Raw genomic sequence first — 57,294 nt, 5'->3', positions numbered from 1 at the left:
TCGGCCGCCGGGTGGGTTGGATCCTGGATCATTTCGCCGAGGTGGACGGTCTTGAGAAGTTGCATCAGGCGGTGGTGGCGGCGACGCCAACCCCGTCCCTGCTGGACTCGCTCGGTCCTTCGCGGGGGCGGCTCGACGAGCGTTGGCATGTGCGAGTCAACGCAGAAGTCGAGGTCGAAGCATGATCCCTGCTGATGCGGTGACGGCCTGGGGTCTTACCCATGCTTGGCGTACCGCCGAACAGATCGAACAAGACCTGCTGCTGTCCCGCGCGATCTGCGAGATCGCAAACCATCCCTATCTGGGCGATGAGCTGGTGTTTCGTGGGGGCACGGCCTTCCACAAGCTGCACCTGACAGAGGCCCTGCGTTACAGCGAGGACCTCGACTATGTCCGCTCCACTGCCGGCGGGATTGGGCCGGTCACCAAGGCCCTGACCGAGCTCGGCGGAGACCTTGGGTTCACCGTTCGCACGAAGATCAGCGCGCATCCGAAGGTGTATTGGAGCACCCTCGCCCATAACGGCATCCCCATCCGGATCAAGATCGAGGTGAACACCCACGAGCGATCCCCGGCACGGTGCGTCGTCCGCTCGCGGTTTGCAGTGGACTCGTCGTGGTGGACGGGAGAGGCCGACGTTCCGGTGTTTGACGCGATCGAGATGAGTGCGACCAAGTTGCGCGCCCTCTACCAACGCAAGAAAGGCCGTGACCTCTTTGATCTATGGCTTGCCCTCAGTCGACTGCATCTTGACGCGGATGAGATCATCGCCGCCTTTCCGCCGTACCGGCCGGCGGGATACACCGCCAAAGTCGCGGCAGCAAACCTGGAGGCGAAGCGCTCGGATCGTGCCTTCCGGATCGATCTCGATCCGTTGGTCACGGAGTGGCCCGTCGGGTACGACGTTGACGCTGCGGCGGCGCTCGTGACCAACACCGTCCTCGCCAAGATCGACGCACTCTGATGGCCTGCTCAAACGAGCTGCGGAACAGCCGATTAAACGGTATGCCTGCTCCGGTGCCCTTCACGGGTGGCTTGGGCTCATAGAGTGGAGCGATGAAGATCATCATCATTGGCGGACACGGCAAAGTCGCGTTGCTGGCGGCGCCGCTGCTCGTCGGGGCGGGGCACGAGGTCGATGCCGTGATCCGCAATCCCGCCCACATCGAGGATGTCGCCGAGACGGGCGCGCATCCGGTGGTGGCGGACGTGGAGGTACTCGATGTCGACCAGCTCGCTGAGCTCGTGCGCGAGCACGACGCGGTGGTCTGGTCGGCAGGCGCAGGCGGTGGAAACGCTGCTCGTACCTACGCCGTCGATCGAGATGCCGCCATCCGCACCATGACCGCCGCAGAGCGAGCGGGGGTGAAGCGTTTTGTCATGGTGTCCTACTTCGGTGCGGGTCGCGATCATGGCGTCGACCCGTCCGACAGTTTCTTCGCCTACGCCGAGGCGAAGGCCGCAGCAGACGAACACCTGCGCGGCACTGAACTGGACTGGACCGTTCTGGGCCCTAGCCGCCTCACGCTGGGCGAGGCAACCGGCAGGATCGGTCTGCACAACGACAAGGGTGAGGTGTCACGAGGCAACGTCGCCCTCACGATCGTTCAAGCCCTCGCCGATGACACCACCATCGGCCGCACCATCGAGTACAACGACGGAGATACTGCCATCGCGGAGGCGTTGCGGGGTGCTGAAAGTGCTCCAGTGTAAGAAGTTCCACCGTCTACGGTGGAACTTCTTACACTGGAGCACTTCGTGGGGCCTCATTGCAACGACGAGAGGTTACGCGTCGAGGGGCAGCTTCTTGCTGCGTGTGAGCGCGTCGGTCGGGGGGCCGCAGGCTGCGCCAACGATGGCGATGAGGAGGTCCAGCGGCACGAAGGTGGAGCCGAGCACGAGCCTTGCGGGTGGAAAGGCCGCGCCGACCTGCGCCGGGATACCGGTGAGCTGGAACAGCTCGATGCCAACGCCGGCGATGGAGACCGCTGCCACCAGCACGAGGGGGCGTGCGTGCGGTATGACGAAGGCGAAGACCAGGTAGAGCAGCACGGCATACAGCACGCCACCGGCGACGTCACCCACCAAACCAGGTAGCTGCCGGCCGAGAAGGCCGAATGCAACCACGAGCACCGCGACCCCAACGATGCGGAGTCGGGAGCGCGGCGATCGGTTGTCCATGCGCTCGAGACTACTGACCCCGGCCATCCTGGTCGGTTGAGGTTCTAGCCGACGCGGATGCCCCAGTGGGCGCTGTGGGTCTCGCCCGGCTGCAGCACGATGAGTTCGTCGTGGGTGGGGCCGGGGTTGAAGGCGTTGGGGCCGCAGGTCATGGGCTCGACGGCGACGGCGTCGCGGCTGCCGGGGATGAACAACTGACACCAACCCAGCGTGTCGTCGGCCCAGACGGTCACCGTCGAGGCCGCCGTGGTGAGCTCCACCTCCCAGGCGCCCGAGGCGCCGGTGAAGGCGGTGTCGAGGAACAGGTCGCCGATGGTGACGCCGACGGTCAGGTCGTACTCACCTTCAGCCAGCACCAGATCGGAGGGCAGCAGGCGGTCGTCCACGAGCAGGCGGCGGGTGAACGGGGTGCGGAGCTTCGCCGACTCGACACCCTCCGGCACCGCGAAGTAGGGGTGCACACCGTAGCCGTAGGGCAGCGCCGTGGGGCCGTCGTTCAGTGCGTTCACGGTCACGGCCACGCCGTCGTCGCTGAGCTGGTGGGTGATCTCGACGGTGAGCACGTGCGGCCAGCCGGCCTGCGGGTAGATGGTGGCGCGCTGGGTGATCGCGTCGTCGCTCTGCGCGACCACGCTCCACGGCAGGCCCACCCCCAGTCCGTGGCTGGCGTTGTGGCGGGGCACCTCGGTGATGGGCAGCTGGTAGTCGACGCCGTCGAAGCTGTACTTGCCGTCGCGGATCCGGTTGGGCCACGGGATCAGCTGACGGCCCATCGACGAGCGAGGCGCCTCGTCCTCTGCGAAGGTCCACAGCACCTCGCGGCCGTCGACCGTGAGGCTGCGCAGCACCGCGCCGACCTCCGTGATCGTCGCGCCGTAGCGGCCGTGGGTGAGCTGATACTGGGTTCCGGTGGGTGCGATCGTCATGGCGAAACTCTAGTCGGGGTGCTCGTCCTTGTAGGGGTGGCGCCGGGATTCGATTAGAGTTGATGCGCTATGTCTACGTCCTCGATGTCCACGCCCCGCACGTACAACGTGATCACCTACGGCTGCCAGATGAACGTCCACGATTCCGAGCGGATCAGTGGACTGCTGGAGGAGGCCGGGTTGCAGCGTGCCGAGGGCGACACGGAGGGCCTGGGGAACGGCGCCGACGTGGTGGTGTTCAACACCTGCGCGGTGCGCGAGAACGCCGACAACCGGCTCTACGGCAACCTCGGCCACATGGCCAAGATCAAGTCGACGCGGCCCGATCTGCAGATCGCCGTCGGCGGCTGCATGGCGCAGAAAGACCGTGACCTGATCGTCAAGAAGGCGCCCTGGGTGGACGTGGTCTTCGGCACCCACAACGTCGGCTCGCTGCCGGTGCTGTTGGAGCGCGCCCGCGTCGAGAAGCAGGCCCAGGTGGAGATCAAGGAGGCGCTGGAGACCTTCCCCAGCAACCTGCCGAGCCGGCGCGAGTCGCCGTACTCCGGCTGGGTCTCGATTTCCGTGGGCTGCAACAACACCTGCACCTTCTGCATCGTGCCCGCGCTGCGCGGCAAGGAGACCGACCGTCGTCCCGGCGACATCCTGGCCGAGATCGAGATGCTGGTCTCCCAGGGCGTGCAGGAGATCACGCTGCTGGGCCAGAACGTCAACGCCTATGGTGTGGAGTTCGGCGATCGCCAGGCCTTCGCCAAGCTGTTGCGCGCCTGCGGTGAGATCGAGGGCTTGGAGCGGGTGCGCTTCACCTCGCCGCACCCCAAGGACTTCACCGACGACGTGATCGCGGCCATGGCGGAGACCCACAACGTGATGCCCAGCCTGCACATGCCGCTGCAGTCGGGCTCCGACGCGATCCTGAAGTCGATGCGCCGCTCCTACCGCAGCAAGCGTTTCCTCAGCATCATCGACCGGGTCCGCGAGGCCATGCCGCACGCGGCGATCACCACCGACATCATCGTCGGCTTCCCCGGCGAGACGGAAGCCGACTTCCAGGGCACCCTCGACGTGGTGCGCGAGTCCCGGTTCTCCGCAGCCTTCACCTTCCAGTACTCGATCCGCCCCGGCACGCCGGCGGCCACCATGCCCAACCAGGTGCCCAAGCAGGTGGTCCAGGAGCGCTACGAGCGGCTGGTCGATCTGGTGGGCGAGATCGCCTGGGACGAGAACAAGAAGCTCGAGGGGCAGGAGGTCGAGGTGATGTTCGCGCTGGGTGAGGGCCGCAAGGACGCCGAGACCAACCGGATGAGCGGACGCGCCCGCGACAACCGCCTGGTGCACGTCGCCGTCAGCGCCGATCCGGCCGAGCGGCCGCGCCCCGGCGACATCGCCATGGCGACGATCACCCACGCCGCTCCGCATCATCTGAACTCCGACCTGCCGCCGCGGGGGCTTCGTCGCACCCGGGGCGGAGACGCGTGGGAGGCCTCGATCAGCGCTCCGAAGCCGGTCGGAGTGGGGCTGGGTATGCCCACTCTCGGTCGCCCGGTCGTGACCGAGGCCCCCCAGAGCGCGTGCGGCGCTAAGTAGGGACGAGAGCTAACTCACTCGCCGCCGGTCAGCTTGTCGACCTGGTCGTTGACGAAGTCCTGCGCCTGGTCGACCTTGTCGGCGTACTTGCCGCCGGTCTTCTCGTCGATCACGTCGCCCACCTTCTCGATGGCGGCCTCGATCTTGTCCTCGTGCTGAGCGGCGGCGTCCTTGATGTTGTCCAGCAGACCCATGGCGGTTTCTCCTTTGTCGGGCAGTAGTCACTGCGGCGGCGCCCGGGGCTCTCATGGAAGACTGGAGCCCATGGCTGTGCCGATCGTAGCCCTGGTGGGGCCCACCGCGACAGGGAAAAGTCAACTGGCCGTCGAACTGGCTCTGCTGCTGGCTCAGCAGGGGCGTGCGGCCGAGGTGGTCAACGCCGACTCGATGCTCGTCTACCGCGGCATGGACATCGGCACCGCGAAGCCCACGCTCGACGAGCGACGTGGCATTCCGCATCACCTGATCGACATCATGGACGTCTCGGAGAAGGCGTCGGTGGCGCAGTTCCAGGCCTTGGCGCGCGAGACCATCGCGAGGCTTCGGGCGCGAGGCGTCGTGCCGATCCTCGTCGGAGGCTCGGCGCTGTACTCGCGCGCGATCCTCGATCACTTCGACTTCCCTGGATCCGACGACGCGGTGCGGGCGAAGTGGCAAGCCGAGCTGGACCGGATCGGGCCACACGCCTTGCATGCTCGGTTGGCGGAGATCGCACCGCAGTCCGCCGCGCACATCGAGCCCGGCAACGGGCGACGCGTCGTGCGGGCCCTCGAGGTGGCAGAGCTCACGGGCGGACACCGGCCGGAGCTGCCCGAATGGACCTACGAACTCGACGACGTGCACCAGTTCGGTTTGACGCTGCCCCGCGAGGATCTTGACCGCCGCATCGACGATCGGGTCGAACGGATGTGGGCCGATGGTCTGGTGGAGGAGGTGCGCGGCCTCCTCGATCGGGGCCTACGCGACGGGCTCACCGCGTTGCGGGCGATCGGCTATCGGCAGGTGGTGTCCTTTCTCGACGGGGAGATCACCGAGGACGAGGCGAGACAGCAGGTGCAGCGAGCGACGCGCACCTTCTTCCGCAAGCAGTTGTCCTGGTACCGACGCGATCCCCGGATCCAGTGGCTGAGTGCAGGTGACCCCCGCAACCCCGAGCTGATAGTGGCGGCGATAGACTGGGACAAGAGGTTCTAGGGGATCTCATCAGTCGGCCCCCGGCGGAGCCGGCAGTGCTGCCGGAGAAGGGAGAGGCGATGCGCCGATTCAACGTCGTCAAGGGTCATGCCACCATGAACGACTTCGTGCTGATCGACGATCCGCACGGACTGCAGCAACTCACGCCCGACCTCGTGATGGCGATCTGTGACCGCCGCCAGGGGCTTGGCGGCGACGGCCTCATCCGCGTCGTGCGCGCTGGCGGCATCAAGCAATGGCGTGGTGACGCGGGGCTCTGGTTCATGGACTACTACAACGCCGACGGCAGCATCGCCGAGATGTGCGGCAATGGTCTTCGGGTGTTCGCACGCCATTTGGTCAACGAGCAGCTCGTGGACAGCGTCGACTTCGACGTCGCCACCCGCGCCGGCGTGAAGCACGTCCGGGTCGGCGGGGGCGGCATGATCTCCACTCGGCTCGGGAAGGCCGAGGTTGCCGCAGACGCAGTGAAGGTCGTCGCCAACGTCGGAGAGTTCGACGCCACTGCGGTCTACGTCGGCAACCCGCACGCGGTGAGCATGGTGGACGCCGAGCAGTTGGCCGCGCTGGATCTCAGCACCCAACCCACCTGGCTGCCGCGCTCTCGGTTCCCCGAGGGGGTCAATCTCGAGTTCGTGCACGTGCAGGCGCCGGGCGAGCTGCAGATGAGGGTGCACGAGCGCGGCGTGGGCGAGACGATGAGCTGCGGCACGGGCGTCGTCGCCGCGGCTGCTGCCTATCGCGCGCACAGCGGCTTCGACGGCACGATCCGGGTCCGCGTGCCCGGTGGCGAGCTGAGCGTCGAGTTCGATGGCGACGAGGCGACGCTGATCGGTCCCGCCGTCGTCGTGGGTCGCGGCGAGATCTGGATTTAGGGGAGGTTCCTCACGGGGCACTCCGGGTGCCGAACAGCCAGCGGTATCCAAGGTAGTTCGTCACCATGCCGACGCCCATGGCGCAGGCCTTGGCGATCGGCGCCAGGAGTTCGTACGGAAGCCCTGGAACCACGGTGGCTCCGGCCTGCAGCACCGTCCAGATCACGGCCGACTGAATCACCAGCCCAGAGAACAAGGTGACACCGACGAAGCCGGCGGCGGTGGACGCCCACCCGGCATCGGAGCGGAATACCCAGAACCGGTTCAGGAGGTAGCTGACGCACATTGTGATCGTGGTCGAGATCACGTTGGCCACGAAGACGTCCAGGTGCGCGACAACCGCGAACAGGCTGAACAGCGAGAGATCGAGCAGGCTGTTGAAGCCCCCGACCAGCGCGTACCGCAGGAACGAGCCGCGGGCGCGCAGCCAGGCTCCGAGGCGCCCAGGTGTCTCGGTCATCCGACGGGGTGCGACGGCGGGGGATCCCACCGCAGATAGGCCAAGCGGACCGCCTCTTTTCGCGCCCGCAGGATGCCGTTGAGAATGAGCCCGACCAGCCACAGCAGGGCGGCGATCATCATCAGCGACGCCGACAGCACGGCGGTCGGGAGCCGCGGTACCAAGCCGGTCTGCGCGAACTCCACCACGACGGGGACGCCCAGGACCAGAGAAGCCAGGGCGAACAGGGTGGAGGCGATGCCGTAGAGCAGCACGGGGCGCTCATGCTGGAGCAACTGGCCGATGAGTTGCAGGATGCGGAAACCGTCGTGGTAGGTGCGGAGCTTGCTGACGCTGCCCTCGGGCCGATCCCGAAAGCCCACCGGCACCTCTGCCGCGGGCACCCTGAGGTTCATGGTGTGGACCGTCAGCTCGGTCTCGATCTCGAACTCGCGCGACAGCGCCGGAAAGGACTTCACGAACCGGCGTGAGAGAACCCGATAACCGCTGAGCATGTCGCTGACGGGCTCGCCGAACAGCCCGCCGACGAGACGGTTGAACATCAGGTTCCCGGTGGCGTGGCCTGGTGCGTAGGCGCTGTGGGCCGGGTCGTCCTGGCGTACTCCGAGCACGTGATCCAGCGGGCCTTCCTGGAGCGCAGCGACCAGTCGCGGCGCGGCAGAGGCATCGTAGGTGTCGTCGCCGTCGATGAGTAGATAGATGTCGGCGTCGATGTCGGCGAAGGCGCGTCGCACGACGTTGCCCTTGCCCTTGCGCTTCTCGAAACGGACGACGGCGCCCGCCTCGGCGGCGCGTTTGGCCGTGCGATCGGTGCTGTTGTTGTCGTAGACGTAGACCGTCATCTCGGGGATCGCGGCCAAGAGGTCCCGGACCACCTTGCCCACGGCCACTTCCTCGTTGTGGCACGGCACAATGGCGGCGATCGTGGGTGAGTGTGCAGTCACGCTTCCTCATCAAAACTGGGCAACACTGCCGGCATCCTATACTGACGCGCATGAATCAAGCGGCGCCGGCGGTCGAACGGCACCGCGCATCCCCTCTCCGAACGCGGGGCTGGGTGGCCACGTTGTCGTCGTGCGCGGCCCTTCTGATCGGTCTGCAGGTGCTGTTCCTCGGCCTCAACCTCGTCGCGGCGACGGTGCCCGAGCAGCGGATCGCGCAGATGCTGGTCGACGATCTCGACACCGGCGCCTATCCGGATACCAACTACCGGCCGAACGGGGTGGGGGGACGCTTCGACCTGTTCACCGACTGCGTGGTGGCCGGCACCGGGATCGGACGCCCGGACATCGGTGCGGTCGAGCGTTCACTGCTGATGCCGCGCATCACGCCCTGCGTCGGCGGAGAAGAGGTGATTCCCCTGATCGCCCGCGGCGAGTACGTCACGCCGGGCAACTATCTTCGCTACTGGGCGGGGTACACAATCGTCACCAAGCCCGCCCTGGCCTTCGGAGGCATGGACGCGATGCGCGCGATCAGTGGGGCGATCCTCGCCGCCGGCGTGGCGTCCTTCCTCATCGTCGGGATCCGGCGGCTGGGGATCTGGAGTTCGGCGCTGCTGATCGTGCCGTTGCTGATGTCGGCGGATCTTGCCGTGCTGCCCTCTGGCAGCGCCTTGCACTCGATGCTCATCGGTGTGGCGTTCGCGGGCGCGGGGCTGGTGCTGGCGGCGACGCGTCATGCCGATCGAGCCGTCGTGCTCGCCGCACTGACCGCGGGCTCCGTCTATTGCTTCTTCGACCTTCTGAGCAATCCTCCTCTGGCGTGGCTGCTCGTCACCGCTCTTGCGACGGCGGGAGGGTTCGTTGCAGCGGGTGCCGCGCGGGCGCTGCGGCTCGGAGTGATCTCGGCCGCCGCATGGATGGCGGGCTTCGCATTGACTTGGGTGTTCCGCTGGGTGGTCGGCGCGTTGGTCTTCGGGCTGGATGAGCTGCGGGAGCAGGTCGGCGGAAAGGTGACAGAACGACTGTCCGGCGAGCACAAGAACGTCAGCTCGGCTCTGGGTGCCGGGCTGGTCAAGAACCTGCGCACGTGGTCGGAGATGCCGCTGACTGGGGTTGTTGCCGCGGTGGGCGCCATCGCGATCGTCGCGTTGATCGCTCTCGCCGCACGGACGCACGGGGCGAAGGCTTTGGCGGCGTGGGTGCTGCTGGTGCTTCCGGTGGCGATCGTCCCCGTATGGTACGAGGTGCTGTCCAACCACTCCCAGATCCATTCGTTCTTCACCTACCGAGCGGTTCCCGTCGCCGTCGGATGGGCCATCGCCGCGGCGGCGCTGGTCGCAAGACTCAGCCGGATCGGCTGGCCGACGACTGGCGAGACGCCCTCCGGCGCCGTTCGACCGACGCGGGGTCGCCCGTCATAGCGGTGCGGCGTCGACGATGTCCACAGGCCCGGGGTGGTGGCTTGGTCAGGTGGTCCGGCCCTGAGACAATGGGCGGACGATGACGGAAACCGAACTGCACGAGTCCACCACCTTCGATACCGCCTCCGTGGACGGCGACCAACAAGACCTGGCCGAGCGGCACTCGCTGCGCCGGGTCGCAGGCCTGTCCACAGAACTGAGCGACGTCACCGAGGTCGAATACCGCCAGCTGCGGCTGGAACGCGTGGTGCTGGTCAGCGTGTGGACCTCCGGCACCCAGGCCGACGCCGACAACGCGATGGCCGAGCTGAAGCTGCTGGCCGAGACCGCCGGATCCGAGGTGCTCGACGCCTTGGTGCAGCGTCGCAGCCAGCCCGATCCGGCCACTTATGTCGGCAGCGGCAAAGTCGCGGAGATCACCGAGGTGGTGCACGCCGTCGGCGCCGATACCGTGATCTGCGACGGCGAACTGGAGCCCGCGCAGCTGAGGAACCTGGAGGACCGGATCAAGGTCAAGGTGGTCGATCGCACCGCCCTGATCCTGGACATCTTCGCCCAGCACGCCAAGAGCGCCGAGGGCAAGGCGCAGGTCGAGCTGGCTCAGCTGCAATACCTCAAGCAGCGTCTGCGCGGCTGGGGCGGCAACCTGTCTCGACAGGCCGGCGGCCGGGCGGCCGGCGGCGCGGGCATCGGCGGACGCGGCCCCGGCGAGACGAAGATCGAGACCGATCGGCGGCGCATCCACACCCGGATCGCTCAGCTGCGTCGTCGTCTGAAGGACATGGAGGCCACGCGCGAGGGCAAGCGCGCCGAGCGGCGCCGCAACAAGGTGCCGTCGGTGGCCATCGTCGGCTACACCAATGCGGGCAAGTCGTCGCTGCTGAACCGGCTGACCGGGGCGGGCGTGCTGGTGGAGGACGCGCTGTTCGCCACCCTCGATCCCACCACCCGCCGCGCCCAGACCGACGACAGTCGCATCTTCACCTACACCGACACCGTCGGCTTCGTGCGTCACCTGCCGCACGATCTGGTCGAGGCGTTCCGCTCCACCCTGGAGGAGACCGCTACCGCTGATCTGTTGCTGCACGTCGTCGACGCGTCCGATTCCGATCCTGAGGGTCAGATCGACGCGGTGCGCGGCGTGCTGAACGAGATCGGCGCCGGAGACATCCCTGAGCTGCTGGTGCTGAACAAGGCGGATCTGGCCTCCGACGACGCGATCCTCGCGCTGCGCTCTCGCAACCCGCACGCGGTCATCGTCTCCGCCCGCACCGGCGCCGGTCTCGAGGATCTGCGCCGCGCCGTCGAGGCGGGGCTACCGCAGCCGGAGCATCAGGTCGACGTGGTGGTGCCGTACAGCCGGGGCGACCTCGTGGACAAGGTGCACAAGGCCGGCGTGATCGAGCTGATCGAGCACCTGCCGGAGGGCACCCGGATCGTCGCGCGCGTGCTGCCCAGCCTGGCCGATGAACTGGCCGGCCTCGGGCATGACTGACGCGCAGTCCGTTCTGAGGGCTGCTGTCGGCGAGATCCACGGCGACGCCCGGCCCGGGCAGCAGCGGATGGTCGAGGTGCTCTCGGAGTCCCTCGAGTCCGGCGTGCACCTGCTGGTTCAGGCCGGCACCGGCACCGGCAAGTCGCTGGGCTACCTCGCGCCGGCGCTGGCCCACGTGGTGGACACGGGCGAGCGGGTGGTGATCGCCACCGCCACCCTGGCGCTCCAGGCGCAGCTCGCCAACAAGGACATCCCGGCGGCGCTGGACGCGGTCGAGGAGGTCACCGGCGTCCGGCCCAAGGCCGCGGTGATGAAGGGGCGCACCAACTACGCGTGTCTGTACCGCTCGCGCGGCGGCGTGGATCCCGGGCAGGCGGCGCTCATCGGGGCCGGGGAGTTCGGGTCGGCGCCGGTCGCGGCCGACGACACCAGCAAGCTCGGGCTCGAGGTGCTGGCGCTGCGGGAGTGGGTGGAGCAGGAGGTTCAGGACGGCGGCCTCGGCGATCGCGACGACGCGCCTTCGCACACGGCGAGGGGCTGGGCGCAGGTATCGATCCCCAACCGTGAGTGCTTGGGTGTGAACGCCTGTCCGTTCGGCGAGCAATGCCTGGTGGAGGCGTCGCGCGACCGCGCCCGAAAGGCCGACCTCGTCGTCACCAACCACGCGCTGCTGGCCTTCGACGCCATGCAGAACCGCACGATCCTTCCCGAGCACGGCGCCGTGATCATCGACGAGGCCCACGAGCTGGTCTCTCGGATCACCACCGCTGCCACCGACGAGTTGACGCAGGGCATCGTCGACCGCACGGCGCGGCGCGCGATGGAGTGGCTCGATGACGACCTGGGGCACGACTTCCTGACCGCGGCCGAGGAGCTGGGTATCGCGCTCGGTGAGAGCGAGCCGGGCCGGGTGACCTCGGGTACCGCACCCGTGGTCTACGCGGCCTCGGTGGTGCGCGACGTGAGCCGCCGCGTCGCGACGGCGCTCGGCGGCAACAAGGACACCGATGCCGACCGCACGCAAGCGCTCGGGGCCGTGCGCGAGGTCTACGACGTCGCCGAGCGGATCGCAGCCCTGGCCGATGCCGACGTGGTGTGGATCACCGACTCGGAGATCGCAGGCAAGGCGGTCTATGTGGCGCCGCTGGACGTCTCAGGGCTGCTGAGGACCAGCGTCTTCGGGGAGACCACCGCCGTGCTCACCTCCGCCACGCTGGCCCTCGGGGGCAGTTTCGAGCCGGTGGCCGCGCAGGTGGGTCTTCGACGCTCAGAGCGAGTGGAGGAGGTGGAGGATCCTCCGGAGTTCGCCTGGAGGGCCTTCGACGTGGGCTCGCCCTTCGACTATCGGCGCCAGGGCATCCTCTACGCCGCCACCCGCCTGCCCAACCCCGGGCGCGACGGCCTCACCAAGGAGACCCTCGCCGAGGTGGCGCAACTGGTGTGGGCGGCCGACGGACGCACTTTGGGGCTGTTCGCGTCGCGCAGGGCCGCGGAACAGGCGGCTGATCACTGTCGCCGCGAGCTGCCCGGGTTCACCATCCTGTGCCAGGGCGACGCGCAGCTGCCGGAGCTGACCCGCCGGTTCCAGGAGGATCCCAGAGCGTGTCTGTTCGGCACGATGTCGCTGTGGCAAGGGGTGGATGTGCCCGGGGACACCTGCCAGTTGGTGCTGATCGACAAGATCCCGTTCCCGCGTCCCGACGACCCGTTGATGCAGGCGCGCAAGAAGGCGGTCGACGATGCGGGCGGCAACGGTTTCATGCAGGTGGCGGCGACGCACGCCGCGCTCCTGCTTGCCCAGGGGTCCGGGCGATTGATCCGCCGCGCCGACGATCGTGGCGTCGTCGCCGTGCTGGATCCCCGGCTGATGAAGGCTCGCTACGGGTCGTTCCTGCGCTCGTCGCTGCCCGACTTCTGGCTCACCACCGACGGCGATGTCGCGGTGCATGCCCTGCGCCGCTTGCGCGGCGAGGAGTAGCCGTCGACGCTCAGACCCTGCGCATGACGGCGACGACCTTGCCCATGATGGTGGCGAAGCGCCCGTCGATGGGGGAGTAGGCCTCGTTGTGCGGCAGCAGCCACACGCCGGTGTCGTCGCGGCGGTAGGTCTTGACCGTGGCCTCGTCGTCGAGCAGTGCGGCCACGATGTCACCGTTGTTCGCGGCGTTCTGGCGGCGCACCACCACCCAGTCGCCGCTGCAGATGGCGGCGTCCACCATGGAGTCGCCCTGCACCTCCAGCATGAACATCTCGCCGTCGCCGACCAATTGCTTGGGCAGCGCGAAGACGTCCTCCACGTGCTCCTCGGCGAGAATGGGGCCGCCGGCCGCGATCCGGCCGACCAGCGGAACGGACAGCGCCTCCGGGGTGCTGTCGTAGCTTTGCGCTGAGTCCAGCTCCGGCCTGGTCTGCCCGGGGATGGTGACCACGAGGGCGCGCGGGCGATGAGGATCCTTGCGCAGGAAACCCTTCTCCTCGAGGTTGCGCAGCTGGTAGGTGACGCTCGACGGCGAAGCGAAGCCCAGCTTGGATGCCAGCTCGCGCACGCTCGGGGGATAGCCGACCTCGTCGATGGCGCGCTGGATGGCCAGCAGGAGGGCGCCCTGGCGGGCGGTGAGCCCGTTGGTCTGCAGCGCCTCCGGTGAGAGGCCGGCCGCTTCGAGCTGCGCGTCGACGGCGGACTTGGTGGGGCGACCGAGACGGCGGGGCTGATCATCGTTGCGTGCCATACGCACACCCTACCGCCTCGGTGGAACAGATGTACGAATTATTTGGGGCGTGTCTCGGCCTCCGAAAGGGTGCGCGACGCGCCCGCCGATCAAAACTGTCAGACCCTTCCTGTTGGGTACGTGGTGGGAGGCAAGCGATGTCGACTCAAACAAATGTTTGAATCTGGCGCCTCCTGGGATTACTGTTGATTCGTACAGACGTGCGAGATTTGTGGAGGTGGGTCAGATGACCGTGTTGAGTGTTCGGGTTACCGAGTCGCCGCGCCGGACGGTTCGAGGGGCGGGGCGCCCGGATCTGCGCCTCCCGGTGGCACGCCCTCGCGTGACGGTGTTGCGCGGGGGTCGCCGTCCATCGGCCTGCGTGGTGGCGAGGCCCGCCGCGCCCGTGGTGCGGCGTGGCGGCGCGTGGCTGCTGAGGCTGAAGGTGGGGGCGGTTGCCGTGCTCAGTCTGTCGGCGGCTACGATGGCTGCGGTTCATCTGGCCGAGCCCGATGTTCCAGCCCCGAGCTATGTCGCCGGTGCGCCGGAATGGGCGCACGTCGTGCCCAATTCCTGAGGCGTTCTAGCGGTGCGATGCGTGCGCGCCGAGTTGACCCAGGCCCACCCGAGGCCTAGTCTTTTCCCTACATGTAGTAGCCGCAACGACGCCGTCCCACAACCCCTTGTGTATTTGGGGTCCGGGTGGCATCGTTGTCGATCCCGGGCCTGAGGCCTTCTCGCCCGGAAGTATGCGAGAGGTGGGGCGCGATCATGCGGTGTCCGTTCTGTCGTCACGAGGACACGAAGGTGTCCGATTCGCGGGCGGCCGAAGAAGGCTCCGCGATCCGTCGCCGGCGAGTGTGCCCGGTGTGCGAGCGCAAGTTCACCACCATGGAGCAGATCGTGTTGATGGTCGCCAAGCGCAATGGCGTGAGCGAGACCTTCAACCGCGACAAAGTACTCAAGGGCGTCTCCAAGGCGTGCCAGGGCCGCCCCGTCACTCCCGCACAGCTCGCCACGTTGGCTCAGCGTGTGGAGGAAGACCTGCGGGCTTCGGGTCAGGCCGAGATTCCCTCCGAACGCGTGGGCTTGGCAATCCTCGGGCCGCTCAGCGAGTTGGACACCGTCGCCTATCTCCGGTTCGCGAGCGTCTACAAGCAGTTCGAGTCGGTCGAGGACTTCGCCAAGGAGATCGAGGAACTACGACTCAGGGAGGCGGCCGAGGAGGAACTCCCGGCGAAGCCCGCGCGAAAGGCCACGCGGTCGTCGCGTAAGAAGGCCACCGTCGATCAGGGGCAAGAGCCCCTGATCGGCTGAACCACTACTGAAGAAGATTGAAGGGAAGCGCAGATACGATGACTGCGACCGCAACCAGATCAGAAGCCGGACTCGGCGGAGCTCCTCGGGGACTGAAGATCGAGCGCGTCTTCAGCACTGAAGGCGTGCGCCCCTACGACGAGGTCGAGTGGGAGAGCCGCGATGTCGTCCAGACCAACTGGAAGACAGGGGAGACCGTCTTCGAGCAGCGCGGCGTCGAGTTCCCCCGCTTCTGGAGCGTGAACGCGTCCACCATCGTCACGTCCAAGTACTTCCGCGGCGCTCTCGGCACTCCGCAGCGCGAGGCCAGCCTGCGCACGATCATCGACCGCGTGGTGAACACCTACGGCAAGGCGGGCCGCGATTTCGACTACTTCGCCACCGAGCAGGACGCCGACGTCTTCGAGGCCGAGCTCACCTGGATGCTGCTGCACCAGTACTTCTCCTTCAACTCACCGGTGTGGTTCAACGTCGGCACCCCGTCGCCGCAGCAGGTGAGCGCCTGCTTCATCCTGTCGGTCGACGACTCGATGGAGTCGATCCTCAACTGGTACAAGGAAGAGGGCTTCATCTTCAAGGGCGGCTCCGGCGCGGGCCTGAACCTCTCGAGGATCCGCTCGTCGCAGGAGCTGCTGAGCTCCGGTGGACAGGCCTCCGGCCCGGTGTCCTTCATGCGGGGCGCCGACGCCTCCGCGGGCACCATCAAGTCGGGAGGTGCCACCCGCCGAGCGGCCAAGATGGTGGTGCTCGACGTGGACCATCCCGATATCGAGGAGTTCATCGAGACCAAGGCGCGCGAGGAAGACAAGATCCGCGCGCTGCGCGACGCCGGTTTCGACATGGATCTGGGTGGCAAGGACATCACCTCGGTCCAGTACCAGAACGCGAACAACTCGGTGCGCGTCACCGACGAGTTCATGGCCGCCGTGGAGGCCGGCCGGCCGTTCGGCCTCAAGGCGCGTATGGATGGCTCGGTCGTGAAGGAGGTGGACGCCCGCACGCTGTTCCGCACCATGTCGCAGGCAGCCTGGGCCTGCGCCGATCCCGGCATCCAGTACCACGACACCATCAACAACTGGCACACCAACTCCGTGACCGGCCCGATCACCGCGTCCAACCCGTGCTCGGAGTACATGAGCCTGGACAACTCGTCGTGCAACCTCGCCAGCCTCAACCTGCTGAAGTTCCTGCGCGAGGACGGCACCTTCGACGCCGAGCTGTTCGTCAAGGCCGTGCAGCTGATCATCACGGCGATGGACATCTCCATCTGCTTCGCCGACTTCCCCACGGAGTCGATCGGCGACACCACGCGCAAGTTCCGCCAGCTGGGCATCGGCTACGCCAACCTCGGCGCGCTCCTGATGGCCATGGGCAAGGGCTATGACACCGAGGGTGGTCGTTCGATGGCCGCCGCCATCACCTCGATCATGACGGGCGCGTCGTATCGTCGTTCCGCCGAGCTGGCCGCGATCGTCGGCCCGTACGAGGGATATGCCGTCAACGAGGAGCCGCACAAGCGCGTCATGCGTCAGCATCGCGATGCCAACGCCGCGTTGGCTCCGACCGCCGACGAGCGGGCGCTGCATGCGGTCGCCACCCGTGAGTGGGACGCGGTGATCCGGCTCGGCGACGAGAACGGCTATCGCAACGCTCAGGCGTCGGTGCTGGCTCCCACCGGCACCATCGGCTTCATGATGGACTGCGACACCACCGGCGTGGAGCCCGATTTCTCGCTGGTGAAGTTCAAGAAGCTGGTGGGCGGCGGATCCATGCAGATCGTCAACCAGACCATCCCGCGCGCGCTGGCTCGCCTGGGCTACAGCCCGTCGGCGTCGAAGACGATCGTCGACTTCATCGCCGAGCACGGTCACGTCGTCGGTGCGCCTGGGCTTGCCCGCGAGCACTACGAGGTCTTCGACACCGCGATGGGGGAGCGGGCGATCAAGCCCATGGGCCACGTCCGGATGATGGCGGCCGTGCAGCCGTTCCTCTCCGGTGCCATCTCAAAGACGGTCAACCTGCCCGAGTCGGCGACGGTGGAGGAGATCGAAGACGTCTACCTGCAGGGCTGGAAGCTGGGCCTGAAGGCGCTCGCGGTCTACCGCGACAACTGCAAGGTCGGCCAGCCGCTGTCCGACGGCAAGAAGAAGCAGGAAGAGGCGAAGGTCGTCACCGAGGTGGTCGAGAAGATCGTCTACCGGCCCAAGCGTGAGCGGCTGCCCAAGTCGCGTCTGGGACGCACCACCAGCTTCTCCGTGAGCGGTGCCGAGGGCTACATGACCTCTGGTTCCTACGAGGACGGCCGCCTGGGCGAGGTGTTCCTCAAGCTCGGCAAGCAGGGTTCCACGCTGGCCGGCGTGATGGACGCCTTCTCGATCGCGGTGTCGATCGGCCTGCAGTACGGCGTGCCGCTGGAGAGCTTCGTGCAGAAGTTCACCAACCTGAAGTTCGAGCCGGCCGGCATGACGGACGATCCCGACATCCGGATCGCGCAGTCCTTCATGGACTACATCTTCCGTCGTCTCGCACTGGACTACCTCGACTTCGACGATCGCGCCGAGCTGGGCATCTACACCGCCGCCGAGCGGGCCCGCTACGTCGAGACCGGCAGCTACCTGTCGGAGGAGGACGAGTCGTCGCTGTCCGAGGCCGACCAGCTGCGCAACGACGCCGGCGACGACTTCGACGTCGACGGCGCCCGTCAGCCCTCACTGATCGACGTGCACACCACGGCCGAGCTGCTCGAGTCGCTCACCGGCACCGCCGTCGACGCGCCGCTCTGCATGACCTGCGGCACCAAGATGCGCCCGTCGGGCAGCTGCTACGTCTGCGAGGGCTGCGGCTCCACAAGCGGCTGCAGCTGAACGGACAAGAGGAGTGCAACGAGACGGGGTGTCCGGCCAGGCCGGACACCCCGTCTCGTGTCTTGGAGGGTTCTCCTAGTTGCCGACCCTGCTCAGGATCTCCTCGGCGTCCTCGCCCACCTTCCCTGCGGGATGGGTGAAGAGGAACTGCTCCCAGGTGTAGCCGCGTAGCTGCATCAGGGAGATGGCCAGTGCGTCGCCCCACGAGGCCATGGCCAAGGTGCTGCCCATCGCGATCGCGCCTCCCGGATCGCCCTCTCCCGCAGGAATGATGGCGACATCGTCGGCGACCTCCGACAAGGGGGACTGGTTGCGGCTGGTCATGACGAGGATGCGGGCCCCACGTGCCTTGGCGCGCGCGGCGAACTCGGTGAGTTCTCCGGTGCCCCCGCCCTTCGACAGCGCGATGACGATATCGCCGGGTGCGACCGCGCCCAGGCTTCCGTGCAGACCCTCCGTGGGATGCAGATACAACGCGGGGGTTCCGCAGACCGACAGCAGATGGGCGAGCCTGCGGGCCACGGCGCCTGAGGTGCCCGCCGCAGACGTGATGACCTTGCCGTCGGTGTCCAGCAGGATGCCGAGGAAGGTCCGGAACTCGGCGGTCTCGACGAGGTCCTCGACGGCGGCAACTCCTCGCGCCTCAGCAGAGACCAGACCACGGGAGGTCTTGAGCGCCTCGGCGAGATCCTCCGATGTTGGCTTAGGCATGTGTTGTTTCTTTCTGTGTTGGTGCGGGTCTCGGTGCACGAGCGCGACGGCGGCCGACGGACATGGTCACGAAGGTCGCCAGGATGAGGCCCTGGATAATCTGGTAGATGTACGGATTGACCTGCAGGAGGTTGAACCCGTTGGACACCACCTGCAGCAGAACGGTGGCGAGCAGGCATCCGACCACCCGCGCGCGGCCACCCGTCGGGTCGGTGCCGCCCAGCACGGCGATGGTGATCGCCAGCATGATGTAGCTGCCGCCGAAGCCCGCCGATGCGCTCGCCGCTCGCGCGACGATGAAGATCGCCGCGATTCCCGCGAGTGCTCCGGCGAAGGCATAGGTCTGCAGATGGATCTTCGAGATGCTGAAACCGGTGTACCTGGCGGAGGTCTCATTGGTGCCGAACAGCAGTGCCCGGTGGCCGAAGGTGGTGCGGTCCAGCACGAACCAGACGGCCAGGCCCACCACAGCGAAGAGGATCAACGTGACCGGCACCCCGGCAAGGGTGGCGAGACCCAGATCCGCGATGGGCTGCGGCAGGCTGTAGAGGGCCTTGCCGTTGGTGATCGCGATGCCCAGACCGGCGAAGAGGCTTCCCGTCGCCAGCGTGGTGAGGATGGGCCGGATGTTCACCGCCGACACGAGGATTCCGTTGACCAGTCCGCAGGCGATGCCCACGAGAATCGACACCGGCACCGCGATCAGGGTCAGGAAGATCGGATGCACTGCGTAGTCGATGCCCCATTGGCCGACCAGCGCGATGGAGATCGCCGAGAGGTTGGCGATGGCCACCACCGACAGATCGATGCCGCCGCTAGCCATGGCGATGACCATGGCGAGAGCGAGGATGCCGATCTCGGGAATGCTGAACGACAGCGACTGGAGGTTGAGGCCGGTCAGGAAGGTGCGTGGCGTCAGCGCTCCAAAGACCACGACTCCCAGGGCGAGGAGGATGGCCATCCTCGCGGTGTCGTGCCGCAGCGCCGCGCCCCCTAGATCCTTGATGTTCACTTGACGGCTCCTTCCAGGATCGGGGTCTGATGACCCCTGCGCCGGTTGCTGAGGGCCTGCACTGCGACGCCGATCAGGACGACCAGACCGATGGCGAAGGTGTGCCAGTAGCTGGCCACGCCCAGACGGATGAGGCTGTTGCGGACGAGCGCGATCAGCAGCACGCCGAGCACGGTGCCCTTCACGCTGCCGCGTCCGCCGGTATCCAGGGCGCCGCCGATGACGACGGCGGCGATCACGTCGAGCTCGCCGCCGACGAGATCGAAGGGGTTGGCCGTGCGGTTCAGCGACACATGGACCATGCCAGCGAAGCCAGCGATGCCACCTGCCAGCAGAAGAAGCAGCGCCTGGACGCGGAAGACCGGAATGCCGGCTCGATCCGCCGCCTCCGGATCCCCGCCGATGGCGTAGATCGCGCGACCGTAGTAGGTCTTGCCGAGGAAGAAGGCGATGCCGACGCAGAGCAGGATGATGGGGAGGATCAGGATGCTCACGGGGCTGGAGCCGAGCGTGAACAACGAAGCCCGTCCCACGGCGTCGAGGCCCGACGGCAACTGGGCGATGTAGGTGGAACCGACGAACGCCAGCAGGGTGCCACGGATGATCGTCTGCGTGCCCAGCGTCGCCATGAGGGTGGGAACCCGGTAGTAGGCGATCAGCAGCACGTTGGGAAGTGCGAAGACGAGGCCGATGACGATCGAGACCAGGAACGGCGTGACGCTCCCGTCCCACGAGGTGCTCTGCATGATCAACACGGTCGAGTAGGCCGCCGTGATGGCGATCGCCATGAACGACACGTCGAAGCCGCCGGCGATGATCACCATCAGCACGCCGAGCGCGAGACACATGTTCACCAGCCCGGAGCGGATGATGTCGCCCGCGAACCCGAGGCTGAGGGAACCGGGAGCCATGACGGCCATGAAGACCAGCAGCGCCAGGATCACGGCGACCAGCACGCCTTCGTTGTTCTTGCCTTTCAAAGATGCCAAGCTCATCACTGGCTCACCTCCATCACGAGTTCACGGACCGCTTCGACGCTCACGTCGTCGCCCGTGACCTCGCCGCGGAGCAGGCCCTTGTCGACGACGAGAACCCGGTTGCAGACGCCGGCCACCTCCTGGAAGTCATCCGAGACCACCAGGATCGCCATGCCCTCCTCGGCGTAGGTGCGCAGGATCTGCAGGATGCCGAACTTCGCGCCGATGTCGACGCCCACGGTCGGGCCGTTGAGGATGAGGATCCGCGGCCGAGTGGCCACCCACTTGCCGATGACCACCTTCTGCTGATTGCCGCCGGAGAGGGTGCGGATCGGATCGGACGGCTTGCCGATCTTGATCTGCAGCGCATCGACCGACGAGTCCACCTGTTCTGCGACGCGGCTCCGGTTGATCACGCCCGCCTTGCTGAGGTCGTCGATGGTCGCGGCGACGAGGTTCTCCGAGATGGATCGGGTGAGGAAGACCCCTTGTCGGAGGCGATCCTCTGGGACGTAGGCGACGCCGGCCGTGATGGCGGCGTCGGGGGAGGTGAGCTTCACCGGCTCGCCGAAGATCCGGATCTCCCCGCTGTCCGCAGGCAGCAGTCCGAACAGCGCGTCGGCGATCTGGGTGCGCCCGGAGCCACGCAGACCGGTCAGCCCCACGATCTCGCCGGCCTTGAGATCGAAGGAGATGTCGTGGAACTGGGTGGCGACACCGAGGCCGCGCACCGACAGGGCGACTTCCGCAGCCGCGGGGCTCTCCACGGTCTTGCGTTCGGTGGTGGTGCGGGATCCCACCAGTGCCTCCGCCAGGGAGTCTTCCGTGAAGCTGTCGGCCAGCCCCTCGGCGACCTTGATGCCGTTGCGGATCACCGTCATGTCGTCGGAGATGGCGAGGGCCTCGTCGAGCTTGTGCGAGACGAAGACGATTGCGACCCCGTCGTCCTTCAGCCGTTGGACCACCTCGAACAGCTTGTCCACCTCGCGCCAGGTCAACGCGGTGGTGGGCTCGTCCATGAAGAGCACCTTCGCGTCCTGTGCCAGGGCGCGGCAGATCGCGGTGAGCTGACGGTCGGCGACGGAGAGGTCGTCGACGTCGGTGGTGAGGGGGAGCGAGAGGCCGAGACGCTCGGTCACGGCTTCTGCTCGTTGGAGGGCCTCGCGTTGGCCGACGATCGGTCCGCTTTGCAGGGAGCGACGCAGCATGTCGATATTCTCGGCGACGCTGAGGTTCCCGAAGAGCGCCAGGTCCTGGTAGATGACCTGGATGCCGTGCTGGAGTGCGAGGCGTGCGTTGTGGTGACGGAGAGGATGGCCCTCGAGAGTCAGTTCCCCGGCGTCCGGGGCCTCGACTCCGCTGATGATCTTGATCAGCGTCGACTTCCCGGAGCCGTTGACGCCGGCCAGGCAATGCACCCGGCCGGCGCCGAAGGTCACCGAAACGTCCTTCAGGGCCTGCACTCCTCCGTATCGCTTGGAGATCCCTCGGACCTCAAGGAGTGAGTGGGACATGTGTGCTCGTCTTCCCGATCAGAACGGGTAGTCGGCGGCGTTGTCCTTGGTCACGTCGATCCAGGCTTGGCCGAAGAACGTGTTGGGGAACTCGCTGCTGGGCACCAGGGAGTTGTAGCCCTCGATGCCGAGGTCGGTGCCCTCCGCGATGGCCTCGCCGGCGTTGACCTTGCCGGCAGCCGAGAGCATCGCCTGGCCGGCCAGACCCGGATCCCAGAAGGTGATGGTGTCGACGGCGCCGGTCTCCAGCAGCTGTCCGGCGATCGAGGGCAGCGAGGTGCCGACGACGCAGGTGTCATCCGCGCGCCCGGCCTCTTCGATGGCCCGGCCGATGCCGGCGACGTCGGTGGAGGCGGAGCCGAGGAAGCCCTTGATGTCGGGATTGGTGGCCAGCAGCTCCTTCGTGCGCTGGTAGGCGGTCTCCTGGTTCTCGTCGGAGGAGATCGGGTCGGCGACGCGGGTGATTCCGGTGTACGTCGCGGCGGCATGCTCGAGTGCGCCCTCGGCCCACAGGTTGTGCGACTTCACGGTCAGCGAGCCGACGATGTGGGCGTAGGTGCCTTCGCCGCCCATGCATTCCGACAGCACGTCCATCTGGTGCGCGCCGTAGGCCTTGTCCTCGAAGGCCTCGATCGAGGCGTCGGTGTTGGTGATGCCTGCGGCCTCGTGGGTGATCACGGTGATGCCGGCGTCGCGCGCCCGCTTGAGCACGTTTTCGACGGACTCGGGCGAGTTGGGCACCACCAGGAGCGCGGCGGGCTGCTGCGGGATGACGTCGGAGATGATCGAGATCTGCTTCTCCTCGCTGGCGTCGTCGCCCGCGAGCTGCTTGACGGTGAGGCCGTTGGCGGTGCCGTATTCCTGGGCCAGAGCGTCCATCCGGTTGAACCAGTCGCCACCCGAGAGCTTGACGACGAAGATGAACTCGCCGTCGGTGTTCTTCTCGCCGGCGGCGGTGTTCGGTGCGGCCGGGTCGCCGGTGTTGGCGGCAGGATCGGCCGTACCGCAGGCCGCGAGGGGGAGGATGGCCGCGGCCAACCCGAGAGACAGAGCCAGCTTCGGCTTGTTGATCTTGGACATGGGGGTTCCTTTCATCTGATGGGGCTCAGTTGCCTACACGCCGCGGAGGGCGTGCATGATCTGTGGGTGCTCGACGCCGAAGTAGGCGAAGAGCTGTTGATAGGTGCGGAGGCGCGGGGCAAGGTCGGCTCGGCCTTCCGGAGTGGGGGAGTAGAGCGCCGCCACCTTGGGCCGGCATTGCGCGGCGGCCTGTGAGTGGTCGGCGAAGACTCCGGCGGCCACGGCGGCGTGCAGCGCGGCGCCCGTCGCGGGAAGGTTCGCGGACTCGACGGCGGAAACAGGCAACCCGGTGGCATCCGCCAGCAGTTGCATCAGGACGGGGTTCTTGAGTCCCAGCCCGCCGCACACGATGATCTCGTCGACGGGGAGACCCTGCGCTCGGAAGTTCTCGATGATGAGCTGCTGTCCGAAGGCCGCGCCCTCCAGGAGGGCCAGGTAGATGTGGTGCGGACGGGTGTCCAGGGTCATTCCGACGAACACTCCGCTGAGCGACGGATCCACCAGGGGCGAGCGGGTTCCGTTCAACCACTCGAGCGCGAGCACCTTCGGCCCGTCCTGCGTGGGGTCTTGGATCAGGCGGATGAGCTCTTGGTGGTCGCCATCGGCGAACCGCCGTACGAACCAGTTGAGCGAATCGCCGACGCCTGCCTGTCCCGCCTCGTAGCCGTAGCTGTCGGGCAGCATGCCCTGGTGGACGACGCCGGAGATGCCCGCGACCGGGCGGAGGTCGTCGGCAACCAGCATGTCGCACACCGACGTGCCCATCACGAGGAGCAGCTGACCGGGGCGGTCGATGCCCGCCGCGAGCACGGCGACCTGGGCGTCCATGTTGCTGACCCCGACCGTGATCGGCCCGAGTCCTAATCGTTGCTGCCACCGCGCTGACAGTGTGCCCGCGGCGTCGCCCGGGTAGCTCAGCTCCCCGGCCAGCTTGGGCAGCAGTGCGGAGAAGCCCGGTGAGAGCGCCTCCAGGAGGTCGGCGTCGGGGAATCCGCCCAGGTCCGGCTGGTGGCATGCCTTGTAACCCGCGACGGAGGCATTGCGACGGAGGGTGCCGGTGAGCTGCCAGGTGAGCCAGTCGCCCACCTCCAGGATGTAGCCGGCCTCGTCGAAGAGCTCAGGTGCCTCGTCGAACAGCTGAAGGGACTTCGGCATCAGCCACTCGGACGAGACCGTCCCGCCGTACCGGGCCAGCAGGTCAGGGGCTCGTTCCGCCCAGACGGTGTTGAGTCGGGATGCCCACGGCTGCGACGAGTGGTCCTTCCAGAGCCGCGCGTAGGCGTGACGCGACGACCGATGGTGTGGCAGCCGGCTGAGCGGTGTGCCGTCGTCGAGCGCCGGGAGCGGAGTGGACGCGGTGCTGTCCACGCCGAAGGCGACGATCTGGCTGGGATCGACCCCGCTCTCCCGCACCGCCGCTGGGACTACCGTCTCCAAGATCTCCAGGTAGTCGTCCGGGTCGTGCAGGGCCGAGCTGAACGGCAGGCGATCGTCGCTTCCGGGCAGACGCTCGTCGATCACGCCGTGCCGGTAAGCATGTTCTGCGCTGCCGATGATCCGGCCGTCCTTGAGGTCGATGACAACCGCTCGACCGGACTCGGTGCCGAAGTCGATCCCGACGCTGTAGTTCATGTTCTGGCCACCTCCTTGTGCCATCTGCGTGTGCGACAAAGCATCGCCGTTCGTGCACCATGACCGCCAGTAATATGCTCGTATGAGCGTGAGCAGAGAGCAGAGTAGGGCCGATCGGACGCTGCTGATCGACGTTTGTAAGCGGTATTACTTGGAGGAACAGTCGAAAATCGAGATTGCCGACGCCTTGGGGATCTCACGCTTCAGAGTCGCTCGTTTGATCACTTCGGCGCGTTCTCAGGGCTTGGTGCAGATCCGCATCGGAGACGACGCGCCCGCCACGCCGATGGGAAGGGAGCTGAAGGAGGCCTATGGACTCGAGTTCGCCGAGGTGGTGGATGGCAGCTTCTCGACGGAGCGCGGGCTCTGGGACGGGCTCGGTCGCACCGCTGCCTTCCTGCTCGAGCGGATCCTCACGGACCGCGACATCCTGGGTATCACCTGGGGGCGCAGCATCCAGGCGATCCTTCCCCACCTCGCGCGCCTGCCGCGGTGCCCCGTCGTGCAGCTGTCCGGAATGACGGGTGGTCCCGAGAACAACTCGACGGAGGTGGTGCGCCGGTTCGCGAAGGTGTCGAACGGCCCGGCCTATCCGCTCTATGCGCCGCTGGTGCTGCCGAACGCGGCCACCACGCAGGGACTGCTCGAGGAGTCGAGCATCGCGGAGACCTTCGCCATGCACAGCCAGGTCACGGTGGCAGTGATGTCGATCGGTAGCTGGGTGCCGCCCAACTCCCAGCTGCGCCTGCAGTTCCAGGTGAGCGAGGTGGAGCGGCTCTTGAAGCGAGGTGTGGTCGCCGAGATCGGCCGTGCGATGCCCGATGATTCTGGCGAATTGATCGACGATCCGGCCACGGAGCGGATCCTCGCCATCAGCCCCGATCGGCTGCGTCGGATCCCTACGGTGATCGCGGTGGCGGGCGGCGCGACCAAGGCTCTGGCTATCGAGAGCGTCCTCAAGTCGCGACTCATCAACTCACTCGTCACCGACGAGGTGGTCGCCCGATCGTTGATCAAGAAGGCCGAAGCCCGTTGAGGAGTCTCGCGTACCGGCCGGTGTCGAGTCTTCTCGGTCGCCATCTCGTCTGCACTGAGGTGTCTCACACGAAAGTGCCGCCACTTCCCTCTCGGCAGCCGGAACCGGCGTGGAAGCTGAGGAGAAGTCCGGGTTGGTGGCGGAGTGTTGCCGCGTAGGCTTGCGCCATGATCTCTCCTGTTGTCGATGTCGCTTGGGTTGAGGCGCACCCGAACGTCGTTATTGCCGACGTGCGTTACTACCTGGATGGCCGCTCCGCAGCCGATGCCTATGCTGATCGCCACATCCCCGGCGCGGTCCGCGTCGACATGGATGCGGTGCTGGCCGAGCACGCCGCGCCGGAAGCCGGACGGCATCCGCTGCCGTCGCCCGAGAAGTTTGCCGCCGGGCTGTCTGAGGTCGGTATCGGGGATGAGAGCGTGGTTGTGGCCTACGACGACGCCGGGGGAGCGATGGCCGGACGTTTGGTTTGGCTGCTGCGCATGCTCGGACACGACGCGGCCCTGCTCGACGGTGGCCTCGCTGCGTGGCCGGGTGAGCTGACGATGGAGGTGCCCGTCGTCGAGCCGCGAGTGTTCACGCCGAAGCCGTGGCCCGCCGACGCGTTGGCCACGATCGACGAGGCCGCCTCCGGGAGCTTCGTGATCGACGCCCGCGCGCCCGAGCGCTATCGCGGCGAGACCGAGCCCATCGATCCTCGCGCCGGTCATATCCCCGGCGCTAGAAACTACCCACTGACGGGCAACCTCGCTGCCGATGGACGCTTCCTCGCCCCGGCAGCTCTCCAGGATCGCTTCGCCGACGTGACGGACGCGTCCGAGGTGATCTCCTACTGCGGCTCCGGCATCACCGCCTGCCACAACCTGATCGCGCTGGAGTACGCAGGCTTGGGCACGGGCCGCCTGTACCCGGGCTCCTGGTCGCAGTACAGCAACACCGACCGCCCCGCAGCTACCGCCCCCTGAGCCGGCCGAAGCGAGTCCGCCACGCTCGTCGAGGTGCACCCCACCTACGCTCTTCGAGGTGCGAGGCCGTCCGCGGTCGAGCCTCGAGGAGAGCGTGACGGTGTCTGGGGGCTTGTGGTCGGGTTTCGGTGGGTGGGTGCGTTGTGTTACGGATGGGGTCGCGGTTGCTGAGGTGCGAGCGGAGCGAGCCTCGAAGTGCCCGCCGCCGGCCGTGTTCCGGCGCTTCGCGCGGGCTCACGGCTTTTACGCCCACCACACCCACTCGCGGACCCCATCCTCCACACGACTTGGTTCTTCGGCTGCCGGTTGGCTCTCCTCGAGGCTCCGCTGCGCTCCGCACCTCGAAGAGCGTGAAGGCGGACCCCATCCTCCACACGACTACGCGTTCGGCTGCCGGTTGGCTCTCCTCGAGGCTACGGCTTCGGGGCTCGTCCGGGTGCTGAGGAGCGAGGTACGAGCGTCTCGAAGTGCGCCCCAGCGCCTCCGCACCTCGAAGAGCGTCGTGTGTTCCTCGTCCTGGGGTTTCGCACCTCGGAGGGCGTCGCTATCACGGTCTTTGAGGTGCGGAGCGCAGCGGAGCCTCGAAAAGACCCAGCGTGAGGTGGGGCAGGGACTGTAGTTGGGAGTCGAACGGCAGGGCTATTCCTGGGGGTGCCAGGGGTTGGGTTCGACGGGTTGCTGCGCTTGGGTGGCTTGGTTTCGTTCGATGATGCGTCGGAACTCGGCGAAGGGGTCGGGCTCGAGTGTCTTCGGTGGTCGTCGCAGTGGCATCTCGTCGTTGTGTGGGATGTTCCAGGGCGGAGGTTCTGGCTCGGGGCAGGGTGGTGCCTCGCTGTCGGCGGCCAGTTTTGCCTGTTGGAGTCGGTAGCGGCGGTGTTGTCGGGGTGTGCGTCTTGGGTCGATGTGTCGGGGTGGGGTGAACCACGGGAGCTTCGTGATGGGATCCAAGTGGACTTCCCATTGGAGTTCTGGGGAGATGCTCTGGTCGGGTTCTACTACCCGATGGTGGTATGGACACACCAGGACTGCGTGGTCTAGATCGGTGTTGCCTCCGTCGACCCAGGGGATGATGTGGTGGCCTTGGCAGGCGGCGGGTGGTGCGTCGCAGGAGGGGAAGGCGCAGCCCTGATCGCGGGCGGTGAGGAGTTGGCGTTGGGGTTTGGTGAACAACCGCTTCGTGCGTCCAACATCCAACGGTTCCGAATCCGTTCCGAGGACGACCGGGATGATGCTGGCGTCGCAGCACATCCGTCGAGCAGCACCGGGGGATATGGGTTGGCTGTTGTTGAGGAGTTCTGCTCGGCCTAGCCGTGCAGTGAGGTTGTCGAGGGTCATTGTGATCTGGATCTGGGGTCGGTCACCACCCTGGGCCGGTAACTCTGCACTGTTGGCGGCGATAGCGATCAACCTGGTGAGCGCGTCGGCGCGCCTGGCATCAGGGGTCGGGGTTTCACCCGTCGCACCATAGGAGCTGACAGACGGCATGAGGGCTTCGATCTGCGCAGACAGGAGGGTTCCGTCAACTGTGGGTAGTTTCCCGGTGATGGTGATGGAGCCGTGGAAGTCGGGGCGGATACGCAGGAACCTATCGGCAAAGGCTTTTTGTTCTTCCCGTTCCAAGCGTTTCGCTTCCTCTAGGTCGGCTTCTTCAGGATCAATGATCTCTGCCATGCGAGCGGCAAGGGAGCGGAGTTCTTTCGGTCCTAACTCGTGGACGTATTGCAGGCACTGGTTTTGACAGATCTCGAGATCGGTTTTGGTGAAGTGGGTGGGGAGTTTCTTCAACCCGGTGATGATCGCATGAGCCTGTTCCAGGGAGATGTATCCATCGCACAACGCTGTGTTGATGATCGGGAACCGTTCCGCCAGCTCGCTCGCGAGCCTGATCGCGGCTTTGGACTGGGCTTCGTTGAGGCGGGTGGATGACCGTATCTGGTCGAGTACGACGGCGGTGTCGAGGTGTTTGGCTTCGGTGAACAGCCGAAGCCGCAAGCCGGCGAGTTGGGCTTCTGTCTGGGTGATCGTTTCGAACAGCGCGATCGCTTCCGCAGGCCGATCCGAATGAAGAGTGTGGAGGCAGTCCCACCCGGCAGCAAGAGCTTGCTGCATCAGGTCTTGGAACTGTTCTACGGTCATAACATGAATTGTTCCAGTGACCTCTGACAGTTTCCCCGATAAAACCGGGTCCACGGCGCCTATTGCGTGTCACGGTTTTATAACTTGTTTTCCACTGTTCCAAAACTGATGCTTGACAAGAGTGGGTGTTGTGGCCAACTGGTGGTTGTGTTGTTTAGGGATTCTTGCGGGGGCTCTTTTCGAGGCTCGGCCGCAGGCGGCCTCGCACCTCAAAGAGCGTGGGGGGATTACGGTCTTTGAGGTGCGGAGCGCAGCGGAGCCTCGAAAAGACCTGGCGCGAGAATTCACAGGGGGTTGGTGACGGTGATTGATGCGGTGGTTTGGTTGCCGGTGGCTCTTTTCGAGGCTCCGGCTTGGGGGCTCGTTCCTCGCCCCCGAGCCTCCGCGCCTCAAAGAGCGTAAGGGGGATTACGGTCTTTGAGGTGCGAGGAACGAGCCTCGAAAAGACCTGGCGCGAGAGCTAATCCACCAGGGGGCGCCAGGCGGAGGTGTCGACGTCGAGGGTGATCATGCGCTGGGTGGCCCTGGTCAGGGCGACGTAGAGGACGCGGACGCCGTTGGGGGCTTCGGCGACGATCTCGTCGGGGGAGACCACCAGCACGCCGTCGTATTCCAAGCCCTTGGCCTGGAGCGAGGTGACCACCAGAATGCGGTCCTCGAAGGCTCCCAGGCGGGGGTCTCCCATCACGAAGAGCTGGATGTCCTGCTGGCGCGACGGCGGCACGATCACGCCGATGGTGCCGCCGACCTGGCCGGCCAGGTTCAGCACGTGCGTGCGCACCGCGTCGTGCAGGCCGGTGCTGTCGGTGGCGGCGAGCAGCGGTTCGACGCCGGTGTTGCGGACCGCCCGGGGGAGGTCGGCGTCGGGGAAGACCTTGGTGATCACCTTGGCCGCCAGGTTGAAGACCTCGCTGGGGGAGCGATAGTTGGTGGACAGCGTGAACCGGCGCAGCTTGCCGCGCCCCACCACCTCGTCCATGGCGCGCTGGGTCTCGGCCTGGTCGGGGTAGGAGCTTTGAGCCGGATCGCCGACGATGGTCCACGACGCCTGCGGCCCCCGTCGCCGCAGCATCCGCCACTGCATGGGGGTGATGTCCTGACCCTCATCAACCAGGATGTGGGCGTAGGTGGTCTGGGGGTCATCGTCGGGGTCGACGTCGCGGGCGCGGCTGAGCAGGTCGGCGGTGGTGACCAGTTCTGCCCTCTCGCCGCCCTCGATGAACACGTCGGGGCCGTCACCGGGCTCTTCGTCGGGCACGCCCAGCACGCCGGCGAGCTCGTCGAGCAGCGCGATGTCGGCCACGGACCATCCGCGCACCGGCTCGAGTTCATCGCGGGCCTGGATCCAGGAGTAGGAGTCGGACAGCTGACGGCGCTGCTCCGGACTGAGGTTGCGGCCCACCCGCTCCACCACCTCGGGGTGGGACAGCCGTGCCAGCACCCGGATGGCGGAGAGCGACGGCCACCAGGCGTTCATGAACATCGCGAGGCTGGGATGCTCGCGAATGGCCTCGCGCAGCTCGTCGGGCTCGATCGCCACGTCGTCGGGCATCTTGGCGGCCAGCGCCGTGATCACCAGCTGCAGGGCCTGCCCGCGCCCGCGGTTCATCTTGGTGGAGGCCAGCACCTGGTCTCGGATCCGGGCCAGCTCGGGTTCGGTGAGGGTCAGCACCTCGCCCTTGACGGTGACCCTGACCCGCAACGCCTCGGAACCTTCGATCAACGGCAGCCGCACGAGCTTGCGCAGCACCGGCAGCATCGCCAGGCTGCCCTTGATGGTGGCCGCCGCCGCGCCGTCCACACGCTCGCTCATGATGCCGAGCACGTCGCTGGCCACGCCGCCGATGGCCTTGAGCGCCACGGAGTCCTCGCCGAGGCTGGGCAGCACGCGCTCGATGTAGTTCATGAACACGCTCGACGGACCCACGACGAGCACCCCGCCGCGCTCCAACCGGGCCCGGTACGTGTACAGCAGGTAAGCGGCGCGGTGCAGCGCAACAACCGTCTTGCCGGTGCCGGGGCCGCCCGAGATGATGGTCACGCCCTGGTACGGCGCGCGGATGGCCTCGTCCTGTTCGGCCTGGATGGTGGCGACGATGTCGCGCATGGTCAGGCCGCGCGCCCGACTGATCGACGCCATCAATGCGCCCTCGCCGAAGATCGGCAGATCCGTGTGGGCCGACGAGTCGAGCAGGTCGTCCTCCAACCCGATCACCTTGTCATCGCGGCAGCGCAGCACGCGGCGACGGATGACTCCCATCGGCTCCAGCTGAGTGGCACGGTAGAACGGCTCCGCGGCGGGGGCTCGCCAGTCGATGGTCAGCGGGTTGTAGTCGTCATCCCGCACCCCGATGCGCCCGATGTAGCGCGCGTCGTCATCGGCCAGGTCGATCCGGCCGAAGACCAGGCCCTCATGCTCGGCATCCAGCACCGCCAGTCGGCGCGCAGCCTGATAGGCGAAGGCATCGCGTTCGAACAGAGCCGTGCCGTCCTCCTCTCGGAGGAAGTTGTCGCGGTCGGTCAAGAAGATCTCGCGACCCTGCTTGGCCAGGTTCTTCGCGCTCGCGGTCGCGGAACCGAGCCGCTGATAGACCTTGTCGACGTGGGCCTGTTCGAGGGCGATCTCACGGTCGAGATCTGCGCGAGTATTGGTCAAAGGATGATCCTTTTGCCGGGAGCGGACGAAACAGTCTACTACTTCTCAGATGCGCCAAGCGCCCGTCGAGGTCGGGGAACGGGCGGGAGGCGGAAGTCGCGGTTGGTCGGCCGGCAGTCCTGCCCGGTCAGGCGCTCGTGGAGCTCGTAGACCGCGAGTGCCGCGCTGGACAGCTCGGCCCACGGTTCGGGGCCGGCCGGAGAACAAACCGAGGCACGCAGGCTGCCGTGATCGTCGATGGCCGGTCGGGCGAGAATCTCCCTCGCACGGCGGGGCTCGAGCCCCCAGGCGAGATCGCGTCGGGTGCTGCGGTAGTCCCAGGTGAGCTGCCGGGCGCCGTCGGGATGCGGGACGCGCCAGGAGATCACCACCTGCGACGAGGTGTGGTCGATCGTCTGGGATGTCTCGTGGTGCAGGCTGTCGACGCTGCTCGCGGGATCGAGTGCGGCATAGCCGATGAGCGGCGCTTGGGCGAGCGGAACCCGGAGTCGCCACCAGGCGGTCCGAGGACGGTGCGGGAGGCAGTCGATGTCGGGACTCTCGGCGGGCTCATCGACGATCTGCACGCCCCTCGCGCTCAGGCGCTCGATCAGCAGCTCGAGGAGCAGCGACGAAGGGCGGGCGTGGCCGTCGCCATCGACGAGCTGCCAGCGACCGAACTGACGCTCGACGGCGAGCCGAGTGGCAAGAAGGCCCGGGGCCGCGGTGGATGCGGTGCCGGCGGGAAAACGCAGGTCGAGGAGGATGCGGGCCAGATGCGGCTCGTCGACGCGGTCGGCCAGATCGGCGAGCGTCCGGTCCAGCCACAGGGAGCGGCGGTGCGCGGGGGAGGCGGGAGAGGCAGGAGACTCGACGCCGAATCGACGTGCTGCCGTCCACGCGTCGTCGGCGCCGTCGAGAAGATCGCGCCAACGCTCCGCGACAGAGGTTCCATAGCGTTCGGCAAGCGCGTAGAACTGTGCGCCGCGCTCGGACGGCAGGTCGAGGGAGGTGCCGTCGTCGAAGAGATGGCGGACGGGCGGTGCGGGAGCGAATCGCAGGCCGCGACGCGCGAGCTCAGGATCCAGCGCCCTTCCGGTCTTCTTGAAGAGGTCGCGCCACGCCGCAGGCAGGATGATCAGCGGGGGCAAGGAGCTCTCGGCGTCGCCCGCCGGAGCCCAGCGTCCACCGAGAGGTTCGCCGCAGGTGTGCACAGTGACGGGATGTCCGAGCCGGGCGAGCCGCGCAGCCGCAGCCATGCCGGCCAACGTCGCCCCCTGAACAGACACCATGCCCGACAGGGTAACCGGTCGGGCATGGGATGCGTGTGCGGAGTTGCTACTGATCGCCCTGCTGATTGCGGCGCCAGCGCTCCTCGAGCTTGTCCATGAACTCCTGGTTGCTTCCCGGACGGGGAGGGCTGTCGGGATGGCGAACGGAGCGACCGCCGTCGCCCCCGATGCGTTGCCAGGAGTTGATGCCGACGATGGCCGAGGCCAGCATGATGATGAAGCCGAGGATGCTGACCGCAGGATGAATCTGCACCCCGAGAACCAGCACGAGCAGGCCGACGACGAATCCGAGCCCAGCCACCGTGGCACGCTTGCGATGGATACGGACGTGGCCCGTGCCTCGCAGCGTCTCGGCGAGCTTGGGGTCGTCGGCGATCAAGGACGCCTCAAGCTGCTCTAGCAGCTTGCGCTCCTGCTCTGATAGCGCCATGGCGGCCTCCCTGTCCTCCATCGACTGTGAATACCTATCCTATGCCCGCTTCAGGGTTGGGCAAAGGCCACTCTTGACTACTTCTTTGCGAACACTCTCACCGGGGAAAGAGAGCGTGGCAAAAGGACGCTGAGGTAGCGCATCCCGGGCGGGCTGGCGCTGCGTCGAAGCTCCTTCAACAGGCGTTTCGTGTCCGCGGGAAGAGGGGTCACGTCGGAGAACGAGGGAGCGAAGTGGATGCGTTCCAGATGCCCGGCGATCGCGAGCAGCGACGCCGCGGCCTCCGGCGTGAGTTCCTCGGCCGCGGCGGTCGCCGCGGGCATCGGTGAACCGTCGGGCCAGGTCCGTCCCGTGTCGACGAAGGTGTCGCGGATCTCGGCGAGCACGGCGTCCGCGAGCTCCGGTGCCGGCTGGCGGGAGCGCAGCCGCCACGCTCTCAGCGCCCATCGCAGCGTCGCCGGAATCAGCAGCAGGAGGATCACTCCTCCGATGGGGAGCAGCCAACCGCTCAGTGCCGATGATCCCGTGGCCTGATCATCGGGTGAGGTGGTCGACGGGGTGTTCGGCTCCTGCTGGGGCGGCTCGCTCTCGGCCGGATCGGAGGCCGACGGCGTGGGGGACGGCGACGCGTTGGGCTGGTCTCCGTTCTCACCTTCGTCAGGGGGCGTGGGCGTGGTGCCGCCCGGCGTCGGCTCGAAGGGCACCCAGCCCAGATCGTCGAAGTAGAGCTCGGGCCACGCGTGCATGTCGTGCGTGGTGACGGCGTAGCTGCCGTCGGGCTGGGCGGTGCCGGGTGTGAAGCCGACGGCCATCCTCGCGGGAATGCCCTCGATCCGTGCCATCGCGACCATTCCGGCGGCGAAGTGGATGCAGTATCCGGTGCGTTCGGAGAGGAGGAACTCGGAGAGGGTGTCGCGACTCGTCGAGTCGGGGGCGCTCAAGGAGTAGGAGAACTCCGGCGAGCGCAGGAAACGCTGGATCGCGATCGCCTTCTCGCCCGCGGTGGTGGCGTCGGCGTCGGCGACGACCTGCTCGGTCAGGGTGAGCACGTCGTCGTCCAGGGACGGCACCTCGAGCAGCAGGTCGGCGTCGGACGGACGGCCGGCCTCGGCGGCGCTCATGGCGGCGGCGTCGGGGGTGGGCACCGTCGAATGCACGGTGTACTCCAGCCCTCGGGTCTGGTCCTGCCTCATGCCGCCGGTTCCGATGATCGACATGGTCGAGGGATCGAACGCCCACTGACCGGCCGCGTCGAAGGAGTCGACGACGAAGGGCACCGGGAGATACTCCGACGGCACGTCCGCCATCTGCACCGACACGTCGAGTTGCTCACCGGGGGAAGTGCTGGCGAGATCCAGGCCGATCGACGAGAGGGCCATGGGAACAAGGTGCATTCCCCGGGTGTCGAGCTTGGTGAGCGCAACCAGCCGGAGGTAGACCCCTTCGCCGGTCGACGAGACATAGTTCAGCACCGGCACCGCGGACGGCCGCTGCAGGTTGCTGGCCAGCTCGGCGGTGGGATCCGACAGCTGGATGGGGCCGCTGTCGCCGTCGCCGAGGCTGAGCTTGGGTCCGATCGGAATAAGGGGGGCGAGCAGGGCGGCCAGCAGAAGGGCGATCGCGCCCAGGCCGAGCGCCTGGGTGCCGCGCGCTGCCCGGTTGGCGGCCACGCGGGACGCCGAGCGCACCAGGTGTCCGCTGCCTTGGCCGTGGGTGGAGGCGAGCACCGTGATGAAGGCCAGGGCCACCCAGCCGAGCTGGGTCCAATCGAGGTCGTTGGCCCGCGAGAGGGCGCCCACCAGGTAGGGCAGCGCCAGGGGGGCGAGCGCCCAGGCCGGCTGTTCGAGCTGGCTTGCGAGAACCTCGGTCAGCAGGAGGAGCAGAGCGGCCATGCCGGCGACCGCCCACACCACTCCCGGATCCGGAGCGATCGGCGGGCTGCCGGTCTGCACCGCGTCCATGGCCCGGATCCAGAGCTGGATCAGGCGCGAGGTCCACGCCTCGTCGGGCTCGCCGGGCATGGCGGTCAGCCCCCGCCACGCGAGCACACCGCCCATGAGCAGAGCCTGCGCCAGAGGGATCAACGGACGGGGCGAGTGGAGCATGCTCAGGAAGAGGCCGGTCAAAGCCCCGGTGGCGAGCACCAGGCCCGCCTCCCAGATGAACGTCGAACCCTGGACGAGGGATCCCAAGGGAAGAATGCTGAGCCAGACCGCCAGCGCGAGCGCCGGGGACAGGAGGAGGTACCGGGAGGATTTCATCGGTGCCCTCCTTGCCCGACCAGGCGTCGCCACACGTCCGGCACCGGTTCCCCTGGACGATAGGTGGCCAGCGCCCAGCCAGCGGCGACGAGCATCCTCGTGGCGTCGACGTGCTCGTCCAGGCGCTCACCGGAGAACTCCCACGCTGCGGCGTCCGGAACCATCGCGAATCCGCGCAGGGCCCGGGTGGACAGGGCGATCAAGGTGGCGGCGTCCCTCGTGCTGATCAGGCCGAGCGTGGCGACCAGGGTGGCGCCGCCCACCGAGTCGAGGTCGTCGATCAGCGCCGACAGAGCCGTGTCCTGAGACGCCTCCAACTCGGTCATCGCCTCCAGCATGGGCTCCTTCGCGCCCAGGCCGCTCAGCTGCTGCGAGGGATCGAAGAACGAGCTCGCGCCGCCGAGCACCGTCAGCCGCCAGCGCGATGCCAGCAGCTTGGCGGCGATCGACGTGGTGGCGGAGATCGCCCACTCCATGCTGGAGTCGGGCCCCACCCCGGCATGGCTGAAGGATCGGCAGTCCACCAGCAGCGTGCACGACGGATCCCACGGATCCTCGGCAATGCGCACCATCAGCTCACCCTGCTTCGCGCTCATCCTCCAGTGCACGCGACGCATGTCATCGCCGTGACGATGTTCGCGCACCAGCACGTCGTCCTGGCCTGACTGACCGAGCCGGCTCGGTGAGGACTGCTGACTGGCGCCCGTGCCCGCGGTGCGCGGGAGCGCGTCGAGCGGCCAGACCCGAGGCGACACCCGAAGGTTGGTGAGGGCTCCCCGCGTGGAACGTGTGCACCGGGCCAGCCCGAGGGGGTCGGTGAAGCGCACCTTGAGGGGCCCGATCGGGAACCGGCCTCGCTGCGTCGTCGTGATCTGGTAGGACACCGCCTGGGTCCAGGAACCGAAGGCCCTGGCCACCCGGAACTGCGCTCCGCCGCCGATGGCCGTCGGCGCCAGATCGGTGAACTCAAGCGAGCCGGTGGCGAAGGGCTTGGCGTTGTGCAGCCTCAACACCACCTCGACGTCGGACCCGATCGTGCTCTGCGCCGGCTTCGGGACGCGCTCGACGCTGATCTCGGGCCTGGCCAGCAAGAGATAAAGCAGAGCCGCCAGGGGGAGGAGCGTCAAGAACACCCCCAACCGCAGCAGATCCGGCTCGCCGAGCAGCGAACCTGCGCCGCCGGCCACGATGCCCATGATCAGGACCACCAGGCCCCGGAGGCTGAGCAAGGGCATTCGGCTATCCCCGGCCCGGCGCCGGGATGCGTTCCACGACGCTCTTGATGATCCTTCCGGGGGTGCGCCCGGCCACCTGTGCTTCGACGGTGGTGAGCAGCCGGTGCTCCAGTACTTCGCGGCTCAGCCTGGAGACATCCTCGGGGATCACGTAGTCGCGCCCCTCCAGCACGGCGACGGCGCGGGACGCGCGCATCAGATGGAGCGAGGCACGGGGGCTGGCTCCGAGCCGCAGATCCGGATGGGAGCGGGTGGCGTCCACGATGTTCACGATGTATTCGTTGATGGCCGGGGCGACGTAGACCTGGCGCAGCGCCGCGACGGCGGCGGCGACCTCGTCCGACGTGGTCACCGGGCGCACCGAGGCCAACTGATCCCCGCCGGCCTGGGCGGCGAGCATCGCCACCTCGGAGGCCTTGGCCGGGTAGCCCATCTCGATCCGGGCCATGAACCGGTCGCGCTGCGCCTCGGGGAGGGGATAGGTGCCCTCCATCTCGATCGGGTTCTGGGTGGCGATCACCATGAACGGGCTCGCCAGGCGGTACGTGTGACCGTCGACGGAGACCTGCGCCTCGGCCATGGCCTCCAGCAGCGCGGACTGGGTCTTGGGGGAGGCGCGGTTGATCTCGTCGCCCAGCACCACGTTGGCGAAGATGCCGCCGCGCTGGAACTCGAAGGCTCGGGTGGCCTGATTGAACACCGACACGCCGGTGACGTCGCTCGGCAGCAGATCAGGGGTGAACTGGATGCGCTTGACGTCGCCGCCGATGGAACGGCCGAGCGCCTTGGCGAGCACGGTCTTGCCGACGCCGGGCACGTCCTCGATCAGCAGATGCCCGCCGGCGAGGAGAACCACCACCGCGAGGGCGGCCTGGCGGGGTTTGCCCTCGATGACACGCGCGATCTCAGCGGTGATCGAGTTGGCGATCCGTTGCACGTCTCCCAGGGTGGCTGTCGGTGACTCGCTCACGCTCGGTTCCTCCTCATGGCTTCCTACAGGCTCCGCACACACCCTACTTGGCCACGAGCAGGCCGCGCATTGATCACTGGTGGGGAATTGCCGCGTGGTTGGCATGTCTTGGTGGGGGAAAGTGGGGTAAAGTGGCGGCAATTGGAGCAAAGTGGAGTGCAATGGGTCGGGGAGGTGAGCGCCGATGTTCCTGGGGACGTACACCCCGAAGCTGGACGACAAGGGTCGGCTCATCCTGCCCGCGAAGTTCCGCGACGCCCTGGCGGGCGGCCTCGTCGTCACTCGGGCCCAGGATCGAGCGCTGGCGGTGTACCCCAAGGAGACCTTCGAGCAGTTGATGGCTCCGGTCAGCTCCGCGCCGAGCACCGTGAAGCAGGTTCGCGACTACCAGCGCATGATGAGCGCCGGCGCGAGCTTCGAGGTGCCCGACAAGCAGGGGCGGGTCACCATACCGCCGATCCTGCGCAACTATGCGGGTCTCGATCGCGATGTGGTCGTGATCGGCGCCATGAACCGCGCCGAGATCTGGGACGCCGAGGCCTGGCAGCGGTACTCGGCCGAGAGCGAGGCCGGCTTCGCCGACCTGGATGAGGAGTTTTCGATCAACGATTCATGAGGCTTCGTTGGCGCCGGCTCCCCGCCGGTGCGGCCCTGACTTTCTTCCCCGTAGCCAGGTACCGCCGGAAGGGAACCCGCATCAACGACACCACCACCCACCACCCACAGAAAGGACCGGATAGTGCCCGAAACGTCCACCATCCACGTCCCGGTGCTGCGGGAGCGGATCGTTGAACTTCTCGCCCCCGCGCTGCAGCGCCCGGGCGCCGTATACGTCGACGGCACCCTCGGCCTCGCCGGCCACGCCGCGGCCATCCTGCGGGCCTGCCCCGAGGCGCGGCTGATCGGCATCGACCGCGACCTCGACGCGCACGAAGTGGCGCGAGAGCGTCTCGGTGAGCTGGCTCCGCGCGCCACACTGGTGCATGCCGGCTACGACGAGCTGGCCGACGTGCTGGCCGACCTGGGGGTAGCGCGAATCGACGCCATGCTGCTCGACCTGGGGCTCTCGTCGCTGCAGATCGACCGGCTGGACCGAGGCTTCGCCTACCGCGCCGATTCGCCGCTCGACATGCGGATGGACGCCACCAAGGGCATCACCGCCCAGGACGTCCTGAACCAGTACTCCGAGCGGGATCTCACCCGCATCCTCGCCCGCTACGGCGAGGAGCGCTTCGCCGGGCGGATCGCGCGCGCCATCGTCGCGGGCCGCCCCTTTGAGAGCTCCGCGCGTCTGGTGGAGACGATCGGCGGTGCGATCCCCGCAGCCGCCCGTCACACCGGCGGGCATCCCGCCAAGCGCACCTTCCAGGCGCTGCGCATCGAGGTCAACCAGGAGCTGGAGGGCCTGCGCACGGTCCTTCCCGCGGCGCTCTCCGCGCTCGCGGTCGGCGGGCGGCTGGCCGTGCTGTCCTACCACTCGCTGGAGGACCGGATGGTCAAGCGCGCCATGGGCGAACTGGCCACCGACCGCGCGCCGAAGAACATGCCGGTCGTTCCTTCGCATCTGACGGCGGAGTTGCGGCTGTTGACCCGAGGGGCGGAGCGTCCCTCGGCTGAAGAAATCGTTGAGAACCCCCGGGCCGCGTCGGCGAAGCTGCGGGCCGCAGAACGGATCAGGGAGGAAGCATGAGTGCTGCCACGGTCGAGCACGATCTCAGCGCTGTCGCGGAGGCGAAGGCGCACCCCAAGCTGTCTGTGGTCGAACGCCCACAATCGACGGTCTCCGTCCTTGGCTTCGCCCTGATGATCCTTGCGCTCGTGATCGCGGGCCTGGCTATCGTGATGGTGGTGACCACCTCTGTCGCCCAGCAATCGCGAGAACTGGCCAAGCTGACCACTCAGTCGACCGAACTCGGATACCAGGCCGCCTCCTTGACCACCGAACTCCAGCAGCGGTCCAGCGCCCCCTCCCTTGCGCTCCAGGCCTCGCGGCTGGGCATGGCGCCCAACCCCTACCCGGCCTTCATCTCCTTGAAGGACGGCAGCGTGCTCGGTGAGCCCGTCCCGGTGAAGGGCGACGAGCTGTCCTTCCTGACGACCGTCACCCCTGATGCGCCGCTGCCGGGCGCTGAGACTCCGGCACTGCCGGAGGTCGACGGATGAGCGCCGCTTCGCGGGGCCCCAAAGGCTCCGCGAACCGACCCATCACGTTGCGCCCCAAGGCCGCGGGTGCGCGGCCAGCGAAGAAGGATCCCGTCAAGGAGGCCCCCGCCGGCAAGCCCGATCCGCGCGCCTCCAGGCCTCGCCCCCCGCGACCCGACGCCCAACGTCCCGCGCCGCGCCGGCACCGTCGGAGGGCGAGGCTTCAACTCGGCCGCCCCACGGTGCGCATCAGGGCGCTTCTCGTGGTGTTCGGCGTGCTCCTCTCCGGCATCGCCGTGCGGGGCTTCATGCTCCAAGCCCTGGACAGCCAGGCCTACGCGTCGACCGCCGCCGAGCGGATGCAGCGCACCGTCGAGTTGGAGGCTGCCCGCGGCGCGATCGTCGATCGCAACGGCGTCGTCCTCGCCGAGACCGAGCCGGCGATGGTGGTGAGCATCGATCCGTACATGATCAACACCAATGGTGCCGACGAGCGCTACCCGATGAGCGAGAACAAGCAGGAGGAAGCGAAGGCCGCGCCGCATGCGGTCGCCGAGATTCTGGCCAAGCACCTGGGGGGCCGGCCCGAGACCTATCTCGAGCTGATCTCCAAGAAGTTCCGGGACGACGGCAAGACGAAGAACCAGTACGAGCTGGTCAAGCGGGCCGTTCCCGCGCACACCTATACCCAGCTGCAGGCCGATATGAAGGCCGGCATCGACGGTGACGGCGAGCGCCCCTGGTACGGCGTGTTCGGCGATCCCGATCCCATCCGGGTCTACCCCAACCGCAGCGTCGCGTCGAATGTGGTGGGCTTCATCAACGCCGAGCGGGAGGGTGCCGCAGGCCTCGAGTACGCGCTGAACGACAAGCTGACCGGCGTGCCGGGCAAGGCCACCTACGAGCGCTCCACCTACGGCCGGATCCCGCTGGGCACCAACGAGCTGATCCCGCCGCAGGACGGCGCCTCCTTCCAGCTCACCCTCGACAGCCAGATGAACTGGTTCGCCGAGCAGGCCCTGGCCGAGGGGGTCGCCAAGGCGGGGGCCTCCACCGGCATGCTGGTGATGCTCAACGTGAACACCAGCGAGGTGCTGGCTCTAGCGAACTACCCGTCCTATGACGCCGCCGATCCCGGCGCCGCCGACACCGACGACCTGGGCAACCGCGTCGTCACCGAGGCCTACGAGCCCGGATCGGTGCAGAAGGTGCTGACCATGGCGGCGCTGGCCGACCAGGGCCTGGTGGAGCCCGACCTCGCGGTCGACGTGCCGGCCCGCATCCCCTCCGGGTCCGGCTACGTGCGCGACTCCTTCAGCCACGGCCACATCAAGCTGACGGCGCGCGGGGTGATCGCGCAGTCGTCGAACATCGGCACCATCAACCTCGCCCGGCAGATGCCGAAGGCGCAGCTATCCGAATACCTCTCCTCCTTCGGCCTCGGCGCCAAGACCGGTCTGGGGCTGCCCGGCGAGACCACCGGCTCGCTGCCCGGTCCGGACATGGCCGACTACACCCGCGACCAGATCTCCTTCGGGCAGGGCCTCTCCGTCAACGCCATCCAGATGGCCGCGGCGGTGGGGGCGGTGGCCAACGGCGGCACCTATATCCAGCCGACCATCATCAAGTCGGCCACCGAGGCCGACGGCACCCCGATCGAGCTGCCCGAGCCCAAGACCCATCGAGTGGTCTCCGAGGAAGCCTCGGCCGCGACGCTGAACATGATGGAGGCCGTGATCTCCGAGATGGGCAACGGCTCTCGGAAGATCGACGGCTACCGCACCGCCGGCAAGTCGGGCACGGCCCAGCGCTACGACCCCGACTGCAAGTGCTACAACGGCTTCACGTCGTCCTTCGTCGGCGTCGCTCCGGCGGAGGATCCGCAGATCCTGGTCTACGTCGTGCTCGACCAGCCCAAGAACGGCAACCTCGGCAGCAAGCTGGCGCTGCCCGTCGTCAACAACGTGCTGAAGTTCGCGCTGCCGCGATACAACGTGTTGCCGTCGACGACGGAACCGCCCGGCGGAGCGTTGGAAGCCGATGAGTGAGTCGGCCGCGCCCATCCGTCCGGAGTCGTCGGCGCCGGTAGGTCTCGACGAGATCGCTCGCCTGGTCGGCGCTGCGGCACCGGCGTCCTCGATCGCGGTCAGCGGGATCACGGCGGACTCTCGGGCCGTCATGCCCGGCTGGCTGTACGTCGGGCTGCCGGGCCTGCGCACGCACGGGGCGCGCTTCGCGCTCCAGGCCGAGGGCTTGGGTGCTGTTGCCGTGCTCACCGACCCCGACGGGGCCGCGCACGCGAGTGATGTCGGCCTTCCCGTGCTGGTGGTCGACGACCTGCGCGCGGCGATGGCGAAGGCCTCGGCAGCCATCTTCGGGCGTCCGTCGGAGCGTCTCGCGATGCTGGGCGTGACCGGGACCAACGGCAAGACCACCACCGTGGCGCTCCTGCACGCCGGCCTGGCCGCCGCCGGCCGCACCGCCGGCACCATCGGGACCATCGGGTTCCGGCTGGGGGCCGAGCCGCTCGTCTCCAGCCGTTCGACGGTCACCACGCCCGACTCGCCCGATCTCCAGGCGCTATTGGCCGTGATGGCGGAACGAGGCGCGGACGCCGTCGCGCTCGAGGTTTCTTCGCACGCGCTGGCCCAGCAGCGCGTCGACGCGATCGCTTTCGACGTGGTGGCCTTCCTGAATCTCGGGCGCGACCACCTGGACTTCCACCGCGACCTGGAGGTCTACTTCGAGGCCAAGGCCCGGCTCTTCGAGCCGGACCGCTCCGAGGCCGCCGTGGTCTGGGTCGACGATCCCGCCGGGCGCACCGTCGCCGACCGGATTCGCGCCGTGGGCCGCCCTCGGTTGATCACCGCGGGCACCGGTGCGGACGTCGACTACCGCCTGGGCGAGGTGTGGGAGTCGGGGCGGATGGGCACTGCGGCCGAGGTGTTCGTGCGCGACGAGCGCGTCGAGCTGACCATCGCCCTGCCCGGTCGCTACAACATGATCGACGCGGTGGTGGCGCTGGCCATGCTGGAGGCGGTCGGGGTCGCGCGGGGCGATGCGCTGCGGGGGCTTTCGGGCGCGCAGGTGCCCGGCCGGATGGAGACGGTCGCGCTGGATGGCGACGACGCTCCGCTCGTCGTCGTCGACTTCGCTCACACTCCCCAGGCGGTGACGGCGGCCTTGCAGGCGCTGAAGGGCCCGGGACGGCTGATCGCCGTCCTCGGCTGCGGCGGCGACCGCGACGCGGACAAGCGTCCCTTGATGGGCTCCGCCGCGGCCTCCCTCGCCGACGTGGTGATCGTCACCGACGACAACCCGCGCAGCGAGCCGCCCGAGGCCATCCGAGCAGAGATCCTCGAAGGAGCACGGGAGACAGCCGAGACAAGCGGCGCCGCCGTCCACGACGTGGTGGGACGCGGCGCCGCCATTCGATGTGCGCTGGAACAGGCCGATGGGCGTACGGTGGTGGCCGTGCTCGGAAAGGGCCACGAGCGGGGACAGATCCTCGCGGACAGGATCGTCGACTTCGACGATCGAGTCGAGGTGCGTAAGGCGTGGCGCGAACTCTCCGAGTCGCGCTCGCATGGGGGAAGGGGATGACGATGCGTCAGCGAAGCATTGTCGAGTTGGTGGCTCTGATGGAGCCGGAGCCGGTAGAGCTGTTCGGGGAGGATGCCCTGGTGGGGCCGGATGTGGTGATCGACAACCGCGCGGCGACGCCCGGGGCGGTCTTCGTCGCCATTCCCGGCGAGCGCGTCGATGGGCATCGGTTCGCCAAGGCGGCCGCCGAGGCCGGTGCCGGCGCGGTGATCGGCACCTCCGTCACCGACGCCGAGATCCCCCACATCCTGTGCGCCGACTCCGTGCAGGGCCTCTCGGCGCTTGCGCGGGGGCTGGTGCGGGAGCAGCGGACTCGCGGCATGCTCAGCCTCGGCGTCACCGGATCCTCGGGCAAGACCAGCACCAAGGATCTGCTCGCTCAGATCCTGGAGTCGGCCGGCCCCACGGTGGCCCCCGTCGGCAGCCAGAACAACGAGATCGGCGTGCCGCTGACGGCCTGCCGCATCGACGACGACACCCGCTTCCTGGTCAGCGAGATGGGCGCTCGTGGCGTCGGCCACATCGCCTGGCTCACCTCGCTGGTGCCGCTGGACGTCGCCGTCGTGATCAACGTCGGACAGGCGCACATCGGAGAGTTCGGGGACATCGATCAGGTGGCGGCGGCCAAGTCCGAGCTGGTGGCGGATCTCCCCGAGAGCGGCTGGGCGGTGCTCAACGCCGACGATCCGCTGGTGCGGGCGATGGCCGAGCGCACCCCCGCGCGGATCGCCTGGGTGGGCGAGTCCGACCTGCCGGATGGCGAGCTGCGCGTCACGGCGCGCGAGGTCACCCTCGACGCGCTGAGCCGGGCCTCCTTCGAGCTTGTGGTGACCACGCCGTCGGGCACCGAGACCGCCCCCGTCGGTTTGAAGGTGGTGGGCCGGCACAACGTGGGTAACGCGCTGAGCGCGGCGGCGGCGGCGCTGGCCGCAGGCCTGACCGTCGCGCAGGTGGCGGCGGCCCTGAGCGAGGCCGAGACCCGCTCTGCGTGGCGGATGGCGCTGGCCGAGCGCGAGGACGGCGTACTGGTGCTGAATGACGCCTACAACGCCAACCCCAACTCGATGGAGGCCGCGCTCGCCACGCTGGCTCAGCTCGTGGCGGCGCGACGCTCCGAGTACCCGCAGGCTCGGGCCGTGGCGGTGCTGGGCGACATGCTGGAACTCGGCGAGGACTCAGCCGTGCTGCACCATCAACTCGGCCTGCGCGCCGGTTCTCTGGCCGAAGCGGAGGTGTTCGCGATCGGTGAGTTCGCGGCCGACGTGGTGGCCGGCGCGAAGGATGCAGATGTGCCCGCGAGGGTGACCACCCGCGACGAGGTTGCGGCTCTGCTGGACCTCCGGCCGGGCGATGTGCTGCTGATCAAGGGCTCTCGTGGAATAGGGCTGGAACGCGTCGCGGACGAAGTGATGGGTAAGGTGACCCGGTGATCAACATCCTGCTGGCAGGTGGCCTGTCACTCATCTTCACGTTGGTCGGCACGCCCCTGCTGATCAAATTCCTCACCCGACGCCAGTACGGCCAGTTCATCCGCGAGGACGGACCCACGTCGCACCACGTCAAGCGCGGCACCCCCACCATGGGCGGTCTGGTGATCGTCACGGCGGCGGTGCTGGCCTACTTCGTGACCCACCTGGTGCGCTGGCAGGCGCCGACGCTGTCGGCGGTGCTGGTGCTCGGCCTGATGGTGGCGATGGGCTTCCTCGGCTTCCTCGACGACTGGTCCAAGATCTCCCACGAGCGCAGCCTCGGCCTGACCCCGCGGGGCAAGCTGATCGGGCAGTTCGTGATCGGCGCCGGCTTCGGTCTCCTGGCGCTGAACTTCAAGAACGAATGGGGCCTGACCCCGGCCTCGCCGGCGATCTCCTTCCTGCGCGACATTCCGGCGCTGACGTTGCCGGTCGCGCTGGCGGTGGTGTGGATCACGCTGCTGATCATGTCCTGGTCGAACGCGGTGAACCTCACCGACGGGCTGGACGGGCTGGCGGCCGGCTCCGCCACCCTGGTCTTCACGGCCTACCTGATCGTGAACTTCTGGCAGTTCAACCAGTGGTGCTCGCTGACTTCGCGCGCGGGGCCGCGCTGCTACGAGGCCCGCGACCCGCTCGACCTCGCCATGGTCGCGATGGCCATGCTGGCGGCCTGCGGCGGCTTCCTCTGGTGGAACGCCAAGCCGGCCAAGATCTTCATGGGCGACACCGGCTCGATGGCGATCGGCGCCGCCCTCGCCGGCCTGTCGATCATGAGCCGCACCGAGCTGCTGCTCGTCGTGATCGGCTTCCTGTTCGTGATGGAGGTCGGCTCGGTCGCGCTCCAGGTGGCCTACTTCAAGTCCACCGGCGGCAAGCGCATCTTCAAGATGTCTCCCATCCATCATCACTTCGAGCTCAAGGGCTGGGACGAGGTCACCGTGGTGATCCGGTTCTGGATCATCTGCGGCGTCTTCGTCGCCGCCGGCATGGGCCTCTTCTACGCGGAATGGCAGGTGGTCGGACGATGACCAAGGACTGGATGAACGACGCCGACCGCCACTCCGACTGGGCCTCCGCCAACGTCGTGGTGGCCGGCCTGGGAGTCTCGGGCTACGCCGCGGCCGACGGGCTGGTCGACCTGGGCGCCAACGTCACGGTGCTCGACGAGTCCGAAGCCCACGCCGACAAGGCCGCCCTGCTGGAGCACCTCGACGTCACGGTGCGGCTCGGCAAGGGCAGCACAACGACGCTGCCCGAGGGCACCGACCTGGTGGTGACCTCGCCCGGTTGGCGGCCGACCGCTCCGCTGCTCGCCCAAGCCGCCGCGGCGGGGATCCCGATCTGGGGCGAGACGGAGCTGGCGTGGCGCATGCAGCAGCCCGACCGCGTCGTTCCCTGGCTCGCCGTCACCGGCACCAACGGCAAGACCACCACCACCCAGATGCTCACCGCCATGTTGGAGGCCGACGGCCTCCGCGTCGCCGAAGTGGGCAACATCGGGCGGCCCATCGTCGAGGCCGTGCTGGACGAGCACACCTACGACGCGTTCGTCGTCGAACTCTCCAGCTTCCAGCTGCACTGGATGAACTCGGTGAAGCTGCACTCGGCCGCCGTGCTGAACCTGCATCAGGACCACCTGGAGTGGTACGCCGATCTCGGCGGCTATGACGCCTACGTCGCCGACAAGGCGCGGATCTACGAGGGGGTCAGCCACTCCTGCGTCTACAACGTCGAGGAGGAGACCACCGAGCACCTCGTCGAGGACGCCGACGTGCAGGAGGGCGCCCGCGCCATCGGGTTCACCCTCGGCATCCCAGGCCCCAGCATGCTGGGCGTCGTCGACGACCTGATCGTGGACCGCGCGTTCGTCGCGCAGCGCCAGACCTCCGCCTTGGAACTGGCCAAGGTCAGCGACGTGCAGCCGTTCGCCCCGCACAACGTCGCCAACGCCCTGGCCGCGGCGGCGCTGGCCCGCAGCTTCGGCGTGAAGGCCAAGGCCGTCGGCCAAGGACTGCGGAACCTCCAGCTGGCGGGCCACCGGATCCAGAAGGTGGCCGAGCGCGACGGCATCTCGTTCGTCGACGACTCCAAGGCCACCAACCCCCATGCCGCCAACTCCGCCATGAACGCCTACGAGTCCTTCGTCTGGATCGCCGGTGGGCAGGCGAAGGGAACCAGCTTCGACGAGCTGATCGAGCGACATCGCGCCTCCATGCGTGCCGTGGTGGTGCTGGGCGTCGATCGTCAACTGATCGCCGACGCGATGGCGCGACACGCGCCCGAGGTTCCCGTCACCGTGCTCGATCGCACCGATAGTGGGGTGATGGACGAGGTGGTGCGGTTGGCCGCCGAGACGGCGCGTCCCGGAGACGTGGTCCTGCTGTCGCCCGGATGCGCCAGCTTGGACATGTACGCCAGCTACTCGGCGCGAGGGGATGCCTTCGCCGCCGCAGTGGATCGCTACCTGACCGCCTCGTGACCATGCCGATGACAGGACACTAGAACGAGCCGAAGAGAAAGGAGCCGACCGATGGCCACTGAGGCACCCCCGCGGCCGAAGGCCGGCGGTCAGCTCCGGGCATTGTTGACGGCGCCCCTCGCGCCCCACTACCTGATCATCGCGAGCGTCGGCATCCTCGTCTCCATCGGCTCGCTGATGGTGCTGTCGGCCTCCTCGGTGCTCGCGCTGTCGAAGGCCGAGAACCCGTACTACTACTCGCTGCGGCAACTCCTGTTCCTCGCCATCGGCTTGGTGGGCTGCGTCGCGCTGGCCCGGATGAAGGCCGTGACGATACGTGGCCTGGGCTGGATCGCCTGGGCGGTCGCCGTCGTGCTGCTGATGCTGGTGCTGACGCCCATGGGCCACGTGTGGCAGGGCAACCGGAGCGGCCTGAACCTCGGCCCGGTCCGAATCCAGCCCTCGGAGCTGGCCAAGCTGGCGCTGATCGTATGGGGCGCCGCCATCTTCCATAGGAAGCGCCGGGTGCTGCACGAGCCGCTGCAGCTGATCTGGCCCTTCCTCCCGCTGGGCGGCCTGATCATCGCCTTGGTGCTGGCGGGCAAGGATCTCGGCACCGGCCTGATCTTCGTCGCCATCATGTTCCTGATGCTCTGGCTGGTGGGGACGCCGATCAAGCTGCTCGCCCTGCCGACGATCCTCGGCGCCGCGGTGGTGGCGGTCTATGTGATGGGCTCCGAGAACCGGATGAGCCGCATCCTGATCTTCCTCGATCCGCAGTCCAACACCGATCTGTCGTCGCAACCCATGTCCGCGCTCTACGCCCTGGCCTCCGGCGGATGGTGGGGCATGGGCCTCGGCGCGTCCCGGCAGAAGTGGGGCGGCCTCAAGGACGTCGCCCATTCCGACTTCATCTTCGCCGTGATCGGCGAGGAGCTGGGCCTGTTCGGAGTGCTGCTCGTGCTGGCCATGTTCGGCCTGCTGGCCTACGCCGGGCTCGAGGTGGCGATGCAGTCGGACAAGATGTTCAACCGCGTGGCCGCCGGCGGCATCGTCGGCTGGTTCCTCGTGCAGGCCCTCATCAACATCGCCGTCGTGATGCACCTCCTTCCGGTGCTCGGCGTCACCCTTCCCTTCGTCTCGTACGGCGGTTCCTCACTGCTCGCTAACCTGTTAGGCGTCGGGGTGCTGCTCTCGTTGGCCAGGGACACCCCGGCCGCGCGGCGTATGCTCGCGCGCCGCAAGGGCGCCAAGCGCCCGCGGATGACCAGCGTGATGGCCGCGTCGAGGGGAGAGTAATGACCAGCGTTGTGCTCGCCGGCGGAGGAACCGCCGGCCACACGTCGCCGATGATCGCCACCGCGAAGGCCTTCGAGGCCATGGCCCCGGGGTCGTCGGTCGTCTGCATCGGCACCCCCAGGGGACTGGAGACCCGCGTGGTGCCCGCCGCCGGCCTGGAACTGGCGCTGGTGCACCCGGTGCCGCTGCCGCGCAAGCCCGGCCTGGAGATGCTCAAGACGCCGTTCAAGCTCGCGCTGTCCACCGGGCAGGCCGTCCGGGTGCTGAGGAAGGCCAAGGCCGACGTGCTGATCGGCTTCGGCGGCTACGCCTCCACTCCCGCTTATCTCGCGGCCTGGCTCTGCCGGGTGCCGGTCGTGGTGCACGAGGCCAACAAGCTCGCCGGCATCGCCAACAAGGTGGGTGCGCGGTTCGCGAAGTTCGTGGGCATCACCTTCGCCGCCACCCGGATCCAGGGCGCGCAGCTGGTCGGCATGCCGATGGCCCGCTCCATCACGCACCCCGTCGTGGGCCGTGAGGAGGCCCGGCGCTTCTTCGGGCTCGATGAACACCGCCCTACCCTGCTGATCAGCGGCGGATCGCAGGGCGCGCTCGCCCTCAACCAGGCGACGCTGGACGCCCGCGAGACGCTGCTCGCCGCCGGCATCCAGATGCTGCACGCGATCGGCCCCAAGAACTTCACGGAAGACGACGTCGTGGTGGAACACGCCAGCGGCGCGCGCTACGTGCCCGTCGAGTTCATCGACGACATGGCGGTGGCCTACTCCGCCGCCGACCTGATGCTGGGGCGTGCCGGCGCCGGCACCGTGATGGAGACGGCCGTCTCCGGCCTGCCCGTGATCTTCGTCCCGCTGCCCTGGGGCAACGGGGAGCAGGGCAAGAACGCCGCGGAGCTGGTCGCGGCCGGCGGCGGCATTCTGATCCCGGAGACCGAGCTCACCGCGGAACGCCTCGCCACCACCGTGCGCGGCCTCGTCGACGAGCCGGGCGCGCTGGAGCGGATGGCTAAGATCTGCCGCGACATGTATCCCTCCGACGCCGCCGAGAACCTGGCTCGCGTCGCACTCGACCTCGCACAGCGCTGATGAACGGAGTCAATCCATGCTCGTAGAACCGATCGAGGTGCTCCCCGCCGACCAGGTGGGGCCCGTGCATTTCATCGCCGCCGGGGGATCGGGCATGAGCGGCATCGCCAGGCTCTACGCGCAGCTGGGGGTCGTCACCTCAGGATCGGACCAGAAGGACTCCACCGCACTCCAGGGGCTGGCCGAGGTGGGCGTGCGCATCCACGTCGGGCACGATGCGTCGCAGCTCGGCGACGCCGAGACCGTCGTCATCTCGTCGGCCGTGCGCGAGACCAACCCCGAGCTGGCCGAGGCCCGTCGCCGAGGCCTGCGGGTGTGGCACCGGTCAGCCGCCCTCGCCGCGCTGATGCTCGGGAAGCGGGGCGTGTCCGTGACGGGCACCCACGGCAAGACCACCACCACCGCGATGACGGCCGTGATGCTGGTCGCCGCCGGCTGCGACCCCAGCTACGTGATCGGCGGCCCGCTGTCGGCCACGGGCTCCAGCGCGGAGCTGGGCACGGGCCCTGCCTTCGTGATCGAGGCCGACGAGTCCGACGGCTCGTTCATGCAGTACCCCACTGAGATCGCGGTGATCACCAACATCGAGGCCGATCACCTCGTCAACTGGGGCACCCCCGAGAACTACGCGGCAGCCTACCGGCGTTTCGCGGGCCAGCCGGGCGTCAAGTCGGTCGTGATCAACGTCGACGATCCGGGCTCGCGTGCGCTGGCGGACGAACTCGCCTCCACTGATAAGACCGTCGTGCGCTACGGCCTCGCCGAGGATGCCGACGTGCGGGTCAGCGATGCCAAGGCGCTGGGCACCGGCATCAGCGCCACCCTCAGCTACGGCGACGAGTCGGGCCGGCTGGTGCTGCAGGTGCCCGGCGACCACAACCTGGTCAACGCCTCCGCCTCCTACGCCGTCGGACGTCTTCTCGGCCTGAGCCACGACGACGCCCTCACCGCAGTCGGGGCCTATGTGGGAACGCTTCGGCGCTTCCAGCTGATCTGCGATCTCGACGGCGTGCGCGTCTACGACGACTACGCCCACCACCCCACGGAGATCCGCGCGGCCCTGACCGGCGCCCGGGTGGCCGTCACCGCCAGCAACGAGGAGAGCGGAAGGCAGGGGCGGCTGATCGCCTGCTTCCAGCCCCACCTGTACTCGCGCACCATCGACTTCGCCAGCGAGTTCGGCGAGGTGATGACCCTGGCAGACATCGCGGTGATCAACGACATCTGCGGCGCGCGCGAGGATCCGGTGCCGGGAGTCACCGGCCAGCTCGTCGTCGACGAGGCCATCAAGCACGGCGCGAAGGAGGTGGTCTACGTGATCGACAAGTACGACCTTCCCGCGGCGCTGAACGACATCGCGCGTCCCGGCGACCTGATCATCACCCTGGGCTGCGGCGACGTGACCATCGTCGGCCCGCTGCTCGCCGACCTGCTCGCCGAGCGTCCCGGCGCGGTGCGGTGACCACGACGCCGAACTCCTTCGGTGCGCTCAAGGCCACGGAACAGGCCCGGCGCCGCCGGCGTCGTCTCATCGCCGCCGTCGTGGCGGGAGTCGTGCTGCTGCTCGTCGGCGTCGCGATCTGGGCGTTCTGGTTCTCGCCGCTGCTGGTGGTGAAACGGGTCGAGGTGTCAGGGGAGTCGCTGCTGAGCAAGGACGACGTCGTGACCGCCGCCGGCGTGGCGTCGGGTCTGCCCCTGGTGCGGGTCGACCTGGGTGCAGTGGAGGCCCGCGTCGGATCCTTGAATCCGGTGGCCTCGGTGGCGGCGTCGCGCTCGTTCCCGGACGCGATCGTCGTCGAGATCGTGGAGCGGGAGCTCGTCTTCGTGCGCAAGAGCAGCGAGGGCTACGTCTGGGTCGATGAGGACGGCGTCGAGTTCCATACCGACGCCAAGGCCCCGAAGGGTGTTCCCGTGGCCCAGCTGGGTGACGCCGAGACCAGGCTGCTGCGCGACATCGCCACGGTGGTGAGCAACCTGCCCGACGCGCTGGACGGCCAGCAGATCACCATGAACAACCCGAGCGTCGACAAGATCGTGTTGACCCTGCCGGAGAACCGCGAGGTGGTGTGGGGCAGCGCCGACGACTCCAGCCTCAAAGCCGACGTTCTGGCAGCCCTGCTGAGCGTGGAGGCGCGCGTCTACGACGTGTCCGCGCCGAACCACCCGACCACGAAATAGCGGGGCTCGACCAAGCCTGAACCAAACCCTCAACCTGAACTTCAGGTGAAAACGGCTCAGGATCGTGTCTCGTTGGACGCCGGCCAAGCCCAGCCCATAACCTCTGGGTGAACAATCGGGGTTGTACCGGAAGGCGGAACATGGCCAGCGCATCTCAGAATTACCTGGCGGTCATCAAGGTGGTCGGAGTCGGCGGCGGTGGCGTGAATGCCGTCAACCGGATGATCGAAGCCGGACTGCGTGGCGTGGAATTCCTCGCCATCAACACCGATGCGCAGGCGCTGCTGATGAGCGATGCCGACGTCAAGCTCGACATCGGCCGTGAGCTGACCCGCGGCCTCGGCGCCGGCGCCGATCCCTCCAAGGGCCGTCAGGCCGCAGAGGATCACGCCGACGAGATCGAGGAGTCGCTGCGCGGCGCCGACATGGTCTTCGTGACCGCAGGCGAGGGCGGCGGAACCGGCACCGGTGGCGCCCCGATCGTCGCCAAGATCGCCCGCTCGCTCGGCGCCCTCACCATCGGCGTCGTGACCCGCCCGTTCTCCTTCGAGGGGCGTCGTCGCTCCACGCAGGCGGAGTCGGGCATCGAGGCGCTGCGCGACGAGGTCGACACCCTGATCGTCATCCCCAACGACAAGCTGCTGCAGATGACCGACCACCAGGTCGCCATCCTCGACGCCTTCAAGCAGGCCGACCAGGTGCTGATGCAGGGCGTCTCCGGCATCACCGACCTGATCACCACGCCGGGCCTGATCAACCTCGACTTCGCCGACGTGAAGTCGATCATGAGCCAGGCGGGCTCCGCCCTCATGGGCATCGGCTCCGCTCGTGGTGAGGATCGCGCCCGGGCCGCCGCCGAGATGGCCATCTCGTCGCCGCTGCTCGAGGCCAGCATCGACGGCGCGCACGGCGTGCTGCTCTCGATCGCCGGTGGCTCCGACCTTGGCCTGTTCGAGGTCTCCGCCGCCGCCGAGCTCATCGAGCAGGCCGCGCACGACGAGGCCAACATCATCTTCGGCACCGTCATCGACGATGCCCTCGGCGACGAGGTGCGGGTCACCGTCATCGCCGCCGGCTTCGACGGGGGGCAGCCCACCAAGCGCCCCACGGTCCGCACCGAGCCGCGCCTCTCGTCGCAGGCCCGTCCGCAGCAGACCGGAGCGATCTACACGCCCGTGACCAGCACCCCGCCCGCCGCGGCCTACACGCCGCCGCCGGCCGAGCCGGTCGCCCCGAGCGCTCCTCCCGCCGCTCCCGCCTTCGACGACGGGCTCGACGTTCCCGACTTCATGAAGTAGGAAATTCCGCCAGCAGGTGCCACCTGCTGGCGGAATCTCTAAATGGTCGCGGCTCCGGTATGTCGCGTCCGTGATGGGGTCACGGGCGCGCTAACCTCGTGACCAACCGAGCTTAAGGAGAGGCATCGTGGGACTACGAAGGGTAGGCGAGTGGATCGGCCTCGTCGTGGACGACCGATACCGCGACGACGAGTCCCATGACGGCGTCGTGGGTGAACTCACCGAGGACGTCTACGTCGACGAGCAGGTGCAATATGAGGAGAGCAGCGTGACTCCATTGCCACAGCCGCAGCAGCGCAACCGTCTCGCCCCCGTGGCCGAGCCGGAGGTCGCCGACCTGAGCCGCATCATCTCGGTGCGGCCGCGTTCCTTCAACGAAGCGCGCGTGATCGGCGAGAACTTCCGCGACGGGATTCCCGTCATCATGAACCTCTCCGACATGGAGGAGGGCGACGACCGCCGTCTGGTCGACTTCGCGGCGGGCCTGATCTTCGGTCTGCGCGGCAACATCGAGCGTGTGTCGGCCAAGGTCTTCCTGCTGTGCCCGCACAACCTGGTGGTCGGCCCGGAGGACAAGCAGCGGATCGCCAGCGGCGGCTTCTTCAACCAAAGCTGAGTTTCAGCTCAAACTGAGGGGCCTGTTCCCGCCTGGTCCGCCCCGTCGTCTGCGGGTGCTTGACGCCACGAGCTACGCTAACCTGAGATTTCGATAAACAAGACCGTCTCGGTCGGGCCGTTGGCCGGGCCTCGGGCGAGAAGTTGGAGCAGACATGAGCTTGACGCTGGACGAGGTAGCCCAGATTCGCTTCCGCATGGCGCGGCGAAATGAGAACGGTTACAAGGTCACCGACGTTGACCTGTTCATCGACAAGGTCGAGGAGACCTTCCGCCAGTTCGAGAACGAGCGCGACCTCATCCGCCGCGAGCTGGAGTCCCTGCAGTCGTCCGCGATCAGCGGCGACGCTCCCATCGATGACTCTGAGCTGCAGTCGCTGCGCGAGGCGCTCGCCGCCCGCGACGGCGAACTCGAGGAGCTGCGCGCCGAGATCGAGCGCCTGAACACCCTCAACGCCAGCCTGTCCGCCGGCACCGACTCCGAAGACCAGGTCAAGGAGCTCAGCGCCCAGAACCAGCAGCTGCGCAGCCAGCTGGCCGACGTGCGCGCCCAGCTGGATCAGGCCCACGCCCAGCGCATCGCCAGCCACGCCGACGCTCCCACCGAGCAGCTCGTCGTCACCACCAGCCAGGAGGCGGCTCCCGCCGTCACCCGCTTGCTGCAGATGGCCACCGACCAGGCCACGACCCTCGTCGCCGAGGCGGAGATCGAGGCCAAGCGCAAGCTGGCCGAGGCCGAGCAGCGCGCCAGCGAGATCAAGACCGACGCGCAGGCCCACGCCGACCGGATCGAGTCCGAGGCTCGGTCCAGCGCCGAGTCCATGACCTCGGCGGCCGAGGGCCGCGCGGCCGAGGTGGAGCAGGAAGTGAGCGTGCGCCGCGAGGAACTCCTCGCCGAGCTCGAGCGCGAGCAGAAGTCGCTGACGCAGAAGGTGGGCGCCCTGCGCGATTTCGAGGGCGACTACCGCACCAACCTCACCAGCGTGTTGCAGACGCTCCTCGAGAATGTCACCCAGAGCAAGGCCGAGCCGGAGGACGTGCCTGAGCTGGCTCAGCCGTCCGCGACCCCGAGGCTCGATGCCCTAGCCGAGTGAGGCTCCGGAGAACCTCTGCATTGTGAGAAACAGGCCGGCGTTGCGCGTCGGCCTGTTTTAGAGGTTCCGCAGGTAGGTGGTGCCGTAGCGAGGACGTGCTGGATGGATGATCTGGCAAGGCGGAGAACGAAACCTGCATTGGGTATGCCGGTGAGTTGGACAACGTAGCCAGGTCGCCAGCCAGTGCGCCGCAGTAGGTGCCACCTACCTGCGGAGTCTCTTATTTTCATCAATGTGGTGTAGCCTCGCCGGACAGCAATCCACTCGGTTGTCTGAAATTCAAGATGTAAGGATCAGTCCGCCACAATGTCGTCAAGGAAAGCCGAGTCCACGGATGTCGTGCTTCCCGTTAGGGAAGGCGAAGACCCCTGGACCCCAGAAGAGGTCGCCGAGCAGCGCGCCGAGTTGGTCGAGGAGCTGGAGCGGCTCGAGAAGCGCATCCGGGTGACCGAAGCCGAATTGGCGAGTCTCCTCAAGGGCGGTACCGACGGTGCGGGCCGCGACCCGGCCGATGTCGGCTCGAGCAACTTCGAGCGCGATCAGGAGTTGTCGCTGGCCGCCAACGTGCGTGAGATGGCCGAGCAGCAGCGCCTCGCGCTGTCCCTGTTCGACCAGGGCGAGTACGGTCTGTGCGAGGTGTGCGGTCAGCCCATCGGAAAGGGACGCCTGCAGGTGTTCCCCCGGGCAACGCTCTGCGTCGCGTGCAAGCAGCGTGAGGAACGACGCTGAGCCGTAAGCCACCAGGGCTGCCTCTGATCTCGCTGGGGATCTGGTTCCTCATGCTGGGAGTGGACCAGATCACCAAGGCCGCCGTCGTCGCGCGCATGGAATGGGGCGAGAGCGTCGAGGTGCTCGGTTCTCTTCTCAAGTTCACCCTGGTGAGCAATCCCGGTGCCGCCTTCGGCCTCGGCAGCGGCACCACTCTGGTGTTCTCGGTGTTCGCGGTGCTCGTCGCCGTGGGCCTGCTGGTCTTCGGGCTGCCCCGGATGACGCAGACGTGGCACGCGGTGGCGCTCGGGCTGATGCTGGGCGGGATCACCGGCAACCTCTACGACCGGATAACCCAGCCGCCGTCGTTCATGCGCGGCCACGTCGTCGACTTCTTCCAGCTGCCGTACTTCGCGATCTTCAACGTCGCCGACATCTGCATCACCAGCGCGGCCGCCCTCATCATTCTGATGTCCTTCCGGGGAGATCGGGCGGAACGGGCAGCGGCGGCGTCGGCGGCGGAGGCCGCATGAGCGTCTTCCTCCTGCCCGACGGCCTCGCGGGCGAGCGGCTCGACGCCACGCTCGCCCGGGTGAGCGGGTACAGCCGTTCCCGGATCGACGCCCTCATCGAGGCCGGCGCGGTACAGGTGAACGGTACGACGGCGACGAAGGGCTCGGCCCGGGTCGCCGGGGGAGAGCTGGTGGAACTCGACGACGCCGCCAAGCCCACGGCCCCCACCGTCAGGCCGCAGCACGCCGACGGCATGAGCATCGTGCACGAGGACGCCGATCTGGTGGTCGTCGACAAGCCCGCGGGAGTGGCCGCACATCCCAGCCTCGGCTGGGAGGGGGGCTCCGTCGTCGAGCACCTGGCGTCCGTGGGCGTGCAGGTGTCGACGTCGGGAGCGGCAGAGCGACAGGGCATCGTCCAGCGCCTCGACGTGGGAACCTCCGGCCTGATGGTGGTAGCCAAGTCGGAGGGCGCCTACAGCATCCTCAAGCAGGCCTTCCGCGACCGCGAGGTGAACAAGATCTATCACGCGCTCGCCCAGGGCCACCCCGATCCGTTCGAGGGGACCATCGAGGCGCCGATCGCCCGCCACCCCGGTCACGAATGGAAGATGGCGATCGTCGAGGGCGGGCGGCACAGCGTCACCCACTACGACACGCTGGAGGCGCATCGCAGCGCGACGCTGCTGCAGATCCACCTCGAGACCGGGCGGACCCACCAGATCCGCGTGCATCTCTCCGCCATCGGTCACCCGTGCGCGGGTGATCCGCTGTACGGCGCGGATCCGGTGCTGGCGGAGCGACTGGGCTTGGTGCGTCAGTGGCTGCACGCCGTCGAGCTGGGCTTCGTCCACCCGCGCAGCGGAGAATGGGTGAGCTTCACCTCCGACTACCCGGCAGATCTGGCGAACGCGTTGGAAATCGTCCGCCAAGGATAGGCCCGTCGGTAACAGGACGTTCACACTGGTCGGG

Annotated in this window: 50 protein-coding genes and 1 pseudogene (1 of these 51 only partly in view); 32 read left to right on the top strand and 19 right to left on the bottom strand. The window is 67.8% G+C overall.

Annotation, left to right across the window (positions count from 1 at the left end; translation table 11 throughout):
- The 3 genes from P0D62_RS06245 to P0D62_RS06235 all read left to right on the top strand — a co-directional run.
- Positions 1-185: the 3' end of a type IV toxin-antitoxin system AbiEi family antitoxin domain-containing protein gene (locus tag P0D62_RS06245; protein ID WP_319946988.1), read on the top strand. 676 nt of this gene lie to the left of the window's left edge; only the last 185 of its 861 coding nucleotides appear in the window; its start codon lies off the left edge, out of view; its stop codon occupies positions 183-185.
- Complete coding sequence (locus P0D62_RS06240; protein WP_275701767.1) at positions 182-964, top strand: nucleotidyl transferase AbiEii/AbiGii toxin family protein; 783 nt, start codon at positions 182-184, stop codon at positions 962-964. The genes P0D62_RS06245 and P0D62_RS06240 overlap by 4 nt, the downstream gene beginning before the upstream one ends.
- Before the next feature lie 92 nt (positions 965-1,056).
- Positions 1,057-1,713: an NAD(P)-dependent oxidoreductase gene (locus P0D62_RS06235; protein ID WP_275701766.1), complete on the top strand. Its 657-nt coding sequence runs from the start codon at positions 1,057-1,059 to the stop codon at positions 1,711-1,713.
- 72 nt (positions 1,714-1,785) lie between these two features.
- On the opposite strand, the gene P0D62_RS06230 is transcribed toward P0D62_RS06235, so the two are convergent.
- On the bottom strand, positions 1,786-2,181 hold the full coding sequence (locus tag P0D62_RS06230; protein ID WP_275701765.1) for a ribosomal maturation YjgA family protein: 396 nt from the start codon (positions 2,179-2,181) through the stop codon (positions 1,786-1,788).
- Positions 2,182-2,225: 44 nt separating this feature from the next.
- Entirely contained in the window at positions 2,226-3,107 is an 882-nt protein-coding gene (locus tag P0D62_RS06225; RefSeq protein WP_275701764.1) for an aldose 1-epimerase family protein, read from the bottom strand.
- A gap of 69 nt (positions 3,108-3,176) precedes the next feature.
- Between P0D62_RS06225 and miaB the strand changes: the two genes are divergently transcribed.
- A complete protein-coding gene (miaB, locus tag P0D62_RS06220; protein WP_275701763.1) occupies positions 3,177-4,694 on the top strand; it encodes a tRNA (N6-isopentenyl adenosine(37)-C2)-methylthiotransferase MiaB in 1,518 nt (505 codons plus the stop codon).
- Positions 4,695-4,708: 14 nt separating this feature from the next.
- Here miaB and P0D62_RS06215 read toward each other — a convergent pair whose 3' ends face one another.
- Positions 4,709-4,888 (bottom strand): antitoxin, encoded by a 180-nt coding sequence (locus tag P0D62_RS06215; protein WP_275701762.1) that lies wholly within the window; start codon positions 4,886-4,888, stop codon positions 4,709-4,711.
- Positions 4,889-4,958: 70 nt separating this feature from the next.
- Between P0D62_RS06215 and miaA the strand changes: the two genes are divergently transcribed.
- Complete coding sequence (gene miaA / locus P0D62_RS06210) at positions 4,959-5,888, top strand: tRNA (adenosine(37)-N6)-dimethylallyltransferase MiaA (RefSeq protein WP_275701761.1); 930 nt, start codon at positions 4,959-4,961, stop codon at positions 5,886-5,888.
- Positions 5,889-5,947: 59 nt separating this feature from the next.
- Positions 5,948-6,763, top strand: coding sequence for a diaminopimelate epimerase (gene dapF / locus P0D62_RS06205; protein WP_275701760.1), 816 nt, complete (start codon positions 5,948-5,950; stop codon positions 6,761-6,763).
- Positions 6,764-6,773: 10 nt separating this feature from the next.
- Here the strand turns inward: dapF and P0D62_RS06200 are convergent, their stop codons facing one another.
- Positions 6,774-7,223 (bottom strand): GtrA family protein, encoded by a 450-nt coding sequence (locus P0D62_RS06200; RefSeq protein WP_275701759.1) that lies wholly within the window; start codon positions 7,221-7,223, stop codon positions 6,774-6,776.
- Positions 7,220-8,167 (bottom strand): glycosyltransferase, encoded by a 948-nt coding sequence (locus P0D62_RS06195; RefSeq protein WP_275701758.1) that lies wholly within the window; start codon positions 8,165-8,167, stop codon positions 7,220-7,222. The genes P0D62_RS06200 and P0D62_RS06195 overlap by 4 nt, the downstream gene beginning before the upstream one ends.
- A 50-nt stretch (positions 8,168-8,217) precedes the next feature.
- Here P0D62_RS06195 and P0D62_RS06190 point away from each other — a divergent pair, with 50 nt between their 5' ends.
- The 3 genes from P0D62_RS06190 to P0D62_RS06180 all read left to right on the top strand — a co-directional run bounded on the left by P0D62_RS06190 (position 8,218) and on the right by P0D62_RS06180 (position 13,061).
- Positions 8,218-9,588, top strand: coding sequence for a hypothetical protein (locus P0D62_RS06190; protein ID WP_275701757.1), 1,371 nt, complete (start codon positions 8,218-8,220; stop codon positions 9,586-9,588).
- Positions 9,589-9,667: 79 nt separating this feature from the next.
- Positions 9,668-11,083 (top strand): GTPase HflX, encoded by a 1,416-nt coding sequence (gene hflX / locus P0D62_RS06185; RefSeq protein ID WP_275701756.1) that lies wholly within the window; start codon positions 9,668-9,670, stop codon positions 11,081-11,083.
- Entirely contained in the window at positions 11,055-13,061 is a 2,007-nt protein-coding gene (locus tag P0D62_RS06180; RefSeq protein WP_275701755.1) for an ATP-dependent DNA helicase, read from the top strand. The genes hflX and P0D62_RS06180 overlap by 29 nt, the downstream gene beginning before the upstream one ends.
- Positions 13,062-13,071: 10 nt before the next feature.
- On the opposite strand, the gene lexA is transcribed toward P0D62_RS06180, so the two are convergent.
- The gene (gene lexA, locus P0D62_RS06175) at positions 13,072-13,812 is read right to left on the bottom strand and encodes a transcriptional repressor LexA (protein WP_275701754.1); all 741 of its coding nucleotides are present in this window, start codon (positions 13,810-13,812) and stop codon (positions 13,072-13,074) included.
- Positions 13,813-14,038: 226 nt separating this feature from the next.
- Between lexA and P0D62_RS06170 the strand changes: the two genes are divergently transcribed.
- The 3 genes from P0D62_RS06170 to P0D62_RS06160 all read left to right on the top strand — a co-directional run bounded on the left by P0D62_RS06170 (position 14,039) and on the right by P0D62_RS06160 (position 17,972).
- The gene (locus P0D62_RS06170) at positions 14,039-14,368 is read left to right on the top strand and encodes a hypothetical protein (protein WP_275701753.1); all 330 of its coding nucleotides are present in this window, start codon (positions 14,039-14,041) and stop codon (positions 14,366-14,368) included.
- Between the two features lie 194 nt (positions 14,369-14,562).
- Positions 14,563-15,108, top strand: coding sequence for a transcriptional regulator NrdR (nrdR, locus tag P0D62_RS06165; protein WP_275701752.1), 546 nt, complete (start codon positions 14,563-14,565; stop codon positions 15,106-15,108).
- A 38-nt stretch (positions 15,109-15,146) separates the two neighbouring features.
- Positions 15,147-17,972 (top strand): vitamin B12-dependent ribonucleotide reductase, encoded by a 2,826-nt coding sequence (locus P0D62_RS06160; protein ID WP_275701751.1) that lies wholly within the window; start codon positions 15,147-15,149, stop codon positions 17,970-17,972.
- A gap of 75 nt (positions 17,973-18,047) precedes the next feature.
- Here P0D62_RS06160 and P0D62_RS06155 read toward each other — a convergent pair whose 3' ends face one another.
- The 6 genes from P0D62_RS06155 to P0D62_RS06130 are packed head-to-tail and all read right to left on the bottom strand — an operon-like array spanning position 18,048 to position 24,898.
- Entirely contained in the window at positions 18,048-18,683 is a 636-nt protein-coding gene (locus tag P0D62_RS06155; protein ID WP_275701750.1) for an SIS domain-containing protein, read from the bottom strand.
- The gene (locus P0D62_RS06150; protein ID WP_275701749.1) at positions 18,676-19,695 is read right to left on the bottom strand and encodes an ABC transporter permease; all 1,020 of its coding nucleotides are present in this window, start codon (positions 19,693-19,695) and stop codon (positions 18,676-18,678) included. Before P0D62_RS06150 ends, P0D62_RS06155 begins: the two co-directional genes overlap by 8 nt.
- Complete coding sequence (locus tag P0D62_RS06145) at positions 19,692-20,690, bottom strand: ABC transporter permease (protein WP_275701748.1); 999 nt, start codon at positions 20,688-20,690, stop codon at positions 19,692-19,694. Before P0D62_RS06145 ends, P0D62_RS06150 begins: the two co-directional genes overlap by 4 nt.
- Positions 20,690-22,186 (bottom strand): sugar ABC transporter ATP-binding protein, encoded by a 1,497-nt coding sequence (locus tag P0D62_RS06140; RefSeq protein ID WP_275701747.1) that lies wholly within the window; start codon positions 22,184-22,186, stop codon positions 20,690-20,692. Before P0D62_RS06140 ends, P0D62_RS06145 begins: the two co-directional genes overlap by 1 nt.
- A gap of 18 nt (positions 22,187-22,204) precedes the next feature.
- On the bottom strand, positions 22,205-23,266 hold the full coding sequence (locus P0D62_RS06135) for a substrate-binding domain-containing protein (RefSeq protein WP_275701746.1): 1,062 nt from the start codon (positions 23,264-23,266) through the stop codon (positions 22,205-22,207).
- A 33-nt stretch (positions 23,267-23,299) separates the two neighbouring features.
- Positions 23,300-24,898 (bottom strand): ribulokinase, encoded by a 1,599-nt coding sequence (locus P0D62_RS06130; protein WP_275701745.1) that lies wholly within the window; start codon positions 24,896-24,898, stop codon positions 23,300-23,302.
- A 217-nt stretch (positions 24,899-25,115) separates the two neighbouring features.
- Between P0D62_RS06130 and P0D62_RS06125 the strand changes: the two genes are divergently transcribed.
- Both P0D62_RS06125 and P0D62_RS06120 read left to right on the top strand, forming a co-directional pair.
- Entirely contained in the window at positions 25,116-25,934 is an 819-nt protein-coding gene (locus P0D62_RS06125; protein ID WP_275701744.1) for a sugar-binding transcriptional regulator, read from the top strand.
- Between the two features lie 167 nt (positions 25,935-26,101).
- Positions 26,102-26,899, top strand: coding sequence for a sulfurtransferase (locus tag P0D62_RS06120; RefSeq protein ID WP_275701743.1), 798 nt, complete (start codon positions 26,102-26,104; stop codon positions 26,897-26,899).
- 639 nt (positions 26,900-27,538) lie between these two features.
- Here P0D62_RS06120 and P0D62_RS06115 read toward each other — a convergent pair.
- From P0D62_RS06115 to P0D62_RS06085, 7 genes are all read right to left on the bottom strand, one after another.
- Positions 27,539-29,035 carry an HNH endonuclease signature motif containing protein gene (locus tag P0D62_RS06115; RefSeq protein ID WP_275701742.1) on the bottom strand — a complete coding sequence of 499 codons (1,497 nt, stop codon included), beginning with the start codon at positions 29,033-29,035 and terminating at the stop codon, positions 27,539-27,541.
- Positions 29,036-29,495: 460 nt separating this feature from the next.
- On the bottom strand, positions 29,496-31,691 hold the full coding sequence (locus P0D62_RS06110; protein ID WP_275701741.1) for a HelD family protein: 2,196 nt from the start codon (positions 31,689-31,691) through the stop codon (positions 29,496-29,498).
- 38 nt (positions 31,692-31,729) lie between these two features.
- Positions 31,730-32,962 carry a hypothetical protein gene (locus P0D62_RS06105; RefSeq protein ID WP_275701740.1) on the bottom strand — a complete coding sequence of 411 codons (1,233 nt, stop codon included), beginning with the start codon at positions 32,960-32,962 and terminating at the stop codon, positions 31,730-31,732.
- A 46-nt stretch (positions 32,963-33,008) separates the two neighbouring features.
- Complete coding sequence (locus P0D62_RS06100) at positions 33,009-33,413, bottom strand: DUF3040 domain-containing protein (RefSeq protein ID WP_275701739.1); 405 nt, start codon at positions 33,411-33,413, stop codon at positions 33,009-33,011.
- Between the two features lie 56 nt (positions 33,414-33,469).
- A complete protein-coding gene (locus P0D62_RS06095) occupies positions 33,470-35,653 on the bottom strand; it encodes a transglutaminase family protein (RefSeq protein WP_275701738.1) in 2,184 nt (727 codons plus the stop codon).
- A complete protein-coding gene (locus P0D62_RS06090; protein WP_275701737.1) occupies positions 35,650-36,888 on the bottom strand; it encodes a DUF58 domain-containing protein in 1,239 nt (412 codons plus the stop codon). Before P0D62_RS06090 ends, P0D62_RS06095 begins: the two co-directional genes overlap by 4 nt.
- Positions 36,889-36,892: 4 nt before the next feature.
- A complete protein-coding gene (locus tag P0D62_RS06085) occupies positions 36,893-37,858 on the bottom strand; it encodes an AAA family ATPase (protein WP_275701736.1) in 966 nt (321 codons plus the stop codon).
- A gap of 184 nt (positions 37,859-38,042) precedes the next feature.
- Between P0D62_RS06085 and mraZ the strand changes: the two genes are divergently transcribed.
- The 18 genes and pseudogenes from mraZ (at position 38,043) to P0D62_RS05995 (ending at position 57,260) form a co-directional block, all read left to right on the top strand.
- A complete protein-coding gene (mraZ, locus tag P0D62_RS06080; RefSeq protein WP_275701735.1) occupies positions 38,043-38,474 on the top strand; it encodes a division/cell wall cluster transcriptional repressor MraZ in 432 nt (143 codons plus the stop codon).
- A 123-nt stretch (positions 38,475-38,597) separates the two neighbouring features.
- Positions 38,598-39,548 (top strand): 16S rRNA (cytosine(1402)-N(4))-methyltransferase RsmH, encoded by a 951-nt coding sequence (rsmH, locus tag P0D62_RS06075; protein ID WP_275701734.1) that lies wholly within the window; start codon positions 38,598-38,600, stop codon positions 39,546-39,548.
- Positions 39,545-40,021 carry a hypothetical protein gene (locus tag P0D62_RS06070; protein WP_275701733.1) on the top strand — a complete coding sequence of 159 codons (477 nt, stop codon included), beginning with the start codon at positions 39,545-39,547 and terminating at the stop codon, positions 40,019-40,021. The genes rsmH and P0D62_RS06070 overlap by 4 nt, the downstream gene beginning before the upstream one ends.
- Positions 40,018-42,048: a peptidoglycan D,D-transpeptidase FtsI family protein gene (locus tag P0D62_RS06065; protein WP_275701732.1), complete on the top strand. Its 2,031-nt coding sequence runs from the start codon at positions 40,018-40,020 to the stop codon at positions 42,046-42,048. The genes P0D62_RS06070 and P0D62_RS06065 overlap by 4 nt, the downstream gene beginning before the upstream one ends.
- The gene (locus tag P0D62_RS06060; protein WP_275701731.1) at positions 42,041-43,603 is read left to right on the top strand and encodes a UDP-N-acetylmuramoyl-L-alanyl-D-glutamate--2,6-diaminopimelate ligase; all 1,563 of its coding nucleotides are present in this window, start codon (positions 42,041-42,043) and stop codon (positions 43,601-43,603) included. The genes P0D62_RS06065 and P0D62_RS06060 overlap by 8 nt, the downstream gene beginning before the upstream one ends.
- A gap of 2 nt (positions 43,604-43,605) precedes the next feature.
- The gene (locus P0D62_RS06055; protein WP_275701730.1) at positions 43,606-45,033 is read left to right on the top strand and encodes a UDP-N-acetylmuramoyl-tripeptide--D-alanyl-D-alanine ligase; all 1,428 of its coding nucleotides are present in this window, start codon (positions 43,606-43,608) and stop codon (positions 45,031-45,033) included.
- Positions 45,030-46,103, top strand: coding sequence for a phospho-N-acetylmuramoyl-pentapeptide-transferase (mraY, locus tag P0D62_RS06050; protein ID WP_275701729.1), 1,074 nt, complete (start codon positions 45,030-45,032; stop codon positions 46,101-46,103). The genes P0D62_RS06055 and mraY overlap by 4 nt, the downstream gene beginning before the upstream one ends.
- Entirely contained in the window at positions 46,082-47,554 is a 1,473-nt protein-coding gene (murD, locus tag P0D62_RS06045; protein ID WP_406708230.1) for a UDP-N-acetylmuramoyl-L-alanine--D-glutamate ligase, read from the top strand. The genes mraY and murD overlap by 22 nt, the downstream gene beginning before the upstream one ends.
- 51 nt (positions 47,555-47,605) lie before the next feature.
- A complete protein-coding gene (gene ftsW / locus P0D62_RS06040; protein WP_275701727.1) occupies positions 47,606-48,832 on the top strand; it encodes a putative lipid II flippase FtsW in 1,227 nt (408 codons plus the stop codon).
- A complete protein-coding gene (gene murG / locus P0D62_RS06035; protein ID WP_275701726.1) occupies positions 48,832-49,917 on the top strand; it encodes an undecaprenyldiphospho-muramoylpentapeptide beta-N-acetylglucosaminyltransferase in 1,086 nt (361 codons plus the stop codon). The genes ftsW and murG overlap by 1 nt, the downstream gene beginning before the upstream one ends.
- Positions 49,918-49,933: 16 nt before the next feature.
- Positions 49,934-51,379 (top strand): UDP-N-acetylmuramate--L-alanine ligase, encoded by a 1,446-nt coding sequence (murC, locus tag P0D62_RS06030; protein WP_275701725.1) that lies wholly within the window; start codon positions 49,934-49,936, stop codon positions 51,377-51,379.
- Positions 51,376-52,095 carry a cell division protein FtsQ/DivIB gene (locus P0D62_RS06025; RefSeq protein WP_275701724.1) on the top strand — a complete coding sequence of 240 codons (720 nt, stop codon included), beginning with the start codon at positions 51,376-51,378 and terminating at the stop codon, positions 52,093-52,095. The genes murC and P0D62_RS06025 overlap by 4 nt, the downstream gene beginning before the upstream one ends.
- A gap of 140 nt (positions 52,096-52,235) precedes the next feature.
- Positions 52,236-53,178 (top strand): annotated as a pseudogene (gene ftsZ, locus P0D62_RS06020) (cell division protein FtsZ); the annotation flags it as partial.
- 339 nt (positions 53,179-53,517) lie between these two features.
- A complete protein-coding gene (locus P0D62_RS06015; RefSeq protein ID WP_275701857.1) occupies positions 53,518-54,009 on the top strand; it encodes a cell division protein SepF in 492 nt (163 codons plus the stop codon).
- A 154-nt stretch (positions 54,010-54,163) separates the two neighbouring features.
- Positions 54,164-55,102 (top strand): DivIVA domain-containing protein, encoded by a 939-nt coding sequence (locus P0D62_RS06010; RefSeq protein WP_275701723.1) that lies wholly within the window; start codon positions 54,164-54,166, stop codon positions 55,100-55,102.
- Positions 55,103-55,408: 306 nt separating this feature from the next.
- A complete protein-coding gene (locus P0D62_RS06005) occupies positions 55,409-55,831 on the top strand; it encodes a TraR/DksA family transcriptional regulator (protein WP_275701722.1) in 423 nt (140 codons plus the stop codon).
- Between the two features lie 50 nt (positions 55,832-55,881).
- Positions 55,882-56,343 (top strand): signal peptidase II, encoded by a 462-nt coding sequence (gene lspA, locus P0D62_RS06000; protein WP_275701721.1) that lies wholly within the window; start codon positions 55,882-55,884, stop codon positions 56,341-56,343.
- Positions 56,340-57,260, top strand: a complete 921-nt coding sequence (locus P0D62_RS05995; protein ID WP_275701720.1) for an RluA family pseudouridine synthase — start codon at positions 56,340-56,342, stop codon at positions 57,258-57,260. Before lspA ends, P0D62_RS05995 begins: the two co-directional genes overlap by 4 nt.
- The last annotated feature ends 34 nt before the right edge of the window (positions 57,261-57,294 follow it).

Source organism: Tessaracoccus caeni (assembly GCF_029211185.1).
Lineage (GTDB): Bacteria > Actinomycetota > Actinomycetes > Propionibacteriales > Propionibacteriaceae > Arachnia > Arachnia caeni.
This window is presented reverse-complemented; position numbering and strand designations above follow the sequence as displayed.

Excerpts from the sequence above, each read along its gene's own strand:
- P0D62_RS06215 (WP_275701762.1), bottom strand. The coding sequence starts at position 4,888 with ATGGGTCTGCTGGACAACATCAAGGACGCCGCCGCTCAGCACGAGGAC.
- P0D62_RS06140 (WP_275701747.1), bottom strand. The coding sequence starts at position 22,186 with ATGTCCCACTCACTCCTTGAGGTCCGAGGGATCTCCAAGCGATACGGA.
- murG (WP_275701726.1), top strand. The coding sequence starts at position 48,832 with ATGACCAGCGTTGTGCTCGCCGGCGGAGGAACCGCCGGCCACACGTCG.
- miaB (WP_275701763.1), top strand. The coding sequence starts at position 3,177 with ATGTCTACGTCCTCGATGTCCACGCCCCGCACGTACAACGTGATCACC.
- P0D62_RS06105 (WP_275701740.1), bottom strand. The coding sequence starts at position 32,962 with ATGGTGTCTGTTCAGGGGGCGACGTTGGCCGGCATGGCTGCGGCTGCG.
- P0D62_RS06145 (WP_275701748.1), bottom strand. The coding sequence starts at position 20,690 with ATGAGCTTGGCATCTTTGAAAGGCAAGAACAACGAAGGCGTGCTGGTC.
- P0D62_RS06160 (WP_275701751.1), top strand. The coding sequence starts at position 15,147 with ATGACTGCGACCGCAACCAGATCAGAAGCCGGACTCGGCGGAGCTCCT.
- P0D62_RS06180 (WP_275701755.1), top strand. The coding sequence starts at position 11,055 with ATGAACTGGCCGGCCTCGGGCATGACTGACGCGCAGTCCGTTCTGAGG.
- P0D62_RS06200 (WP_275701759.1), bottom strand. The coding sequence starts at position 7,223 with ATGACCGAGACACCTGGGCGCCTCGGAGCCTGGCTGCGCGCCCGCGGC.
- P0D62_RS06235 (WP_275701766.1), top strand. The coding sequence starts at position 1,057 with ATGAAGATCATCATCATTGGCGGACACGGCAAAGTCGCGTTGCTGGCG.
- ftsW (WP_275701727.1), top strand. The coding sequence starts at position 47,606 with ATGGCCACTGAGGCACCCCCGCGGCCGAAGGCCGGCGGTCAGCTCCGG.
- P0D62_RS06120 (WP_275701743.1), top strand. The coding sequence starts at position 26,102 with ATGATCTCTCCTGTTGTCGATGTCGCTTGGGTTGAGGCGCACCCGAAC.
- P0D62_RS06090 (WP_275701737.1), bottom strand. The coding sequence starts at position 36,888 with ATGCCCTTGCTCAGCCTCCGGGGCCTGGTGGTCCTGATCATGGGCATC.
- murC (WP_275701725.1), top strand. The coding sequence starts at position 49,934 with ATGCTCGTAGAACCGATCGAGGTGCTCCCCGCCGACCAGGTGGGGCCC.
- P0D62_RS05995 (WP_275701720.1), top strand. The coding sequence starts at position 56,340 with ATGAGCGTCTTCCTCCTGCCCGACGGCCTCGCGGGCGAGCGGCTCGAC.
- P0D62_RS06060 (WP_275701731.1), top strand. The coding sequence starts at position 42,041 with ATGAGTGAGTCGGCCGCGCCCATCCGTCCGGAGTCGTCGGCGCCGGTA.
- lexA (WP_275701754.1), bottom strand. The coding sequence starts at position 13,812 with ATGGCACGCAACGATGATCAGCCCCGCCGTCTCGGTCGCCCCACCAAG.
- P0D62_RS06225 (WP_275701764.1), bottom strand. The coding sequence starts at position 3,107 with ATGACGATCGCACCCACCGGAACCCAGTATCAGCTCACCCACGGCCGC.
- P0D62_RS06065 (WP_275701732.1), top strand. The coding sequence starts at position 40,018 with ATGAGCGCCGCTTCGCGGGGCCCCAAAGGCTCCGCGAACCGACCCATC.
- P0D62_RS06095 (WP_275701738.1), bottom strand. The coding sequence starts at position 35,653 with ATGAAATCCTCCCGGTACCTCCTCCTGTCCCCGGCGCTCGCGCTGGCG.
- hflX (WP_275701756.1), top strand. The coding sequence starts at position 9,668 with ATGACGGAAACCGAACTGCACGAGTCCACCACCTTCGATACCGCCTCC.
- murD (WP_406708230.1), top strand. The coding sequence starts at position 46,082 with ATGGCAGGTGGTCGGACGATGACCAAGGACTGGATGAACGACGCCGAC.
- P0D62_RS06005 (WP_275701722.1), top strand. The coding sequence starts at position 55,409 with ATGTCGTCAAGGAAAGCCGAGTCCACGGATGTCGTGCTTCCCGTTAGG.
- nrdR (WP_275701752.1), top strand. The coding sequence starts at position 14,563 with ATGCGGTGTCCGTTCTGTCGTCACGAGGACACGAAGGTGTCCGATTCG.
- P0D62_RS06130 (WP_275701745.1), bottom strand. The coding sequence starts at position 24,898 with ATGAACTACAGCGTCGGGATCGACTTCGGCACCGAGTCCGGTCGAGCG.
- dapF (WP_275701760.1), top strand. The coding sequence starts at position 5,948 with ATGCGCCGATTCAACGTCGTCAAGGGTCATGCCACCATGAACGACTTC.
- mraZ (WP_275701735.1), top strand. The coding sequence starts at position 38,043 with ATGTTCCTGGGGACGTACACCCCGAAGCTGGACGACAAGGGTCGGCTC.
- P0D62_RS06230 (WP_275701765.1), bottom strand. The coding sequence starts at position 2,181 with ATGGACAACCGATCGCCGCGCTCCCGACTCCGCATCGTTGGGGTCGCG.
- P0D62_RS06170 (WP_275701753.1), top strand. The coding sequence starts at position 14,039 with ATGACCGTGTTGAGTGTTCGGGTTACCGAGTCGCCGCGCCGGACGGTT.
- lspA (WP_275701721.1), top strand. The coding sequence starts at position 55,882 with ATGCTGGGAGTGGACCAGATCACCAAGGCCGCCGTCGTCGCGCGCATG.
- P0D62_RS06115 (WP_275701742.1), bottom strand. The coding sequence starts at position 29,035 with ATGACCGTAGAACAGTTCCAAGACCTGATGCAGCAAGCTCTTGCTGCC.
- P0D62_RS06190 (WP_275701757.1), top strand. The coding sequence starts at position 8,218 with ATGAATCAAGCGGCGCCGGCGGTCGAACGGCACCGCGCATCCCCTCTC.
- P0D62_RS06055 (WP_275701730.1), top strand. The coding sequence starts at position 43,606 with ATGCGTCAGCGAAGCATTGTCGAGTTGGTGGCTCTGATGGAGCCGGAG.
- P0D62_RS06100 (WP_275701739.1), bottom strand. The coding sequence starts at position 33,413 with ATGGAGGACAGGGAGGCCGCCATGGCGCTATCAGAGCAGGAGCGCAAG.
- P0D62_RS06240 (WP_275701767.1), top strand. The coding sequence starts at position 182 with ATGATCCCTGCTGATGCGGTGACGGCCTGGGGTCTTACCCATGCTTGG.
- P0D62_RS06155 (WP_275701750.1), bottom strand. The coding sequence starts at position 18,683 with ATGCCTAAGCCAACATCGGAGGATCTCGCCGAGGCGCTCAAGACCTCC.
- P0D62_RS06010 (WP_275701723.1), top strand. The coding sequence starts at position 54,164 with ATGAGCTTGACGCTGGACGAGGTAGCCCAGATTCGCTTCCGCATGGCG.
- P0D62_RS06070 (WP_275701733.1), top strand. The coding sequence starts at position 39,545 with ATGAGTGCTGCCACGGTCGAGCACGATCTCAGCGCTGTCGCGGAGGCG.
- miaA (WP_275701761.1), top strand. The coding sequence starts at position 4,959 with ATGGCTGTGCCGATCGTAGCCCTGGTGGGGCCCACCGCGACAGGGAAA.
- P0D62_RS06135 (WP_275701746.1), bottom strand. The coding sequence starts at position 23,266 with ATGTCCAAGATCAACAAGCCGAAGCTGGCTCTGTCTCTCGGGTTGGCC.